Source organism: Aeromonas bivalvium (genome assembly GCF_000819765.1).
GTDB lineage: Bacteria > Pseudomonadota > Gammaproteobacteria > Enterobacterales > Aeromonadaceae > Aeromonas > Aeromonas bivalvium.
In genome coordinates this window covers 427,049-478,690 of record NZ_CDBT01000008.1, presented here as the reverse complement: position 1 = coordinate 478,690, position 51,642 = coordinate 427,049, and the positions used below count along the sequence as shown (strand labels likewise).

Annotated in this window: 48 protein-coding genes and 1 pseudogene (1 of these 49 running past the window's edge); 22 read left to right on the top strand and 27 right to left on the bottom strand. The window is 58.1% G+C overall.

Annotation, left to right across the window (positions count from 1 at the left end; all coding sequences use genetic code 11):
- Positions 1 to 89 precede the first annotated feature (89 nt).
- From BN1119_RS20355 to BN1119_RS03255, 9 genes are all read right to left on the bottom strand, one after another.
- Positions 90 to 527 (bottom strand): hypothetical protein, encoded by a 438-nt coding sequence (locus BN1119_RS20355; protein ID WP_157438610.1) that lies wholly within the window; start codon positions 525 to 527, stop codon positions 90 to 92.
- Between the two features lie 647 nt (positions 528 to 1,174).
- A complete protein-coding gene (locus BN1119_RS03290) occupies positions 1,175 to 2,473 on the bottom strand; it encodes a virulence-associated E family protein (RefSeq protein WP_238427617.1) in 1,299 nt (432 codons plus the stop codon).
- On the bottom strand, positions 2,470 to 3,618 hold the full coding sequence (locus BN1119_RS03285; RefSeq protein WP_157438609.1) for a hypothetical protein: 1,149 nt from the start codon (positions 3,616 to 3,618) through the stop codon (positions 2,470 to 2,472). The genes BN1119_RS03290 and BN1119_RS03285 overlap by 4 nt, the downstream gene beginning before the upstream one ends.
- A 62-nt stretch (positions 3,619 to 3,680) precedes the next feature.
- Complete coding sequence (locus tag BN1119_RS03280) at positions 3,681 to 3,911, bottom strand: hypothetical protein (RefSeq protein ID WP_041993779.1); 231 nt, start codon at positions 3,909 to 3,911, stop codon at positions 3,681 to 3,683.
- The gene (locus tag BN1119_RS03275; RefSeq protein WP_041993776.1) at positions 3,911 to 4,099 is read right to left on the bottom strand and encodes a helix-turn-helix transcriptional regulator; all 189 of its coding nucleotides are present in this window, start codon (positions 4,097 to 4,099) and stop codon (positions 3,911 to 3,913) included. Before BN1119_RS03275 ends, BN1119_RS03280 begins: the two co-directional genes overlap by 1 nt.
- Positions 4,100 to 4,196: 97 nt before the next feature.
- On the bottom strand, positions 4,197 to 4,724 hold the full coding sequence (locus tag BN1119_RS03270) for a hypothetical protein (protein ID WP_157438608.1): 528 nt from the start codon (positions 4,722 to 4,724) through the stop codon (positions 4,197 to 4,199).
- On the bottom strand, positions 4,721 to 6,025 hold the full coding sequence (locus BN1119_RS03265) for a tyrosine-type recombinase/integrase (RefSeq protein ID WP_041993770.1): 1,305 nt from the start codon (positions 6,023 to 6,025) through the stop codon (positions 4,721 to 4,723). The genes BN1119_RS03270 and BN1119_RS03265 overlap by 4 nt, the downstream gene beginning before the upstream one ends.
- Positions 6,026 to 6,388: 363 nt before the next feature.
- Complete coding sequence (locus BN1119_RS03260; RefSeq protein ID WP_041993767.1) at positions 6,389 to 6,790, bottom strand: VOC family protein; 402 nt, start codon at positions 6,788 to 6,790, stop codon at positions 6,389 to 6,391.
- Between the two features lie 42 nt (positions 6,791 to 6,832).
- Entirely contained in the window at positions 6,833 to 7,429 is a 597-nt protein-coding gene (locus BN1119_RS03255; RefSeq protein ID WP_209434881.1) for a TetR/AcrR family transcriptional regulator, read from the bottom strand.
- 148 nt (positions 7,430 to 7,577) lie between these two features.
- On the opposite strand from BN1119_RS03255, the gene BN1119_RS03250 reads away from it, so the two are divergent.
- The 8 genes from BN1119_RS03250 (at position 7,578) to BN1119_RS03215 (ending at position 15,773) form a co-directional block, all read left to right on the top strand.
- On the top strand, positions 7,578 to 8,108 hold the full coding sequence (locus tag BN1119_RS03250; protein WP_041993764.1) for an HPP family protein: 531 nt from the start codon (positions 7,578 to 7,580) through the stop codon (positions 8,106 to 8,108).
- Between the two features lie 2 nt (positions 8,109 to 8,110).
- Complete coding sequence (locus BN1119_RS03245; RefSeq protein WP_041993762.1) at positions 8,111 to 8,509, top strand: tautomerase family protein; 399 nt, start codon at positions 8,111 to 8,113, stop codon at positions 8,507 to 8,509.
- A 26-nt stretch (positions 8,510 to 8,535) separates the two neighbouring features.
- A complete protein-coding gene (locus tag BN1119_RS03240; protein ID WP_052448016.1) occupies positions 8,536 to 8,934 on the top strand; it encodes a cupin domain-containing protein in 399 nt (132 codons plus the stop codon).
- A gap of 4 nt (positions 8,935 to 8,938) precedes the next feature.
- Positions 8,939 to 10,399 carry a CoA-transferase gene (locus BN1119_RS03235; RefSeq protein ID WP_041993759.1) on the top strand — a complete coding sequence of 487 codons (1,461 nt, stop codon included), beginning with the start codon at positions 8,939 to 8,941 and terminating at the stop codon, positions 10,397 to 10,399.
- 15 nt (positions 10,400 to 10,414) lie between these two features.
- Positions 10,415 to 11,953 carry an FAD/NAD(P)-binding protein gene (locus BN1119_RS03230; RefSeq protein ID WP_041993756.1) on the top strand — a complete coding sequence of 513 codons (1,539 nt, stop codon included), beginning with the start codon at positions 10,415 to 10,417 and terminating at the stop codon, positions 11,951 to 11,953.
- On the top strand, positions 11,950 to 13,095 hold the full coding sequence (locus BN1119_RS03225; protein WP_041993753.1) for a pyridoxal-phosphate-dependent aminotransferase family protein: 1,146 nt from the start codon (positions 11,950 to 11,952) through the stop codon (positions 13,093 to 13,095). Before BN1119_RS03230 ends, BN1119_RS03225 begins: the two co-directional genes overlap by 4 nt.
- Before the next feature lie 316 nt (positions 13,096 to 13,411).
- Positions 13,412 to 14,902, top strand: coding sequence for a SulP family inorganic anion transporter (locus BN1119_RS03220; RefSeq protein WP_041993749.1), 1,491 nt, complete (start codon positions 13,412 to 13,414; stop codon positions 14,900 to 14,902).
- A 19-nt stretch (positions 14,903 to 14,921) separates the two neighbouring features.
- Complete coding sequence (locus BN1119_RS03215) at positions 14,922 to 15,773, top strand: universal stress protein (protein ID WP_041993746.1); 852 nt, start codon at positions 14,922 to 14,924, stop codon at positions 15,771 to 15,773.
- A 146-nt stretch (positions 15,774 to 15,919) separates the two neighbouring features.
- Here the strand turns inward: BN1119_RS03215 and arsB are convergent, their stop codons facing one another.
- The 5 genes from arsB to BN1119_RS03190 all read right to left on the bottom strand — a co-directional run bounded on the left by arsB (position 15,920) and on the right by BN1119_RS03190 (position 20,209).
- Entirely contained in the window at positions 15,920 to 16,996 is a 1,077-nt protein-coding gene (gene arsB / locus BN1119_RS03210; RefSeq protein ID WP_041993741.1) for an ACR3 family arsenite efflux transporter, read from the bottom strand.
- On the bottom strand, positions 16,996 to 18,234 hold the full coding sequence (arsJ, locus tag BN1119_RS03205; protein ID WP_041993738.1) for an organoarsenical effux MFS transporter ArsJ: 1,239 nt from the start codon (positions 18,232 to 18,234) through the stop codon (positions 16,996 to 16,998). The genes arsB and arsJ overlap by 1 nt, the downstream gene beginning before the upstream one ends.
- A 7-nt stretch (positions 18,235 to 18,241) precedes the next feature.
- Positions 18,242 to 19,258, bottom strand: coding sequence for an ArsJ-associated glyceraldehyde-3-phosphate dehydrogenase (locus tag BN1119_RS03200; RefSeq protein WP_041993735.1), 1,017 nt, complete (start codon positions 19,256 to 19,258; stop codon positions 18,242 to 18,244).
- A gap of 10 nt (positions 19,259 to 19,268) precedes the next feature.
- Complete coding sequence (locus BN1119_RS03195) at positions 19,269 to 19,766, bottom strand: phosphatase domain-containing protein (RefSeq protein WP_244463670.1); 498 nt, start codon at positions 19,764 to 19,766, stop codon at positions 19,269 to 19,271.
- Between the two features lie 74 nt (positions 19,767 to 19,840).
- A complete protein-coding gene (locus BN1119_RS03190) occupies positions 19,841 to 20,209 on the bottom strand; it encodes an ArsR/SmtB family transcription factor (RefSeq protein ID WP_041993730.1) in 369 nt (122 codons plus the stop codon).
- Positions 20,210 to 20,349: 140 nt separating this feature from the next.
- On the opposite strand from BN1119_RS03190, the gene BN1119_RS03185 reads away from it, so the two are divergent.
- Together BN1119_RS03185 and BN1119_RS03180 are read left to right on the top strand one after the other, a co-directional pair.
- Entirely contained in the window at positions 20,350 to 21,084 is a 735-nt protein-coding gene (locus tag BN1119_RS03185; protein ID WP_209434880.1) for a MurR/RpiR family transcriptional regulator, read from the top strand.
- 182 nt (positions 21,085 to 21,266) lie between these two features.
- Positions 21,267 to 22,703, top strand: coding sequence for a 6-phospho-beta-glucosidase (locus BN1119_RS03180; protein ID WP_041993726.1), 1,437 nt, complete (start codon positions 21,267 to 21,269; stop codon positions 22,701 to 22,703).
- A 74-nt stretch (positions 22,704 to 22,777) separates the two neighbouring features.
- Here BN1119_RS03180 and BN1119_RS03175 read toward each other — a convergent pair whose 3' ends face one another.
- Positions 22,778 to 23,200, bottom strand: coding sequence for a GNAT family N-acetyltransferase (locus BN1119_RS03175; protein WP_041993723.1), 423 nt, complete (start codon positions 23,198 to 23,200; stop codon positions 22,778 to 22,780).
- Between the two features lie 164 nt (positions 23,201 to 23,364).
- Between BN1119_RS03175 and BN1119_RS03170 the strand changes: the two genes are divergently transcribed.
- A complete protein-coding gene (locus tag BN1119_RS03170; protein ID WP_041993720.1) occupies positions 23,365 to 23,865 on the top strand; it encodes an SRPBCC family protein in 501 nt (166 codons plus the stop codon).
- 60 nt (positions 23,866 to 23,925) lie between these two features.
- On the opposite strand, the gene BN1119_RS20345 is transcribed toward BN1119_RS03170, so the two are convergent.
- The gene (locus BN1119_RS20345; protein ID WP_157438607.1) at positions 23,926 to 24,189 is read right to left on the bottom strand and encodes a translation initiation factor 1; all 264 of its coding nucleotides are present in this window, start codon (positions 24,187 to 24,189) and stop codon (positions 23,926 to 23,928) included.
- A 523-nt stretch (positions 24,190 to 24,712) separates the two neighbouring features.
- The gene (locus BN1119_RS03165; protein ID WP_041993717.1) at positions 24,713 to 25,990 is read right to left on the bottom strand and encodes an NAD(P)/FAD-dependent oxidoreductase; all 1,278 of its coding nucleotides are present in this window, start codon (positions 25,988 to 25,990) and stop codon (positions 24,713 to 24,715) included.
- Positions 25,991 to 26,312: 322 nt separating this feature from the next.
- Between BN1119_RS03165 and BN1119_RS03160 the strand changes: the two genes are divergently transcribed.
- From BN1119_RS03160 to BN1119_RS03150, 3 genes are all read left to right on the top strand, one after another.
- A complete protein-coding gene (locus BN1119_RS03160; RefSeq protein ID WP_041993714.1) occupies positions 26,313 to 27,776 on the top strand; it encodes an NAD-dependent succinate-semialdehyde dehydrogenase in 1,464 nt (487 codons plus the stop codon).
- A 139-nt stretch (positions 27,777 to 27,915) separates the two neighbouring features.
- On the top strand, positions 27,916 to 29,193 hold the full coding sequence (gabT, locus tag BN1119_RS03155; RefSeq protein WP_041993711.1) for a 4-aminobutyrate--2-oxoglutarate transaminase: 1,278 nt from the start codon (positions 27,916 to 27,918) through the stop codon (positions 29,191 to 29,193).
- A 438-nt stretch (positions 29,194 to 29,631) separates the two neighbouring features.
- Positions 29,632 to 30,981, top strand: coding sequence for an APC family permease (locus BN1119_RS03150; RefSeq protein ID WP_041993708.1), 1,350 nt, complete (start codon positions 29,632 to 29,634; stop codon positions 30,979 to 30,981).
- 123 nt (positions 30,982 to 31,104) lie between these two features.
- Here BN1119_RS03150 and BN1119_RS03145 read toward each other — a convergent pair whose 3' ends face one another.
- On the bottom strand, positions 31,105 to 31,560 hold the full coding sequence (locus BN1119_RS03145; protein WP_157438606.1) for a hypothetical protein: 456 nt from the start codon (positions 31,558 to 31,560) through the stop codon (positions 31,105 to 31,107).
- A 305-nt stretch (positions 31,561 to 31,865) separates the two neighbouring features.
- Here BN1119_RS03145 and BN1119_RS03140 point away from each other — a divergent pair, with 305 nt between their 5' ends.
- The 3 genes from BN1119_RS03140 (at position 31,866) to BN1119_RS03130 (ending at position 34,968) form a co-directional block, all read left to right on the top strand.
- On the top strand, positions 31,866 to 33,020 hold the full coding sequence (locus BN1119_RS03140; RefSeq protein WP_041993702.1) for a sodium:phosphate symporter: 1,155 nt from the start codon (positions 31,866 to 31,868) through the stop codon (positions 33,018 to 33,020).
- Positions 33,021 to 33,544: 524 nt separating this feature from the next.
- Positions 33,545 to 34,015, top strand: a complete 471-nt coding sequence (locus tag BN1119_RS03135; protein WP_041993699.1) for a BamJ family beta-barrel-assembly machinery protein — start codon at positions 33,545 to 33,547, stop codon at positions 34,013 to 34,015.
- Between the two features lie 185 nt (positions 34,016 to 34,200).
- Positions 34,201 to 34,968 carry a DODA-type extradiol aromatic ring-opening family dioxygenase gene (locus tag BN1119_RS03130; protein WP_041993696.1) on the top strand — a complete coding sequence of 256 codons (768 nt, stop codon included), beginning with the start codon at positions 34,201 to 34,203 and terminating at the stop codon, positions 34,966 to 34,968.
- Between the two features lie 138 nt (positions 34,969 to 35,106).
- Here the strand turns inward: BN1119_RS03130 and BN1119_RS03125 are convergent, their stop codons facing one another.
- The 3 genes from BN1119_RS03125 to BN1119_RS03115 all read right to left on the bottom strand — a co-directional run bounded on the left by BN1119_RS03125 (position 35,107) and on the right by BN1119_RS03115 (position 37,604).
- The gene (locus BN1119_RS03125; RefSeq protein ID WP_041993693.1) at positions 35,107 to 36,021 is read right to left on the bottom strand and encodes a Gfo/Idh/MocA family protein; all 915 of its coding nucleotides are present in this window, start codon (positions 36,019 to 36,021) and stop codon (positions 35,107 to 35,109) included.
- Positions 36,022 to 36,073: 52 nt separating this feature from the next.
- Positions 36,074 to 36,313 carry a hypothetical protein gene (locus BN1119_RS03120; protein WP_041993690.1) on the bottom strand — a complete coding sequence of 80 codons (240 nt, stop codon included), beginning with the start codon at positions 36,311 to 36,313 and terminating at the stop codon, positions 36,074 to 36,076.
- A 334-nt stretch (positions 36,314 to 36,647) separates the two neighbouring features.
- Positions 36,648 to 37,604, bottom strand: a complete 957-nt coding sequence (locus BN1119_RS03115) for a transposase (protein WP_041993686.1) — start codon at positions 37,602 to 37,604, stop codon at positions 36,648 to 36,650.
- Between the two features lie 105 nt (positions 37,605 to 37,709).
- On the opposite strand from BN1119_RS03115, the pseudogene BN1119_RS19765 reads away from it, so the two are divergent.
- Positions 37,710 to 38,064 (top strand): annotated as a pseudogene (locus BN1119_RS19765) (hypothetical protein); the annotation flags it as partial.
- Positions 38,065 to 38,132: 68 nt separating this feature from the next.
- Here the strand turns inward: BN1119_RS19765 and BN1119_RS03105 are convergent.
- Both BN1119_RS03105 and BN1119_RS03100 read right to left on the bottom strand, forming a co-directional pair.
- Positions 38,133 to 38,615, bottom strand: coding sequence for a hypothetical protein (locus tag BN1119_RS03105; protein ID WP_041993680.1), 483 nt, complete (start codon positions 38,613 to 38,615; stop codon positions 38,133 to 38,135).
- Entirely contained in the window at positions 38,612 to 38,953 is a 342-nt protein-coding gene (locus tag BN1119_RS03100) for a DUF805 domain-containing protein (protein WP_041993677.1), read from the bottom strand. Before BN1119_RS03100 ends, BN1119_RS03105 begins: the two co-directional genes overlap by 4 nt.
- A 191-nt stretch (positions 38,954 to 39,144) precedes the next feature.
- Here BN1119_RS03100 and BN1119_RS03095 point away from each other — a divergent pair, with 191 nt between their 5' ends.
- From BN1119_RS03095 to BN1119_RS19760, 3 genes are all read left to right on the top strand, one after another.
- A complete protein-coding gene (locus tag BN1119_RS03095) occupies positions 39,145 to 40,185 on the top strand; it encodes a helix-turn-helix transcriptional regulator (RefSeq protein ID WP_041993675.1) in 1,041 nt (346 codons plus the stop codon).
- A gap of 384 nt (positions 40,186 to 40,569) precedes the next feature.
- Entirely contained in the window at positions 40,570 to 42,225 is a 1,656-nt protein-coding gene (locus BN1119_RS03090; RefSeq protein WP_041993671.1) for a hypothetical protein, read from the top strand.
- The gene (locus BN1119_RS19760; protein WP_157438605.1) at positions 42,225 to 43,724 is read left to right on the top strand and encodes a hypothetical protein; all 1,500 of its coding nucleotides are present in this window, start codon (positions 42,225 to 42,227) and stop codon (positions 43,722 to 43,724) included. The genes BN1119_RS03090 and BN1119_RS19760 overlap by 1 nt, the downstream gene beginning before the upstream one ends.
- A 255-nt stretch (positions 43,725 to 43,979) precedes the next feature.
- Here BN1119_RS19760 and BN1119_RS03085 read toward each other — a convergent pair whose 3' ends face one another.
- From BN1119_RS03085 to BN1119_RS03070, 4 genes are all read right to left on the bottom strand, one after another.
- Complete coding sequence (locus BN1119_RS03085; protein WP_041993862.1) at positions 43,980 to 46,244, bottom strand: YgiQ family radical SAM protein; 2,265 nt, start codon at positions 46,242 to 46,244, stop codon at positions 43,980 to 43,982.
- A gap of 109 nt (positions 46,245 to 46,353) precedes the next feature.
- Positions 46,354 to 46,716, bottom strand: coding sequence for a hypothetical protein (locus tag BN1119_RS03080; RefSeq protein WP_157438612.1), 363 nt, complete (start codon positions 46,714 to 46,716; stop codon positions 46,354 to 46,356).
- Between the two features lie 101 nt (positions 46,717 to 46,817).
- Positions 46,818 to 49,913, bottom strand: a complete 3,096-nt coding sequence (locus tag BN1119_RS03075; protein WP_041993666.1) for an efflux RND transporter permease subunit — start codon at positions 49,911 to 49,913, stop codon at positions 46,818 to 46,820.
- Positions 49,913 to 50,962 carry an efflux RND transporter periplasmic adaptor subunit gene (locus BN1119_RS03070; RefSeq protein ID WP_041993663.1) on the bottom strand — a complete coding sequence of 350 codons (1,050 nt, stop codon included), beginning with the start codon at positions 50,960 to 50,962 and terminating at the stop codon, positions 49,913 to 49,915. The genes BN1119_RS03075 and BN1119_RS03070 overlap by 1 nt, the downstream gene beginning before the upstream one ends.
- 175 nt (positions 50,963 to 51,137) lie before the next feature.
- Here BN1119_RS03070 and rssA point away from each other — a divergent pair, with 175 nt between their 5' ends.
- Positions 51,138 to 51,642 carry the 5' portion of a patatin-like phospholipase RssA gene (gene rssA / locus BN1119_RS03065; RefSeq protein ID WP_041993660.1) on the top strand. The gene runs 374 nt beyond the window's last position, so only the first 505 of its 879 coding nucleotides appear in the window; the start codon lies at positions 51,138 to 51,140; its stop codon lies beyond the right edge, outside the window.

Genomic DNA, 51,642 nt, shown 5'->3' with positions numbered 1-51,642 from the left:
GATTTAGTTGACCACTACAGAGACACGATTGCAGTCGTGAGCATTACCCAAGCGATAGTCGCTGCCGTTTGGGTACATCTCAGACAGCTTTAGCCTAGCGATACATCGTCGACTTCTCTTTGACCAAAACAAAGCTTAAACGTATCTCTACTAATCGACTTCAATAACTCATCTTTTTTTGACATATCTTTAGGAAGTGGGTGCTCGAACATCAATTTCAAGAGAAATACGTTAACATCATGAAACTCCTTTGGAACCCCCAATTTATCCCAAAAACCTCTTCCTTGTTTTTGGTTTTCTAACGCTTCTGCTTCATTATTTAGTGTGCCTTTTATACGCAACTCCATATTGGAACTTGCTAACATGGCATTAGTTTGACAGAGGTCCTTCGCGGCTTCATCAGACAGATTTGGATAAAAGCCTGTAACCAACACGCTTTCCGGCAACGTCATTATAGAAACTACATTTTTAGCCCAAGCATGGCCTACCAACATTATCAACACTGCCCCTAAAATCAATCTCTTCATCTTCCCCAAACTCCCGTTGTTCTGGCGAACATGCCGCTATTGTGTCGCTCGTCTAGCTATGACCTAGCCGTAACCTAGCCGTAACCTAGCCGTTATGATACCAGCTTACAGGCGTCAATTTGAGCCGTGGGAATCTGTTTCTTGCATGTTAACGATCACGCCGCTTTGGTTGGTGCCCACGCGAGATACTAGCCAATTGCTAGCCAGTCACTAACCAGATATTACCGTTTTATTACCGTTGGGCTCTCACCGTTTTATCACCGTCGTTTGGATGCGGTGGGGTAGCTGGTGGGGTAGCAGTTGCCAGTACCTCACCATGCAAAACCCCAGTGCTGGCGAGGCTTACAGGTGCGTTTTTTGTTGGTGGTGAAGTTGGTGAGGTAAGTTTCCTATAAACCCCCTCAGCAATAGCCGTTGCTTGTGTTCGTGAGCAGCTCCCAGTGTGTCAATCCCTTCCCCTTGTCTATGTGTAATTACTTTATAAAGAGATCTACTTCACCACTTCACCAAATATGAATGAAAGCCAGCAGCAGCAAGGGTTAGCGGCTGGTGAGGTAGCCCGTTTTCTACCTCACCACTACCTCACCGCTTCACCACAAAAAAGCCCCGCCAAATCGGCAGGGCTCAAGGGGTGCCACCAGCAACGGCTATTCTTGGGGCTGCGGCAAATCGTTCACCGGCAAACGGTATTCCTTGCGCCCCGATCTCGCTGGGCGTGATTCTATGCGCCCTTCCTTTTCCAGCATTGTTAACGCCCTCCCATATCTACTCGCCATCGCGGGCTTTTCACCGTGACGTTCACAAAGATCGGCAGCAGTGAACCAGCGGGCGGATTGCATCGGGCGGGCCAAGTGTCGGTCAACAATTGTCTCGTAATGTGGCCCCTTGTCGGTGTGTGTGTCGTTCGCCGTGGCGGCTTGCTTGCTGGTGGCCTCGTCGAGATACCAGCTCGCCCCCGCATCGTAGTCCGCTTTGACTTCAAGCCAGAACTGGCGCAACAGTTCGGGAGCGGTTTGGCTTAGACGGCCAGCATCCCAACTCCAGCCCAATAATTCATTCAGGCGGTCAAGGTCTGCGGCACCTGCCATCTCGATAACAGCAAAACGAGCGTTCCCTGTATGGTCTTTGAGAAAGTCAGTGCCGTTTACCGTCGCAATAAAGCCCGTCTGTCGGGGTTTCTCCGTGAATGATTTTGCGTAGGGTATGCGGAACCGATCCACATCGCGGGTAATGAACGCCTTCAATGCTCCGGCTTCGTGCCTTGTTGTCGTTTCCAACTCGGCTAGTTCCACAATCCAAGCGGAAACAGCACGGCGTACATCGTCCGATTTGTTGGGGTCAATCGAGCAATCCAACGTCGAGCCCGCCACTACTGCGGCCAGTCTGTTAACCCATGCCGATTTTTTGAATGACTGCCCCCCCACCAATACAGGCACGAGCTTTGACAGCCATTGCTGTTCATACAATGCTGCCACACAACCCACCAGCCAAGGGCGCAGGACTGCGGCGGCATAATCGGGCTCAGCAGCGTTGAGCGTTGCCAAGACAGCATCAACTCGGCGCACTTCATCCCATTTGGGGCCAGCCTCTAGCCACTCTCTGACAGGGTGATAGCTGTTCGACTGGCACAGCGCGATCAAGTGCTCGTCTATGGCGGCATCGGGAACTTCGGCACGTTGGCAGGCGTCCACCAAAGCCGAACGCTGCCCCTCATCAGTTTTGCCAAGGCGGCGTCCCTCGGCTGTCATTAGCTCAGGGGTTACTGTCATCGTGTTATAGCGGTAAACCCACCCCCTATGCTCCAACACGGCCCACAGGTTAGCGGACGTTTTTAGCGGCTTTCCCTTCTCGTCAGTGTCCGGCAGAAATAACGGTGGGTCGTTCTGTTCGGGGCTAGCTGGTGGCTCGAACGGGATCACGTTTGTTGGCGGTGGCAGCGGCTTCATTGCGCGGCCTCCATGATCTCGGCCATTTGAGCAGCACTCAGCAATGGAAACATAACCCCCTTGGGCTGGCTAATAGCCTTTGCTTGCCCCTTAGCAACGGCTAACGATTTGGTGCCCTCTCGCATCGCCTCGAATTGCTGGCGTTGCTCGTCGCGCTGTGCCCGTGCCCACTCGCGGCGGTTGTGCGCGTGAATATCGGGGAAGTGCTCTCTGGCAATCTCTTGAACGGCTTTGACGCTATCCCCGCTGAAATTGCGAATGGTGATCAGGTCGAACTTGTCGCACAGCCTATTACCAGCGGGATCGCTTTGGTGGTGCGAGAAAATGCGCTCTTTGCCATCCGTCGAACTGGTCAGAATATGAACCCCAGCGGTGCCACTGGTTGATTCTGGTGCCATCCATGCGTTTCGCCCCTTTCGCTTATAGGCATAATGGGCGAGCAGCTCCGTCCATTCGTAGCTGGCATTCACGCGCTCGATGATCGACACCTGTCTACCCACCAATCTTTCATTGAATGGCTTGGGGGCTACCTGTTTAAACCGTTGGCTAACTTTGGCTGCGGCTGCTTGGTGCTGCTCCGCCAGCGCGGCAGCATTGAGCCAGAACGGGGCGGACGGGCTCAGCGCTGCCCCCTCGGCGATCATGTGCTGATAATGCTCGGCAGTGCTTTTTATAACCGTTGGCAGGATCATAAATTGAGCAGGGCGGCCAACACATGGATCAGATCCCAGCAACTCGGCCAACGCGAATTGCAGATCCGCCCACATAGTGAATGGCACAGGCTCGGCCAGCTCCACAAATACCCGATAACGGGGGGCGTCGGGCTGGTGGCTCAGGGTTGAATAGATGATAAACGAGCACAGCCCTTGCTCCTGCAAAACATCGGCTATGGTCTTGGGCGTCTGGCCCTTGGCGTTGTCCAAATCGGCGCGAAGCATTCCAAACAGTCCGTTAGCCTCTGCTTGCGCCTTGTGACGAGTCTTGCCATTGTGGGCGGCCACCAGTGGGGCAGTCCGTTTTGTGGCGTCCGGCGTGTGAGCGCGGTTTCGGTGAGGGATACAGGCTGCTTGTTGCAGATCTTGCCACGTAATAACTCCGAACGTTTCGTTATTTGAAACATTGGGAATAGTGGTAAAATTGATCATCTCGATATACCTTCAATTAGCTGGCGGGCTGGCGTCGAAAGTTCGCCCACCAGCGGCTAAACCTACGCCTCGGCCTTGCTAGTCGGGGCGTTTTCTTTCAGCAGTAAAGCCACCTCTTCGGGAAATGCCTCTTGAACCGCCAGCGCTCGCTCATACGCGAGCCTTTCGTTTTCCCCCTCATACTTGGGCTTGCTTCGCCAGAATCTCACTGTTATGCGCTCGAATTTTGCTGCGGCTGCACTGGCTGCCGCTCGCAGATCTGCTTTCGCGTTTGTTAGTGGGTAATGGGCCATCAGATTTCCCTCCCTTGACGCTCAATGAACGCCAATACCTCGGCCAGTTTCCAACGGATGGAATTTGGCCCAATTTTCACAAAGGCGGGAAAGTGGACGTGTGGATCGTTGATCCAGCGGCGAATGGTTGAACGGGAAACGGACGTAAGCTCAACCAACTGCTTTTCGGTAATGAGAACGGGTGACATTGATTAGTACTCCACATTGAACCAGCGCGGGATACGATGGCATGTGGCGAACTTTAGATAGCCGGTTTCACGAATAACCGGCTAGTAGTGAATGCAATCAAATCTTTTTTTTAAAGTTTGTAATCCAATTTCGAACCGTGCTTTTTTTCGTCCTCTTTCCGCCTTCATTGGTCACAAAGTAATCAACGTCATCTATTTCTTCGAGCAATTGATCCTGGCCAGAATGATTGCTACGCAGTTCATCGAAGATCATTTCACTCGTCCAGCCAGGGTGTTCTTCCACTATGTCACGGACAGTATCTTTCAACGCGTTATACCTCTGTGTTCGGGGCCTCTTGGCTCGCTCGCTCTGCGTCCTATTGCTTAGGCGTATGTGAGTCGCTAGTCGATAAGACCAAGGATGATACCCAAGGGACATCTCTCCGCTAGATGAACGTTCACCCCCATGCTTCACAAGGTCATTAACTTGACCGGCGATCCTCATAAATTCGCCAAGCGGAGCCGCAGCCTCTTCTATCTTGATGAATATCTCGCGCTTGGACGGGGTTCGTCTTGCTTGGTTCTTCTCCAGTATGGCCGCCAATCGGCGCAGATATTCTATCTCTTCTTCTGCCGTTACCATCATCCACGCCCCCCAAAGTTGACCGACACCACGTTGCCCGGCTTGGCCTGCTCCGGTTGCGTTATGGTTGCCATGAAATCTCCCCAGCGCAGAAACAGCGCTCGCAACTTCTCTGCCATGCCGCCCACTTGATAGGTGCGGATCAGCCTGTCTTTGGGGACGTGGTTTAGCATCAGCTCGATCAGGCGCTCGGGGGCATCCAGATATTCAGCGGCCCCCGTTGCCATACTGCGGCGCAGGTCGTGCGGGCTGAATGGCGCAAGCTCGGCAAGGTACTTGATGCGAACACGCTCTAGCGCTTTGGTGACAGCATCCCCTGTGATCGGGTGTCCGGTCTTGCTGGTGGACTCGAATACATAGGGGCCATTAGATAACGCTTTTTGCTGCTCGATAATATCCAGCGCCAGCGGGCACAGGGTTACAACGTGGGCGCGTCCGTTCTTGGTTTCGGGGATTGTCCAGCGGTCGCCGTTAATCTGCTCCCAGCGCATCCCTACAGCCTCGGAACGGCGTACAGCGGTCAGGGTTATTAAACGCAAGCAGTTTGCCACCGCCAGCGATAGCACTACGTTAGACGCGATCCCACGGCCACCAGCCGCCACAGAACCGCCGCCAGCGGTCGCTTGTTCAAGTGCTCCCCATAACTGGCGCAATTCATCGCGGGTCAACCAGCGTTCACGGGGTGGGGGCATAGACGCGCCAAACATGGCGGGCTTTAACAAGCGGGCGGGGTTGATCTCGATGTGACCTTGTAATACCGCATGATCAAGACACTGGTTCAGGACTATCAGCCCTTTTCGTGCGCCCTCAGCTGTCTCTACTCGGCGGAAATGCTCATACAGTACGGCACGGGAGAGATCGCATACTCGGGTATTGCCAATGGCCGATTCAATGTGGCGGGTGAACGTCCCCTCATAATCGCGCAGGGTGCGCGGGCCTATCGGTTTCGATTTGGCTCGCATCACCAGCCAATCGCGGTAAATCTCGCCAAGGGTTGGCATCTCGATGTTTTTCGCCTTGGCTTGCTTGGTGACAGTAAGCGGATCAATTCCCTGCTTTACCAATTCAGCCGCTTTACCGTGGGCCTGTCTGGCTTTTGCTAGGGTCATGGCGGGATAGCCGCCAAGCAGCATTTCCCCAGCTTTGCCCGCTATCTTGTAGCGATAGACAAAGCGCTTGATTCCACTGGTGCGCACTTCCAGCTTGAGCCCGCCACCATGCTTTGACTGGATAGCCATACGGCGCACAATAACGCCGGATTCTGGTTTGATTGCCGCAATCTCGGCATCGGTTGTAATCGCCATTCCGTACCCCTCCTCATACCCCTCTTTTGCTATGGTATAGGGTGATATTTCACGACACAACCTGATACAGTGAATGGTATTTAACTGGTTGATTTAATGTATTTTATTTTTGTTTTGTGAAGTGGGGTGACACGGGCTGAAATTGGCAAAATCTGGATTCGTAATGCGAAGGTCAGGAGTTCGATTCCCCTTATCGGCACCAGTTTCCACCCATTGCCCAGCGTTCTATTGTTGCGCGCTATGTCCTGATTAACTATCCATCACTCCCGTGATGGAGACGCGGTGCGGGAAAAGCCTTAATGGATGGTTCGGGTCGTGCTGACACGGTCAGCACGACCCCCCGCCCCACTTTCATGCCAGCCGTCATTCACCCGCCCAGTAAAACTCAATCCGGATCCCGCTTGGCTCGTAGCACATCATGTGCACAGCTGGCCCCTCCCGGATAAGCGAAGGGGCAAACTCAATATTCACGTCACGAACCGAGAGCCTGTCATGAATCTCAAACAGCGCGGCCTTGCTGTTGACTGAGATGGCCAGATGATGAAGACCTACGTTGCTCTTGCGATCAAAATGGGTCGGCTCATCCGTTTGGGCTGCCCACAGTGTCAGCATGATCGACCCGTCACTGACAAAAATTGCCGGATAATCATCTCTTCGCCTGACTTCCTGCCAACCCAGTAATGAAGTGAAGAAATGCGCGCTCTCTTCCAGACACATGGTGGTCAAACCAATGTGATTCACCCCTTGCGTCAACGGCAAGCTCATATCCATCTCCTTGATAAAAATATTGAATTGAGTTCTCCGACTTCATGCCTCAGGCATGAACGACAGACCTGGCTTGGATCCATTGCTAGAAAAATCTGTCGCAGCAAGGACTTGAGCCCCCAAGCGATAGATCTCCTCGTACCCGGTGACCTCACCAAATTCGGCTCGAATGATCATGCCTTCCAGGAAGGTCATGATCGCCTCACCTTTCGCCTCCACTCCCCTTTCGCCAGGCTCGAAGATTGAGAGCAGCAGCGACTTGAGCCACATTTTATGCTGCACGGCCAATCGCGCCAGGCTCTCGTCATGACCTTTGAACTCGGCAATAGCGTGCATGAACATGCATCCCTTGAAGTTGACGGCTCGAAACCAGTCAAAATGCCAGTCAAGAATGGCATTCAACCGGCTGACCCGACCCGCCTCTCCTGCGACCACAGCGTTTAACTCATCCTCGAATCTTTGATGCCGACGAACCAGGACAGCTTCAATCAGGTCACTTTTAGAGCCAAAGTGTCGGTACATGGATGTCTTAGACACCTCTGCCTTATCCCGGATCAGATCGACACCCACTGCGGTATAACCAAACTCATTAAACAGCTCTCCGGCGACGTTTAAGATGTGCTCTTTTTTACTGATCATGGGCCTTATTCGCTTCCGTTAAAATTCATTATGAGAGTATTGCCATGAAGTGTACAGATCTGTACGATACCCAAACGTGTACAGATCTGTACACGCAGTGTATCACAGTTTGGTCATGATATTCCCATATCATTTTCGAGGATAAGAAATGAAAAAAATACGCGGTGGTGGCGAGTTGCCGCCCAAACCAACTTCCATTCAACTGATGAAAGGATTTGTCGGCGGCACACTCGGTATTTTGATACTTGGCATCATGGGGCAAACGACGGGGGTACCCTGGTTGATGGCTCCTTTCGGAGCAACCTGCGTGATTTTATTTGCAGCACCAAGTTCCCCACTCGCACAACCACGTAATGTCATTGCCGGTCACCTCATTACTTCAGCCGTAGGTCTGGCAGCCCTGTATGGGCTTGGCAACTCAGTCTGGGTGATCGCATTGTCTGTCGGTGTTGCCATTATGCTGATGCAATATTTGCGGGCAGTTCACCCACCTGCCGGCGCCAACCCTATAGTGATCATTCTTGCCGGCCAAAGTGCGGTAGGCTTTGATTATCTGGTCACCCCGACACTCATTGGCAGTATTACCCTCGTCATGTTGGCTTCCGTAGTGAATAACTATGGGGAGGAGAGCAATTGGCCTGTCTATTGGCATGGGCTTGGCCGTAAAAAGAGACAATAAACATGCCCAAGATTGAGCTATCAATTCATGGCGATATACACAAGACCGTTATCGACAATATCGCCATCAAGCTAACAGAGTTAACCCGTGACTTATTATGCAAAAAACCAGAGGTCACAAGAATACATATCAACAGAAATATGGATCTATGCTATATAAATGCCATTACCATAACAGATGAAAGCGCCTTTGACCTTGGGATATATATTACTAAAGGCAGCTGTTCTGACGCGCAAAAGCAGCAGTGGATAAAAGAAAGCCATCAGTACCTTTATAAAATACTGGGCGAGAGCATGACTAACACACCAAATTACATATCCATCCATGAGCTCGATGCTAACAGCTGGGGATACAATGGTGTTAGTCAAATGGCAAGAATGATGTCTAAAAGCAACCAATAATACAACCTAGCCAAGGAGATATATAAATGGAATTTATCGCCCCCCCGGAATCCAGAGATGTCGTACTAAAACTGGGCTTCGACAATGATATCAGTTTACCCACTGAGCTGGCGTTTCAACCATATCAGCGAGGCCTACGTGAGGGGGTTGATATAGCCATTTTATTCGATGAAACGACCCATGATCCAAAGGGAGCAGACATGGCATTTCTTCGATATGAGGCCGGAGCTTATGTTCCAGGCCACGTTCACATGGGCTTTGAGTCCGTATTAGTGCTGCAAGGCGATTACATTGAAAATGGTCAGACATTCATGCCAGGCTCGCTTATTGTACGTGCTCCTGGTACCTGTCACAGTATGGCGTCAAAAAATGGATGCGTGATCCTGGCATCCCGCTATCAACCAGTGAAGCAATTGGTCGATTGACATCATGAAGCGAACGACAGCAAGAGAAATTGCAGAGCTGATTGCTTGTAACACGGCCGTGATACCGGGAGGATTTGGCTGTTGTGGCCACCCGGATCTGCTGACAGAGGCCATTTCGGAACGGTTTCATCGTGAGCAAAAGCCGACAGGATTGACACTGCTCTTTGCCTCAGGTGCTGGTGACAAGCAGGGTAAAGGACTGGATAAACTTGCCGATCCCAGGCTGGTCAGGCGAGCCATAGGCGGATTCTGGGGATTTTGTCCTGCAATGACAAAATTAGGGAAGGTGGGAGAAATTGAGGCCCACAATTGGCCTATGGGTGTCATAAGTCACTTATTCCGCGATATGGCATCGGGTCTGGATGGGCACTTCAGCCACGTAGGCTTGCATACCTTTGTCGATCCACAGCTAGAAGGTGGTGTCCTCGATACCGATACGCTTCCTTTGGTCGAAAAAATCTCTCTCCATAAGAAAGAGCTACTCTACTACCCGAGCCCCGGTGCCGACTTTACCTTGCTGCGGGGCACCTTAGCCGATGAACACGGCAATATCTCCATGATGGGTGAAGCTGCCTTACACGATGCCCTGTGGCAGGCAATGGCCACCCGTAATAATGGGGGCAAGATTGCTTTTCAAGTAGAAAGAGTCGTTCATCGTTTGCCGGCCGAGCAAGTAGATATTCCTGGTCATTTGGTTGACTACGTGGTTGAAAGTGGTAATTCACATTACCCCAGTTATGGTTCGGCTCCCCAACACCAGCCTATTGAACAGGTATCGCCATCACTGGCCAAAAAACTCATTATCCACCGCGCTTGCCTGGAGCGACTCCCTGATGGTGCCTTTGTTAATTTCGGTATAGGCATTCCTGCTTTGGTGGGAGCCCGACTAGACCGGATGAATAAAAACATTATTACATCTGTAGAGTCTGGCGTTATCAATGGTAAACCTAAGAGTGGGTTGGCTTTTGGTGAAGCGACCGAATTCAGCAGCATACTTCAGCAAGCAGATCTCTTTAGCTTCTATAATGGCGGTGGGATCGACGTAGCATTTCTAGGTTTTGCCGAAATAGATCGAGATGGTAATGTCAATGCCAGTTCCTTTGGTGATAAATACACAGGCGCCGGTGGTTTCATCAATATTGCCACGTCAGCAAAAAAGATTGTTTTCTGTGGCACCATGACAACCAGGTCTCTGCTGCTGACCGAGAATAATGGCACAATGGAGATAACGCAGGAAGGTGAGATAGGCAAGTTCGTGGAGAAGGTTCAGCAAGTCACCGCAGCCACGAACACGCCCCTGTTTTGGTCAAAAGAAATTATCATCATCACTGAGCGCGCCGTCTTCTCTCTTCATAAAGGCGAGTTGACGTTAAAAGAGCTGACCATGGGCATTACCATTGACATGGTTGTAAATCACATACCATTCCCTATCCTGATATCGCAAGATATTTCTAACAACATATAGACAAGGATGTCAAACGTGGAAACCAATATCGTTGTGGTTGGCGGCGGGGCCTCTTGCATTTCATTTATAGATGCCATGCTGAAAAAAAACATTCAAAACAAGCTGGGCCATTTATCTCTGATTGTTCTAGAAAAATCCAAGGAAATTGGTCCCGGTAATGCCTACCTGAGCGACTTGAAGAGTAATCTCTTGAATACCAAGGCCGGTAACATCACAGTGTTCAAGGACAGTCCAGGTGATTTTTACAACTGGCTGGAATGCAATGAATACAAATGGAAACCTGAGTTCCCAGAACTCAACATAAGCAAAGATACGTATGCACCCAGATCTTTATTTGGCATGTATATGAAGGATGCTTTCTCCTCTGTTTGTGCCGATGCCCGTCGATGCGGGATTAAAATCAAGGTAATATGTGATGAAGCCATCAAGATAGAGCAAATATCAAGCCACCAAACCCATGTCATCACCCAAGGCGGCAGAGTGATCATTGCCGAGAAAGTGCTATTGGCCTGTGGCACTCAACAGCAAATAGCGCTACGAGAGTCCCATCATGATGATATCATTCGCTCACCGTATCCCACGCGAGAACTAAAAAATAAAATCGGGTCTTCCGACAATGTCGCCATCATAGGCGCCAGGCTCAGTGCGATCGATGCAACCATTGGCTTGATTGATGGTGGTCACACAGGCCAGGTTACTATCTATTCTCGCAGCGGATATTTTCCTTTTGTCCGTGGTACTCAGGGGCGTTATAAAAACAGCTACCTCAACCCTGATTATATCTCAGCCCATCACGCCAGCATCGATATAGCAACCCTGGGCCACCTCTACATGAAAGAATGCCAGGAGTATCTCGCTCAATCTGGCGATGACTATTTCGAAGAGATGCCTCCCTTGAATCGCCCCATCACAAACTTGGCGCACTTCTTGGAGCGAGAGCTGGTACTGGCCAAGCAGAATCGTGCCTGGCAGGCCATCTTGTACGACACCAACCGAGGCATAGAACATATCTGGGATCGCATGCCCTCAGCAGATCAGGATTTGTTGATTAAACATTATTTCTCCTCGGCCATGTCACTTCGGGTCTCCATACCTGCTGAAAATGCCGAGAAGATACTGAGCTACCTCCATTCCGGCCAGCTTAAATTCATCACTGGCACTTCACAAATAGAAGTCAAGGCCGGTCAACTAGTCATATGTTGTAATGGTGACAGCCTTCCTGTCGACAAAGTAATCTATGCAACTGGAAGCCCAAAATCACTCAACCAGATTGATTCTCCACTTGTTCATCATTTGATAGAGAGCGGTGTTTGTGTTGAGAATAAATTTGGTGGCCTTGATGTTTGCAAGCACAGTTACGGGCTGTTCTGTAAAGAAGGCAAAATGAATACAAACATCTTTGCTATTGGCGAACTCACGAGTGGGCGCTTCCTCTTTACCAGTGCACTGGACATCATACTCCGCCATGCGCACGCGTGTGCCGACAGTATCGAGAAGTTCATGACTGAGCATGACAACTCTCACCCTCTCACTCATCAAAGGAGCCTCGCATGAAATCGTCATTTACCCCAATCCCACCACTGCTATTAGGTCCAGGTCCCTCTCCTGTTCACGAATCGGTCTTGTCTGCCATATCACAACCCACGATCGGACATCTGGACAAGCAGTGCTTTGCGCTGATGAATGAAATCAAGCAGATGTTGCAGCAGTTGTTCCAGACCCAAAATGCATTGACCATCCCACTCTCGGGCCCAGGCTCTGCGGGGATGGAGGCGTGCATTGCCAACCTGATCGAACCCGGTGAGAAGGTGGTGGTATGCATCAACGGCGCCTTTGGACAACGACTGGCCGATAGCGCAAGAAAAGTCGGGGGGCACGTCATCGAAGTCAACGCTGATTGGGGATGTGCCATCTCTCCAAATGCACTGCGGCAGGCATTGCAGCCGCATACCGATACCCAATCCGTCTGTTTTGTGCATGGAGAAACCTCAACTGGGGTGCTTAATGATGCCCAGGCCTTGTGTGCCGTGGCCCATGAGTTTGGCGCCTTGACCATTGTGGATGCGGTAACCTCCCTTGGCGGCGTTGAGGTAAAAGTGGATGAATGGGGCATAGATGCCATTTTCTCGGGCTCCCAGAAGTGCCTTTCCTGCCCACCTGGCTTATCACCAATCAGTTTCAATACACGGGCCATCAATAAACTCACCCAGCGAAAGTCCCCCATTCCAAGTTGGTTTCTGGACTTGTCAATGATCAGCAATTACTGGAATGAATCTTCCCGGGTTTACCACCATACCGCCCCTGTCAATGCGCTCTATGGGCTACACCAGGGATTATCCAATGCGCTGAATGAAGGCAGCAATGCGCTGATGATGCGACACCTTGAATGCAACGATATCCTCGTATCAGGCCTTGAGGCGCTTGGCTTGACTTGTCTGGTGGACAAGGCCCATCGACTGCCGCAACTGACAACCATACAGATACCAGATGACACGGACGACAAGGCCTTCCGTGACATCCTGATGGACGAGTACCACATTGAAATTGGCGGGGGGATCGGAGCATTAGCCGGCAAAGTCTGGCGAGTCGGATTGATGGGGAACGGCGCCAGGGTGGACAATGTCACCCGGCTGCTTGATGCCATGTCCCATGCACGCCAACATGCGTTGCGCCCGACAGCAAAACAACCTGGCTGATCTTGCACAACCCCATGACCCCCAATCCGGTCACGCCTGCAGGCATGCACCACTGCCTTGACTGATTTGCCCTTTCATGGGGTGGCAACTGCTGTTAACATGCCGCCCCTATGTCTATTTTGCGCTCTGGCGTGACCGTCACGCCGCCCTGACCCCGCCTTTCGCGGCGCCTGCCGCCTGACTCTGGTTGTCACAACCGGAGCGTTTTTGTTCATCTGTCATATACCAATACAACTATGCGATCCTGCCCGAGTGCCACCTGACCCCGAGTCTGGACTTGTGGTCATGGATCCTCAACAAGCGAGAAAATCCCCCCATGCTGGAACGTGCAAGACAAGAGTGGTTCTCCAACATACGCGGTGACCTGCTGGCCGGTACCGTGGTGGCCCTGGCGCTGATCCCGGAGGCCATCGCCTTCTCCATCATCGCCGGCGTCGACCCCAAGGTCGGCCTCTATGCCTCCTTCTGTATCGCCGTGGTCATCGCCTTCGTCGGCGGCCGCCCGGGCATGATCTCGGCCGCCACCGGCGCCATGGCGCTGCTGATGGTGACCCTGGTGAAAGAGCATGGCCTGCAATATCTGCTGGCGGCGACCCTGCTCACCGGCCTCTTCCAGATAGCGGCGGGTTACCTGAAGCTCGGCAGCCTGATGCGGTTTGTCTCCCGCTCCGTGGTGACCGGCTTCGTCAACGCCCTGGCCATCCTCATCTTCATGGCCCAGCTGCCCGAGCTCACCAACGTCACCTGGCAGGTCTATGCCATGACGGCGGCCGGTCTTGGCATCATCTATCTGTTCCCGCTCATCCCCGTGGTGGGCAAGCTGGTGCCCTCCCCCCTGCTGTGCATCGTCATACTCACGGCAGTGGCCATTACCATGGGCATCGATATCCGCACCGTGGGCGACATGGGCGAGTTGCCCGATACCCTGCCCATCTTCCTCTGGCCCGAGGTGCCGCTGAATCTCGAGACCCTGGCCATCATCTTCCCCTACTCTGCGGGTCTGGCCGTGGTGGGCCTGCTCGAATCCATGATGACGGCGGCCATCGTCGATGATCTGACGGATACCCAAAGCGATCGCAACCGCGAGTGCAAGGGCCAGGGGATCGCCAACATAGGCGCCGGCCTGATGGGGGGCATGGCGGGGTGCGCCATGATTGGCCAATCCATCATCAACATCAAATCCGGCGGTCGCGGTCGCCTCTCCACCTTTGTCGCGGGCACCCTGCTCATCCTGATGGTGGTGTTCATGGATGAATGGATCCGCCAGATCCCCATGGCGGCCCTGGTGGCTGTGATGATCATGGTCTCTATCGGAACATTTTCCTGGGAGTCGGTGCGCAATCTGAAAACCCACCCCCTCTCCACCAGTATTGTGATGCTGGCCACAGTCGCCGTGGTCGTGGCTACCCATAACCTGGCGCTCGGGGTATTTGTCGGGGTACTGCTCGCCTCCCTGTTCTTCGCCAACAAGGTCGCCCGCTTCATGCTGATCAAGAGCGACAGCGAGCGCAGCGACGCGGTGCGCACCTATCGGGTGCGAGGCCAGGTGTTCTTTGCCAGCGCCGAGCAGTTCTTCGCCGGCTTCGATTTCAAGGAGGTGGTGGAGAAGGTGGTGATCGATCTCAGCCATGCCCACTTCTGGGACATCACCGCCGTCACCGCGCTGGACAAGGTGGTCATCAAGTTCCGCCGCGAGGGGACCGAGGTGGAGATCATCGGTCTCAACGAGGCCAGTGCCACCATAGTCGACCGCTTCGGGGTACACGACAAACCGGAAGAGGTGGAAAAGCTGCTGGCTGGCCACTGATCACGACAAGGAGTCCAACATGACAAACATTGTTGCCTGTATCGACGGTTCACCTGCCCAGGCGGCGGTGTGCGACGCCGCCGCCTGGGCCTCGACCGGCACGGCGCTGCCGGTCACCCTGCTGCATGTCTTGGAAAGAAACGAGTTTGAAGGGGAGAGCGACCTCTCAGGCGCCATCGGTCTGGGCAGCCGTGAGCACCTGCTCAAGGAGCTGGCCGAGCGGGATCATCAGCGCAGCCGTTTGGCCCAGGAGCAGGGTCGCCTGCTGCTCGAGAGTGCCAAAGACTACCTGACCGACGTGGGGGTAACAGAGGTCGAGACCCAGCAACGCCGCGGGCAGTTGGTGGAGGCCATACAGGCGCTCTCACCCGGGATGCCCATGATGATCCTGGGCAAGCAGGGCACCACCCACGTCCGGGACCATGCGCTCCTCGGCAGCCATATCGAGAGCGCCATTCGCACCCTGGACAACCCCATCATGGTGGTGCAGCCGGGCTTTGAGGCGCCGAGCCGCTTCCTGTTCGCCTATGACGGCAGCCAGAGTGCAAACAAGGTGTTGGCGCTGGTCGCCAACAGCCCGCAGCTCAAGGGGCTGGCGTGCGATCTGGTGATGGTCGGCGAGCCGAGTGACGAACACGAGCGCCAGCTGGTGCAGGCCAGGCAGGTGTTGGAGAGTGCGGGCTTCGAGGTAAACGACCGCCTGCTGCAGGGGGAGGTCGCCCCGAGGATCTGCCAGCATGCCGCCGAGGGGGGGATCACTCTCATCGTCATGGGAGCCTATGGCCACTCACGGTTGAGGCAGTTCATCGTGGGCAGCACCACCACGGCAATACTGGCAACCACCAGCGCAGCCGTGCTCTTGCTGAAATAAAGAAGAAGGGGGGTGGCCATGGCCACCCCCCTTCTTCATGATGCGGGGCTCACTCCCCCGTCACCCGATGCGCCGCCCTTGTGCATCCACCACCCGCTCCCCATCCTCCTTGCTGAAGGCCTCGCGCTGGGGCTCGGCGGCATCACTCATGGGTGCACTTTCGCTTTGCCATAACTGCGCTTCATGCGCAGGGCCACGTTGACCAGGGCGATCAGCACGGGCACCTCCACCAGCGGACCTATGACGCCGGCGAAGGCCTGATCCGAACTCAAGCCAAACACGGCGATGGAGACTGCAATGGCCAGCTCGAAGTTGTTGCCGGTGGCGGTAAAGGCGATGGAGGCATTCTTGTCATAGGGAATACCCAGCGTCTTGCCCACCAGGAAGCTGGTGAAGAACATCAGCACAAAGTAGACCACCAGAGGTACTGCAACCCGCAGCACATCCATGGGCAGCTCGACGATCATCTCCCCCTTGAGGCTGAACATCAGCACGATGGTGGCCAAGAGGGCAATCAGGGTGATTGGGGAGATGGCCGGAATGAAGCGCTCGCTGTACCACTTCTCCCCCTTGGCCTTGACCAGATAGTGACGGCTCAAAAAGCCTGCCAGGAAGGGAATGCCGAGATAGATCAACACGCTCTGCGCGATATCCAGCATGGTGATGTCCACCGCGAAGCCCTGCAAACCGAACAGCGGCGGCAGCACGGTGATGAACAACCAGGCCATGAAGCTGTAGGTGAGGATCTGAAACGCGCTGTTGAGGGCCACCAGGCCAGCACCGTACTCCTTGCTGCCGCCGCCGAGATCGTTCCACACCAGCACCATGGCGATGCAGCGCGCCAGGCCGATCAGGATGAGGCCCACCATGTAGCCCGGCTCGTCATGCAAAAACACCAGGGCGATGACGAACATCAATATGGGGCCCACCAGCCAGTTCATCACAAGGGACAAGGTGATGGCGCGGCGATCCCGGGTCATGGCGCCCATGGTGGCGTAGTTCACCTTGGCGAGCGGCGGATACATCATCAGGATGAGACCGATGGCGAGCGGCACATTGGTGGTGCCGACCGACATCGCCTCGTTCCACTGCGCCACCTGGGGGAACAGATAGCCAATGCCCACCCCTATTGCCATGGCGACGAAGATCCAGAGGGTGAGGTTACGGTCGAGAAAACCCATTTTTTGGCTGACGGGCAGATCGCAGCAGGCATTGCTACTCATCAAGAGGCTCCCTGAGAGGATGAAACGGGCGGCTGCTGGCGGGGCAAGCCGATTGAAATCAGCGCCGCCAACAGGATGAAGCCGGTGGAGATCCAGAGGCAGGCCTCCAGACCATAGAGCTGGAATACCAGCCCGGAGAGCAGGGTGCCGAGCAGGCGCCCCAGGGCATTGGCCATGTAGTAGAAGCCCACATCGAGCGATACTCCATCAGCTCCTGCATAGCTGACGATGAGGTAGCTGTGCAGGGAGGAGTTGATGGCAAACAGGGCGCCAAACACCATCAAGCCGCCTACCAGGCTGATGGCCGGATGCAGATCGACATGCAGCGCCAGGGCAATCAGAGCCGGGATCAGGGCCAGCACCAGAGCCCAGCCCATGGCGGCCTTGCCATCGGGCACCCGCCCCTCTCGCTTGCCGGTAAAGCGGGGGGCCTGGGTCTGAACCACGCCATAAGCAATGATCCAGAGCGCCAGAAAGCCCCCCACATACCAGTGATCCCAGCCAAAGCTGGAGGCGAGGTAGACAGGCAGTGCTACCACAAACCAGACATCGCGGGCACCAAACAGGAACAGACGGGCGGCTGACAGGTAATTGATGGCACAGCTCTTGGAGAAGATCTCGCTGAACTTGGGCTTGTTCTTGGCTTTGCCGAGATCCCGTTTCAGGGTCAGCATGCTGACGCACCACACCAGCGCCAACGCCAGTGCCATGACCAGCACGGCCCCCTGAAACCCGAGCAGGCTCAACAGGGCGCCGCCAAGGAAGAAGCCCATCCCTTTCAGGGCATTCTTCGAACCGGTCAGAAGTGCTACCCACTTGTAGAGCTGACCCTGCGCCTCTCCCGGCACCAGCAACTTGATGGAGCTCTTGGCACTCATCTTGTTGAGATCTTTGGCCACTCCCGAGAGTGCCTGCGCCCCCATCACCCAGGGCACCGTCAGCCAGAGCGGTGGCACCAGCAAGATGCCCAGCGCCAGCACCTGGAGGGCTAGGCCGATGTTCATGGTGCGGTTGAGCCCGAGGCGAGCACCGAGCCAGCCCCCCACCAGATTGGTCACCACCCCAAAGATCTCGTAGAAGAGAAACAGGGAGGCGATGGCCAATGGGCTGTAACCCAGCCCATGAAAGTAGAGCACCACCAGCATGCGCAGAGCGCCATCGGTCAGGGTAAAGGCCCAGTAGTTGCCGGTCACCAGTAGATACTGGCGAGCCTCGGGGGAGAGTCGGGTCAGTGCCATGGCCGGGTTATCCTTGCGCCTTGTCCATTTGACCGACCATGTGCATCAGCTCGGCGGTGCGGTTGGCATAGCCCCACTCGTTGTCATACCAGGCGTAGATCTTCACCTGGGTGCCGCTCACCACCATGGTGGAGAGTGCATCTATGGTGCAGGAGCGCGGATCCGTCTTGTAATCCACTGACACCAGGGGGCGCTCTTCATAGCCCATGATCCCCTTGAGCTCATTCTCGGCCGCAGCCTTGAGCAGGCCATTGACCTCGGCTTCGGTAGTGGGGCGATTCACCTCGAACACGCAGTCGGTGAGGGAGGCGTTGGCGAGCGGCACCCGCACCGCATGACCGTTCAGCTTGCCCTTGAGCTCGGGGAAGATGTGGGTGATGGCGGTGGCAGACCCCGTGGTGGTGGGGATGAGACTCAGGCCGCAGGCGCGGGCACGGCGCAGATCGCTATGGGGGGCATCCAGGATGGTCTGGGTGTTGGTGATGTCATGAATGGTGGTCATGGAGCCGTGCTTGATGCCGAGCTGCTCGTGGATCACCTTCACCACGGGCGCCAGACAGTTGGTGGTGCAGGAGGCCGCCGTCACTATGGGGTGCTGCGCCTTGTCATAAAGATGGTGGTTGACCCCCATGACCACGTTCAGGACCCCCTCCTCCTTGACCGGCGCGGTGACCACGACGCGCTTCACCCCTTGCGCCAGATAGGCGCCCAGCAGCGCCTTGGTTTTCATCTTGCCGGAGGCCTCGATCACCACATCACAGCCAGACCAGTCGGTCTGGCCTATCTCCTTGTTGCGGGTGCAGAGGATGCGCTGATTGCCGATCACCATCTGGTCCCCCTCGCTGCTGGCTTCATGGTGCCAGCGGCCATGGACCGAATCGAAGGTGATGAGGTGTGCCAGGGTGGCGGCATCGCCAGCCGGGTCATTGATGCGGACAAACTCCACATCCGCCCAGTCGAAGGCGGCGCGAAAGGAGAGACGGCCCATGCGGCCAAAGCCGTTGATACCCACTTTGATGGTCATGCTGTTTTCCTTAATCGGCGAATGAGTAGTGGTTGTTGAGGTAGTCGACGTGGGGCGCCAATGTCAGTGCCTTGGGGCGCAGCCCTTGCACCAGCGTCTTGACAGCGGTGGGGGCGTAACCCGCCTCCAGCAGCAGGATGGCCGCCATCAGTCCGGTCCGTCCCGAGCCGCCACGGCAATGAATGGCCAGGGTCTGACCTGCCGCCAGACGCGCCAGCAGATCCGCCTTGTGGTTGGCAAAGGCTTCGGCAAACGGTGCTTCGGGGGCGCAATCGTCCTCCACTGGTAGCTGGAACCAGGCCAGTCCCAATGCCTCGCACTCGGCGGGCAAGGCATCGGCCTTGAACCGCGCCAGCTCGGTATTCGGCATCAGGGTGATCACGGCATCCGCTCCGGCGGCTTGCAGGGTCTTGAGGGAGTCCTGCAGGGAAGCCTCCCTGGTGCCGGGACAGGGGGTGAAGACAAGGCGGGCGCCATTGTCCAGGTTCAGGATGTCAAAGGGGTGCATGATAAGCAGTGGCTCCATGTCTCGTCAGGATGGGAGGGGGAATGGGGGCTCGATGCGGCGGTGCCGGGCGGGCGTCAGCACGACTCGTCGCAACAGGGCGAACGCGGCTGACCATTGGCGCCCTGGGGATGGATCTCCGCCAGACCGCAGGCCTCCGGATGACCGGCGCAGCACTCCTCGGTGAGGTAACCAATAAGCTCCAGCATCAGGGGAATGTTGGCGCGATAGCGCAAGAAACGTCCCTCCTGCTCCACCGAGAGCAGGCCCGCGTGCAGCATGGCCTTGAGGTGAAACGACAGGGTGTTGGGAGCAATGTCCAGCTCGCTGGCCAGCTGGCCGGCAACCTGGCCCTCCAGTCCGGCCTTGACCAGCAGACGCCATACATCGAGGCGAATGCCGGATGCGAGGGACTCGAATACCTTGGTGGCGATCTCTTTGTTCATCTGGAACCTCTGCAATCATTTCATTGATTCAACTATACAAGAGCAGTTGAAATGATCAAGCTCCCTCCCCAGGTTCCAATTTACAAGGGGAGACATCATTGCCATCATGCCCCCTTCCGGCACCCCAGCGAGCGGCACCCATGATGTTCAATCACCTCTCCCTCTCCACCTTCAACGAGCTGGAGCTGATGGTCTACCACTATGTCATCAAGCACAGGGAGCAGGTCCCCTTCATGCGGATCCGTGAGCTGGCAGAGGCGGCCGGGGTCTCGACCACCACAGTGCTGCGTTTTTGCAAGAAGCTGGGCTGCGAGGGTTTCTCCGAGTTTCGGATCCGCTTCAAGCTCTCCCTGGAGCAGGAGGCCCAGTCGGTCGCACGCTTCGGGGTCAACGAGCTGATGAGCTTCTTCAAGAGCATCAACAACCCCGAATTCGAAGCCCTGATCGACCAGGCCGCCGCCCTGGTCGCCAATGCCGACCGGGTCTTGCTCGTCGGGGCGGGCACCTCTGGCTCCCTCGGCAAATACGGGGCCCGTTTCTTCTCCAACGTCGGCAAATTCAGCAATCATATCGACGATCCCTATTACCCCATCAGTACGGACACCTTCAACAATGCGGTCGCCATTATTCTTTCCGTCTCGGGGGAGACGCCGGATATTTTAAAACTGGCGCAAAACTTCAGTTTTCATAAATGCAGACTCATCAGCATCACCAATAGCGAGACCTGCTCCCTGGCCAAAATTGCCGATTTCAATCTCTCCTACCATATGCCGCAGTTATTGGTGGGACAGCAGCACGATATAACGACCCAGGTACCGGTCCTGTATATTCTCGAGGCCATCGGCAGGCGTCTGACCGCCCATTCAATCCCTTGAAAACAGGCTGTTTTTTCGGTGTGACAGGTCACGAAATGCCTGTCTCGTTATATCGTGACTTTCTTGTTTGCTTTGCTAACCTCTTGCCATCTCACCTCGTCCCCAGCCCGGGCCCGGCTCGGTATCTCGCGGCGAGGTATGGCCAGACGACGCCATATTGGCGCCTTTGAGGAGAGCAACCAATGACACGGCAAGGGTTACCGAAAGAGTTTCTGTGGGGGGGCGCAGTCGCGGCCCATCAGGTGGAAGGCGCCTGGGATCAGGGGGGCAAGGGCCCCAGCATAGTGGACGTGCTGACCAGCGGCGCCCACGGGGTCGACCGTATCATCACGGACGGCATACTGCCCGGCCACCACTACGGCAACCACGAGGCGGTGGATTTCTATCACCACTACCCCCAGGACGTGGCCCTGCTGGCCGAAATGGGCTTCAAATGTTTTCGCACCTCCATCGCCTGGTCGCGCATCTTCCCAAAGGGGGACGAGCTCACCCCCAACGAGCAGGGTCTGCAATTTTATGACGACCTGTTCGACGAGCTGCTCAAGCACGGCATAGCGCCCGTCATCACCCTCTCCCACTTCGAGATGCCCTGGCACCTGGTCAAGGAGTACGGCGGCTGGAAACATCGCAAGCTGGTCGAATGCTTCGTGCGCTTTAGCGAGGTGGTGATGCGCCGCTACCGACACAAGGTCAAATACTGGATGACCTTCAACGAGATCAACAACCAGCGCAACTGGCGCTCTCCCCTGTTCGGCTACTGTTGCTCCGGCGTCGTCTACACCCAGGAGCCGAACCCGGAGGAGTGCATGTACCAGGTACTGCACCACCAGTTCGTGGCCAGCGCCCAGGTGGTCAAGCTGGGCCACGAGATCAACCCCGACTTCCAGATCGGCTGCATGATCGCCATGGTGCCCCTCTATCCCTACTCCTGCCACCCGGATGATGTCCTGTTCGCCCAGGAGGCGATGCGCGAGCGCTTCCTGTTCAGCGACGTCCACGTGCGTGGTGCCTACCCCGCCTACATCCGCAAGGAGTGGGAACGCAAGGGTTACCAGATAGTGATGGAACCCGGCGACGAGCAGATACTGCGGGAGGGCTGCGTCGACTACATAGGCCTGAGCTACTACATGAGCAACGCGGTGCGCGCCCATCACCAGGGTAGCGGCAACGCCCTATCGGGCTTTGAGGGCAGCGTGCCCAATCCCCACGTCAAGGCCTCCGACTGGGGCTGGCAGATAGATCCGGTCGGCCTGCGCTACAGCCTGAACATCCTCTACGAGCGCTACAACAAGCCCCTGTTCATCGTCGAGAACGGCTTCGGCGCTCTGGATAAGCCGGGGGATGAGGGCGAGGTGCAGGATGACTATCGCATCGACTACCTCAGATCCCACATAGAGCAGATGAAGAAAGCCGTCATCGAGGATGGGGTCGAGCTGATGGGCTACACCCCCTGGGGCTGCATCGATTGCGTCTCCTTCACCACGGGGGAGTATCGCAAGCGCTACGGCTTCATCTATGTGGACAAGCACGACGATGGCAGCGGCAGCCAGGCCCGCAGCAAGAAGAAGAGCTTCCACTGGTACAAGGCAGTGATTGCCAGCAACGGCGAGACTCTCTGAGACCAGGCCGTGCCCCTGCATGCAAAAGGGTTACCCCAGGGTAACCCTTTTCGTTTGCATCCCAAGGCAACCCCTCAATAGAGGCAGAGCCTGCGCCAGGGGCCCGTCACCTCGCACAGGCCCGTCTCCTCGGTCGGCTCCCAGCCGAGCCGGCGATAGAAGGCGATGGCCGTGGTGTTATGAACGGCCACCTTGAGGGAGACCGGCCTTGGCAGCTCGGCCAGCGCCCGCTCCAGCAGGGCGCGTCCCACCCCCTGGCCATGCCAGTCGGCGGAGACATAGAGGTGATGAACGAAGCGCTCCGGCGCCCAGACGGCGATGAAGCCGCAGGGGCTGCCTCCCTGCTCCGCGACCCAGACCCGCTCGCCACGGGTCTGCTCGGCAAAATCCGCCAACGCAAATTGCGAAGGCTCTACCCAGTGAAACGTCTGACGACGCCCCTTTTGAAACAGATGGGACAAGGGTGTCACATCCGCCTGTGTCATGGCTCTGATCATCGGCCTCTCTCCCTTCCATCACACTCTGCAACGTGCCGCCAGCCATCAGCTTACCCCAGCCAGGTGACAGGTTCCGGTTCCCCCGCATCCGCTGCTGTTAATTTGAACAACGGGCGGGCTATACTGCCCGGGTCCCGCCTACGGATAAGTGAGGTTGACCGACCATGGATAACAAGCAGATTGAAGGTAACATCTTTATTCCGGCTCACCTAGACGATGTCTGGCATGCCTGGACCACGGAGAGCGGGCTGCGCAGCTTCCTCGCCCCCGAGTGTCTGGTGGTGGCCGAGCCCAATGGCCCGTTCGAGATCTATTTTCGCCCCGATGCCCCCCTTGGCGAGCGTGGCAGCGAGGGGTGCCGGGTCATGGCCGTCATGCCCCATGACCTGCTCAGTTTTAGCTGGAACTTCCCCCCCCACCTGCCCCATGTGCGTCAGCAGAAGACCCAGGTCAGCCTGCGCTTCGTACCCGAAGGTCAGGGGACCCGCCTCCATCTGCTGCAAACCGGCTGGGCCAACGACCCGGACTGGGACGAAGGTTACGCCTACTTTCGCCGCGAATGGCTGGAAACCGTGCTGCCCCGCCTGCAATACCGCTTCACCCACGGCCCCATCGACTGGCACAACCCCCCCAGCGGCCAACAGCTCAAGTCCCTCGCGCAATAAGACCGCCGCTCTTGCAGTCAACAACACCGCCCAACGGGCGGTTTTTTTCCATATGTACAGCTACACACCAAACTGCGGTTCGCCATACTTTAATAGCAAAGCATTAATCGTCTCGACATCTTGGATAAGATTACTTCGCGAGTCATTAACTCTCATTGACGATGGAGCACCTAACTTACCAACGATGACATGACGGCGTACCCACATTACAGCCCCTTCAGGTTGTGCATCATTCTTTTGGTCACCACAATCAAGTTTGTAGCCACCAATAACCCACCCAGATTCGGTTAAGTATTGAATTTCCCATTCGTCACTTGCAGCCATATAACAGTCCTTTTAAGTTTTTATGTATACATAACACCCAAAGTAACACGAGCTCATGTTCCGCGAGGCATTTTGCAAGCATCTTGGGACACCCACCTTTTTAAGCGCTCAAAGACCTTCAAAACAATGGCCTTATCAGTGAACAGATTACATTTCCAAGCGATGCCAGCAATGAAATAATTGAACTGATCATAAAAACAGCAATAAGAATTTGGGACACCCACCTTTTTGAGTGCCGCGTTCAAGCCCGATTTGCCGCAACCACCTTGAGAAAACCAGCAAAAAACCAAGGCCACTCCGAGGTGGCCTTGGTGTTTGGGTACCCGAAGGGGAACCGGCTTATACCCCCAGGCGGTCGCGCAGGGTGTAACAGGCGGCGGCGGTGAAGAGGCATCTTGGGACACCCACCTTTTTGAGTGCCGCGTTCAAGCCCGATTCGCCGCAATCACCTTGAGAAAACCATCAAAAAACCAAGGCCACTCCGAGGTGGCCTTGATGTTTGGGTACCCGAAGGGGAACCGGCTTATACCCCCAGGCGATCGCGCAGGGTGTACCAGGCGGCGCCGGCGGCGGTGAAGGGGATACGGAACAGGCGGCCGCCGGGGAAGGGGTAGTGGGGGAGTTTGGCAAAGGCATCGAAGCGCTCCGCCTGGCCGCTCAGCACCTCGGAGAGCAGCTTGCCCGCCAGATGGGTACAGGTCACGCCGTGGCCGCTGTAGCCCTGCATGTAGTAGATGTTGTGGCCGATGCGGCCAAACTGGGGCAGGCGCGACAGGGTGAGCAGGAAGTTGCCGGTCCAGGTGTACTCCACCTTGACGTCCGCCAGTTGCGGGAAGGTTTTCAGCATCTTGGGGATGATCAGCCGCGCTATGTCCGCCGGATCCCGCGCCCCATAGACGACGCCGCCGCCATAGAGCAGACGGTGATCGCCGGTGGTGCGGTAGTAGTCGAGCAGGTAGTTGCAATCCTCCAGGCAGTAGTTTTGCGGCAGCAGGGCGCGGGCCCGCTCCTCCCCCAGCACCTCGGTGGCGATCACCTGGGTGCCGCAGGGCATGCTCTTGCCGGCGAGCTCGGGCACCAGGTTGCCCAGATAGGCGTTGCCGGCCACCACCACGAAGCGCGCCTTCACCGCCCCCTTGGCCGTCTTCACCAGGGCGCTCTGGCCCGGGGTGATGCTGGTGACGGCGGATTGCTCGAAGATCTTGCCCCCCTGCATGCGGATGGCTTCCGCCTCCCCCAGCGCCAGGTTGAGGGGATGGATATGACCGCCGCGCTTGTCGAGCAGGGCGCCGACGTAGCGATCGCTCGCCACCACCTCGCGCACCCCCTTGGCATCGAGCAGTTCCAGCTGGTCGTTGCCCCACCGCTGCCAGCGGGCGTATTGGGCCTTGAGCTCATGGAGCTGCTTCTCGGTCTCGGCGGCGAAGACCCCGCCCTGCTGCAGGTCGCACTGGATGTTGTAGCGCTGGATGCGCTCGCGGATGATGTCGCCCCCCTCAAACAGCATGGAGCCGAGCAGCCTGGCCTGATCCGGCGGGCAGCTCGCCTCTATGGTGTCGATGTCGCGGCTGTAGGAGTTGACTATCTGGCCGCCGTTGCGGCCACTGGCGCCAAAGCCGACCCTGGCCGCCTCCAGCACTACCACCTTGTACCCCTTCTCCACCAGATGCAGGGCGCTGGAGAGGCCGGTGTAACCCGCCCCTATGACGCAGACATCGCATTCGATCTGCTCATCCAGGGTGGGGAAAGGCGCATGCTGGTTGGCGCTGGCGGCGTAGTAACTCTTCACATGTTCGGTCATGATCCCTCTATCCTCACACGGCTTGACTTGATGAGTGGCGAGAAGGGCCTTGCCTGGCCGCTTCCCGGGGGCAGCAGGGGCGCCGAGCGAACGAGGCCAATCACCCAGCCCGTTCATTATTTTGCACACCCAAGCCCGCAATTGATGTCCCTGGCACCACTTCTAGCACGCCATCACCGCCCCGGGCAACCGCATTTAACACTTGAAAAACAAAACGGCGGCCATTATGGTCATCCAGTGCTTATTATTCTATACAGCCTGATGTCCCGAACCGGGCCCTGAGTCCAGGCCGGGATCTCCTGAATCCACCGCCGAGGCCCCCATGTCACACACAGCCCAGCTCGCCCCCCTGACTCACTCCCTTGCCTATATAGATGGTCGCTGGTGTCAGGCCCACAGCGGCCGCCAGTTCGAGGTCAGCAACCCCGCCACCGGGGAGCTCATCACCCGGGTACCGGACATGGACGGCGCCGATGCCCAGGCCGCCATCGAGGCGGCCCACGCCGCCCAGCCGGCCTGGGCCGCCCTCACCGCCAAGGAGCGCGGCGCCAGGCTCAGCCGCTGGTATGAGCTCATCATGGCGCACCAGGATGAGCTGGCACGCCTGATGACCCGGGAGCAGGGCAAGCCCCTGGCCGAGGCCAAGGGGGAGGTCGCCTACGGCGCCAGCTTCATCCAGTGGTTCGCCGAGGAGGGCAAGCGCGCCTATGGCCGCACCATTCCCGGCTTCAGCGGCGACCGCCGTCTGGCCACCATCAAGCAGCCGGTCGGGGTGGTGGCCGCCATCACTCCCTGGAACTTCCCCATCGCCATGATCACCCGCAAGGCGGGCCCGGCGCTGGCCGCCGGTTGCACCATCGTCATCAAGCCTGCCGCCGAGACGCCCCTGTGCGCCCTGGCCCTGGCCGAACTGGCCGAGCAAGCCGGGATCCCGGCCGGGGTGCTCAACATAGTCACCTCCCATCAGGCCGCCGCCGTGGGGGACGAGTTCTGCGCCAATCCCCTGGTGCGCAAGCTCTCCTTCACCGGCTCCACCCGCATCGGCAAGCTGTTGATGCGCCAATGTGCCGACACCATGAAGCGGCTCTCTCTGGAGCTGGGCGGCAATGCCCCCTTCATCGTGTTCGACGATGCGGATCTCGACGCCGCCGTGGCGGGGGCCCTGGCCTCCAAGTACCGCAATGCGGGTCAGACCTGCGTCTGTGCCAACCGTATCCTGGTGCAATCTTCCGTCTACGACGCCTTCTCCACCAGACTGGCCGAGGCCGTGCGGGCCTTCAAGGTGGGGGACGGTCTTGGCGAAGGCACCCAGATTGGCCCCCTCATCAATCAGGCGGCCGCCGACAAGGTCGCCAGCCTGGTGGATCAGGCCAGGGCCGCCGGGGCCCAAGTGCTGGTCGGCGGCGAGGCCCATGAGGCCGGCCCCCTCTTCTACCATCCGACCATCTTGGCCGAGGTCAGGGGCGACAACCCCATACTGCAGGAGGAGATCTTCGGCCCGGTCGCGCCTCTGGTGCGCTTTGAGAGCGAGGATGAGGCGATCGCCCTGGCCAACGACACCCCCTATGGGCTGGCGGCCTACTTCTATGGCCGCGACATCGCCCGGGTGTGGCGGGTCGCCGAACGCCTCGAATACGGCATGGTCGGCATCAACGAGGGGATCATCTCCACCGAGCTGGCCCCCTTTGGCGGCATCAAGGAGTCGGGACTGGGGCGGGAAGGGGCGGCGGAAGGGCTCGACGAATACCTGGAAACCAAGTATCTCTGCTTCGGCTCCATTGCATAAAAAACCAAATAAAAAGATATTAAATTCAATCTTGCGGCGACAATCCGCCAGCGAGAGAGGACAGCACCAAGGACGGGGGCCGGTATTCAGCCTGCCGGCCCAGGTTTAGCCGGGGCAAGCCCCGAAGGGAGACAATCAGATGAGTAACCAATCCTGGCAGGCGCGCCGCGAAGCGGCCGTGGTCAATGGCGTCGGCACCCTGATGCCGGTCTTTATCGACAAGGCGCACAACGCCGAGTTGTGGGATGTGGAGGGCAACCGCTACATCGACTTTGCCTCCGGCATCGCCGTGCTCAACACAGGCCACAACCACCCCAAGGTGGTGGCGGCGGTGCGCGAGCAGCTGGAAAAATTCAGCCACACCTGTTTTCAGGTGACCCCCTACCCCGGCTATATCGAACTGGCCGAAAAGCTCAATGCCCTGGTGCCCGGCCCCAGTCCCAAGCGCACCCTCTTCCTCTCCACCGGCGCCGAGGCGGTGGAGAACGCCATCAAGATAGCCCGCGCCCACACCGGCCGCAGCGGCACCATCGCCTTCAAGGGGGGCTTTCACGGCCGCACCATGATGGGCATGGCGCTCACCGGCAAGGTGGTGCCCTACAAGACCGGCTTCGGCCCCTTCCCGGGAGAGGTCTATCATCTGCCCTTCCCGAGCGATTACCTGGGGGTGAGCGAGGCCGATGCCCTGGGGGCGCTGGATCTCTGCTTCAGTGCCGACATAGAGCCCGGCCGGGTCGCCGCCATCATCATAGAGCCGGTGCAGGGTGAGGGGGGCTTCTATGTCGCCTCCCCCAGCTTCCTGCAAGCCTTGCGCAAGATCTGCGACCAGCACGGCATCCTGCTCATCTGCGACGAGATCCAGAGCGGGTTTTGTCGCACCGGCAAGACCTTCGCCACCGAATACAGCGGCATCGAGCCCGACATCATGACGCTGGCCAAGAGCCTGGCGGGCGGTTTCCCGCTCTCGGCCGTGGTGGGCAAGGCGGCGGTGATGAACGCCGCCAAGCCGGGGGGACTAGGCGGCACCTATGCCGGCTCCCCCATCGCCTGCGCCGCCGCCCTGGCGGTACTGGACGTCATCGAGGAAGAGCAGCTCAACCAGCGGGCACTGGCCCAGGGGGAGCAGCTCAAGGGGCGGCTGCACCAGCTGGCCGAGCGGTTCGACTGCATCGGCGACATCCGCGGTCCCGGGGCCATGGTGGCCATGGAGCTGGTCAAGGGGCGCGATGCCGGCCAGCCCGATCCCGAACTCACCAAACGGCTGGTGGCCGAGGCGGGCAAGCGGGGACTGGTGCTGCTCTCGTGCGGGGTGCGCGCCAACGTCATCCGCTTCCTGGCGCCCCTCACCGCCGCCCCGGCACTGATCGACGAGGGACTGGACGCCCTGGAGCAGGCCCTGGCCGCCGCCCTGGCATAAGCCAGGCCCAGGACCCGGCGCTCGACTGAGTATTTGCCCCAGGGCAAGTCTCTGAGCGCAAAGTGGATATATCCATTATCCCGGGCGACCATGGCTTGTCATCCCCCCGCATCTGGGGCAAAATGCGCGCCGCTAAAATAACCGACTTGGTTGCCAAGTCGGTTATTTCATTTTGTTGTTTTATCACCAATCCGAGGCCGGGCCTTTTTCCCGGAAATGATACCCGGGGTCGCACGCACAGATGGCGCGAACCCACCCATGAATTTATGCCGCTATGAGGAACAAGATGGGGCTCTCTTTCACTTCGTCTCCGCTCGCCGGAGTCCGTCTTGGCAACACGATTGCCAGCGTCCGCACCACTCCCGTGAGTGGCTGCCCGTTCAGCCCCCTGGCGTCTCGCCATGGCAGTGCCCTCGTGGCCGTGCGGGAGGTGTGCTGATGTCAAACGCCCCTGTTCGCCTCAAGAAGAGCCTCAAGCTGTGGCAGGTCGTGGTCATCGGCCTCGCCTATCTGACCCCCATGGCGGTGTTTGACACCTTCGCCATGGTCTCCGACATCACCAGCGGCCATGTTGCCACCTCCTACCTGCTGGCCCTGGCCGGGATCCTGTTCACCGCGTTCAGCTACGGCCACCTGGTGCGCAAATATCCCTCCGCCGGCTCCGCCTACACCTATGCCCAGAAGACCTTCCACCCCTATGTGGGCTTCATGGTGGGCTGGTCCTCCCTGCTCGACTATATGTTCATGCCGATGATCAACATGCTGCTGGCCAAGATCTATCTGACCGCCATGTTCCCCGGGGTGGAGCCCTGGGTCTTCATCTTCGGTCTGGTGAGCGTGATGACCCTGCTCAACCTGAGGGGCATCAACCTGGTGGCCAACTTCAATGGCCTGATCGTGCTGGTGCAGGTGGCCATCATACTGGTGTTCCTGGCCCTGATGGCCCATGCCGTCTACTTCGGCGAAGGGGAAGGCACTGTGCTGAGCAGCCGTCCCTTCTACTCGGATCACACCGCACTGCTGCCGCTCTTTACCGGCGCCACCATTCTCTGTTTCTCCTTCCTGGGCTTCGACGGCCTGAGCTCCCTCAGTGAAGAGACCCCCAACGCCGGCAAGGTGATCCCCCGCGCCATCGTGCTGACCGCCCTGATCGGTGGCATCATCTTCGTGCTGGTCTCCTACTTCCTGCAGCTCTACTTCCCGGACATCTCCCGCTTCAAGGAGCCCGATGCCGTGCTGCCGGAGATCGCCCTCTATGTGGGCGGCAAGCTGTTCCAGAGCGTGGTGCTGGTCAGCACGACCGTGGCCGTGCTGGCCTCCGGCATGGCGGCCCACGCCGGGGTATCGCGCATCCTCTATGTGATGGGGCGGGATCGCATGATCCCGGAGCGGGTGTTTGGCTATGTCCATCCCACCTGGCGCACCCCGGCCATCAACGTGCTGCTGGTGGGTGCCCTGGCCCTCTCCGCCGTCTCCTTCGATCTGGACATCGCCCTGGCCCTGGTCAACTTCGGCGCCCTGGTGGCCTTCACCTTCGTCAACCTGTCGGTGATCGCCCAGTTCTGGGTGCGCGAGCAGCGCAACAAGTGCCTCAAGGATCACCTGATCTACCTGCTGCTGCCCCTGCTCGGTGCCGCCACCCTGGGAGCCCTGTGGATCAACCTGGAGCAGAGCTCCCTGGAACTGGGCCTCATCTGGGCTGGCCTTGGGGTGGCCTATCTGCTGCTGCGTCTGGCGGTATTCCGCATCCCCTTCCGTCAATACGAGGAAGCGGCGGACGGTCAGTAAGTCCGATGGCCATACAAAGAGGGGAGCTAGATGCTCCCCTCTTTCTATTCTGCTCCGGCCGATTGTGTTCCGGTCGATGGTGTTCTGGCCGATTGCGCCGCCAGGTCACCGACGAGCCGATGCTCAGTAGATGCCCGATTTACGCAGCACGGCCCTGCCTGCCGCCTGGGCCGGATCCGCCACCGCATCTTCGACCCGCGCCTTGGTGTTGCGAGCCTTGTTGTAGGCTTCATCCACCCCAGTGGCCTGAGCCGCCTTGCGCCTGGCGTAATCGGCAGGATCCTCCACCGCGTTTTCGACCCGCGCCTTGGTGTTGCGGGCCTTGTTGTAGGCTTCATCCACCCCCGTGGCCTGGGCCGCCTTGCGCTTGGCGTAATCGGCGGGATCATTGACGACATTGTCTACCCGCTGCTTGGCACTCGCCGCGGAACAGCGACTGTTCACTCCGGTCGCACTGTTGACGGCAGAACCGATCGCGACTTGCTCGGCGCTGCAACCGGCAGAGAGAGGGTTCGCCTGGGATGGCAGGGAGAACAGAGCCAAGGGAAGGAGAAGAAGGGACCAGGGTTTCATGATCATGACAGACTCACCATTGCTAATAACATGACCAGACAGTCTACCCCTGCCAGGAGGAGAGTGTTACCAGAACCCCTGTCACCTCGCCATTCACACGTCAGTTTCTAACGCGACACACTGCCATGCCAGTCATATAATCTAAAAACAGGTCAATTTTCAGCATAAATGCGCCACCAAACCCCCTCGATGGGTCGCTGTCATCAAACCATCATCAAATCGTCACTTTGTCATATTTCTGTCATAGAGCCTTGCTTAAATGCGCGGGTCTACTTCAACCCAGAACGGTATTACCGTCCCCAAGAGGCGATATGCAACAGACGCAATCCTTGCCACAGCAGCGCACCTCCACCCACAAGTCGCTGTTCAACTGGCTCACCGTGATCGCACTGGTTTACACCATACTGGTGGCCGTTGGCGCCGTCTCCCACGGCTTCAAGGGCTTCTCCGGCGGTGCCGATGGGGCGGCCCAGATCTTCGCCTTCGCCAACAATCCCTTCGTCGCTCTCTTGCTCGGCATCCTGGCCACCGCCCTGGTGCAATCGTCCAGTACCGTCACCTCGGTGATCGTCGGACTGGTGGCCGGTGGCCTGCCGATGGCCATGGCGGTGCCCATGATCATGGGGGCCAACCTCGGCACCACCATCACCAACACCATCGTCTCCCTGGGCCATATCCGCGACAGGGCCGAGTTTCGTCGTGCCTTCGCCGCCGCCACCGTCCATGACTTCTTCAATCTGATGGCGGTCTTCATCTTCCTGCCTCTGGAGCTGATGTTCGGCCTGCTGCAACACTGCGCCGAGGCCATCTCCCATCTGCTGGTCGGTTCCGCCGACATGTCGATGAAGGGGGTAGACTTCATGAAGCCGCTGACGGCTCCGGCCATGCAGCTCATCGATGGCGCCGTCGCCTTCCTGCCCGGCAAGGGGCCCGCCCTAGCCACCATCGTCATCGGCATCCTGCTGATCCTGGGCTCGGTCACCTACCTGGGCAAGGTGCTGCAAAAGGTGCTGGTCGGCCGTGCCAAGGCGCTGTTGCACAAGGCCCTGGGCCGTGGCCCCCTCACCGGCATCGCCTCCGGTACCTTGGTCACCATCATGGTGCAGTCCTCCTCCACCACCACCAGCCTGATGATCCCCCTGGCGGGAGGCGGTGTCTTCACCACCCGCCAGCTCTACCCCTTCACCCTGGGGGCCAACATAGGCACCACCATCACGGCCCTGCTGGCGGCCACCGCCATCGGCGGCAGCGGTGCCGAACTGGCGCTGACCATCGCCCTGGTCCATGTGCTGTTCAACCTGTTTGCCGTGGCGCTCATCTATGGCGTGCCCTTCCTGCGCGAGCTGCCCCTCAAGGCCGCCGAGTGGCTGGCCCGGGTCGGCAGCGAAAACAAGATGCTGGCCCTGGGTTATGTGGGGGGCCTCTTCTTCGCCCTGCCTGCCCTCATGATGATGGCCAGCAGATAATGGCGTTGTCGGGAATGGGATAGTCGGAAATGGGCAGCCCCCTTGCCTGCCCCACCCATCTCGATGATGGCCAGCAGACAATGGCGTAGTCGGGAATGGGGTAGTCGGAAATGGGCAGCCCCCTTGCCTGCCCAGCCCATCTCGATGGTGACCAGCAGATAGTGGCATGGGGAGCGAATACAGCATTCGCTCCCCGTTTTTTGCCAGCCCTGTCACACACCTGATGATGCCCGGCCGACCACATTCAGGAAGCCACGCCTTGTTCACCCACCTTTGCCAGCCCGGTCACCCCCTGATGATGCCCAGCCGAGCACATTCAGGGAGCCACGCCCTGTTCACCCACCTTTGCCAGCCCGGTCACCCCCTGATGATGCCCGGCCGACCACATTCAGGAAGCCACGCCTTGTTCACCCACCTTTGCCAGCCCGGTCACATCTGGCGCCGACCGGCTCGCCCTTCGCCCCAGGCTGGGATAAGATGCCCAGCTCATGGCACCCGTTCTCATTTCACTTGAGGGAAACCCGATGAAGTTCATTTTGATCGCCATCCTGATCGCCCTGGCGGTCTTCTATTTCTACTCCAGCAGCAACAACAAGAAGCTGGCCGAGGAGAACATCCGCGCCGGCGATCTCTTCCTCGCCGAGAACAAGAGCAAGGCGGGGATTGTGACCACGGAATCCGGCCTGCAATATCAGGTGCTGACCCCGGGTCAGGGCGGCATACACCCAAGCGCCAGCAGCAAGGTCAAGGTGCACTATGAAGGCAAGCTGATGGACGGCACTGTGTTTGACAGCTCCATCGCCCGGGGCGAGCCCATCGAATTTGGCCTCAACCAGGTGATCTCGGGCTGGACCGAAGGGGTGCAGCTGATGACGGTGGGCGAGAAGGTTCGCTTCTTCATCCCGGCCAGGCTGGGCTACGGCAATCGGGCCGCCGGCAAGATCCCGCCCGGTTCCCTGCTGATCTTCGAGGTGGAGCTGCTCGCCATCCAATAGGTCAGCCCCATGATCCCCGAGGCCAGCCCGGTGCTGGCCTCGTTGCCACTGCAACCTCCCCCGCCCTCCCATCGCAACTTTCAATCAATAGTGAACAGTGCTTCTACTTATCGCTTGATTGTTAACCACCCATCCAGGGCAGATAATGGTGCCATCGCCTCGGCCCCTCTCTCTGGAGTCCCATCATGCCCATTGCCCCCGTCTGGTTCATCTCTCACGGCGCCCCCGATCTGGTGTTGCGTGACCAGCCCGCCACCCAGTTTCTGACAAGATTGCGCCTCGGCGACATCAAGGGCGTGGTGGTGATCTCGGCCCACTGGTTCAGCCGCAGCGAGTTGCAGATCAATGTCGAGCCCAACCCGGCGCTCATGTATGACTTTTACGGTTTTCCCGAGCCCCTCTACCGCATTCGCTGGCCCGCCAGCAGCCCGGGCTGGTTGCAGCAGGCGGTGAGCGACGACCTCGCGGCCGCGGGTCTGCATGCCGCGCCGGTGCGCCGGGAGCTGGATCACGGAGTCTGGTCGCCGCTCTCCTTGATGGATCCCGCCAGCGAGATGCCTCTGGTGCAGATCTCCCTCCCGGCCAGCTTCACCCCGGCCCAGCTGTGGCGCCTGGGTGAAGCCCTGCAGGGCCTGCGCGCCCGGGGGATCGGCATTCTGGCCTCGGGGGCCATCACCCACAACCTGGGGGCCCTGGGACCAGATGGCTCGCCGCCTCCGTCCTGGGCCAAGGAGTTCGTCGACTGGCTGGAGCAGGCCATGGCCCGTGGCGATCGCCCTGCCCTGGAAGATTACCGGGCCCGCGCCCCGGGAGCCGTCTCCTCCCATCCCCATGACGATCACCTGCGCCCCTTGTTCGTGGCGCTCGGCGCCGCGGCCATGGACAGGCCAACCCGGCTGCATCAGAGCTGGGACTATGGCAGCCTCTATATGGGATCCTACCGCTTCGGCTAGGGTCGGCGCTCCCTGAGCCCGGGATGAGGAAGGGGGCGGCGCCTGAGGGCTCGCGTCCATCGGATAACGCGATGGCGCCGTCTTCGCCAGCAAAAGCAGGAGGGGCCTTGGCCCCTCCTTAGCGTCATGCTTCCCCCATCAACGGGGCGACTGAGCCCGCATCGTCAGCTGCTCGGCGAGGCGGTGACCATGCAGATAACTCTCGATCAGGGCGCCATCGGCCCGGCCACTCGCTATCTGCTGATACCAATGGGCCAGCATGGCGGCAAAGCCGCGGCTCGCCAGCACTGGTTGCCAGTCGTCCGGCGCCAGCGCCGCCATCTGCTTGTCTCGTGCCATCGAGCCCCGGGTGCAGTTCTCCAGATGAAGCGAGAGGTTGTCGCCATAGGCGTCAATGCGCTCCTCCGTGATGCCGGCGCTGCGGTTCATGCTGCCGCTGATGGCGCGATCGCCACTCTGCCAGCTCACGCTCACCCCGGCCAGCAGGTCGCTGTCCTTCGCATCCGGCCGCAATACCGCATGGAGATCCCCCTGTGGCACGCCGCCATAGAAGCAGAGGCTGTCGAGCACATGGATGAAGTCGTCAAAGATGAAATCCCGCGCCCGCCCCGGCAGGGCAAATCTGTGCTTCTGCCAATTGAGCTCGGTGAGCGACCGGGCCCGGGCGGCAGCCATGGCGGGCAAGTAGCGGCGATTGAAGCCGACAAACAACGGGCAGTCCTGCGCCAAGGCCAGGTTGGCCAGTGTCTCGGCTTCGGCCAGGTTGTCGCACAGGGGCTTGTCGACAAAGGTGGGGATCCCTGCCCGCAGGCACTGCTCGGCCAAGGTGCGATGCACCGAGGTCGCGGCGTGGATCATCACGGCGTCCGGGCGGCTCCCTAGCAGGGCATCCACCTCGGTGAAACACTCGGCCACCCGATACTGACGAGCCAGCTTGCCGAGCACCGCCGGGTTGCGAGTGCATAGCAGCGGGGTGACCCCCTCATCGCTCGCCAATAGCGGCAGATAGGCTTTCTGGGCGATATCGCCAAGACCAATCAGGGCAATGCGCATGTCAACTCCTTGTGATGGATGCAATGGGCAACAGAATAACATCCGATATGCGCTATTCCCCCTCTTTTGCCAGTCCCTTGGCCTGCGCTCTGGCCTCGAGCCACTTACCGACTCTGGCCCCCAGCTCGGAACAGAGCATGGCGCTGACCGCAGCCCAGAGCAGCTGGTTGAAATCAACGTTCGCCTGCTGTTCAAACAAGAGGGGCACCAGCAGGTTGAACCCGATAATCCCGAGCAGCAGCCCGAGCCCGCTGCCCACCTTCTCTCTTCTCGATCTCGCCTTCATCACCATCTCATTGCTCCTGCTAAAGGAGGCAGGAGAGAGCCCATGCCCCCACCTGCCACCATATCCGGCAACGCAAGATAGCAAAGCCCTTCCCTAATTGGGACAGCCACCTTTCTCCTAATTAATTGAGACCCTAATTGAGACAGCCATCTTTCTGAGTAAGCCGTTACCAGGCTGGCTATCGATAACATGACGGGCGGGGGAGGAAATGATGGCGAGAGACGTACTGCGTCATAGTCATTCTGACACTGCCATTACATTGCTCAGGTGGTGAAGATCAACACAATTCCCGGCATCGATTGGACTGCCTTGGTCTGGATATGAAACGTGAGCTGACGATTCAACGCTGCGGCTGATGACATCGCAGCTGACCACAATGGCGGGCAAATCGCTGGCAATGCTCCCTGTCCCCCACCACTCTGATACCTGGTCGTCGAAACAGTGCCAATTGCTTGAGCCAGCTAACCTCGTCCAACCCCAGCCTCGCCAGGATGGGAGCAAGATGAGCTGGAATATGACCCTGCTTGCCTACCCGAATGGCGCGCCCTGTCCAGTCCACCAGCATCAGATAGCCAGTGAAGGCATAAGGCAGGTCATCCGGATAGGGGGTGCCTTGGCCAGCAAATGGCAGCAATAACGGCGGCTGCGACTCTGCTGCTGGCTCCCGCTCAAGGCGTTGCTTGATGCTGGTGTAATCGCTCTGCTCGGGTCGCTCTGCTAGCGCCGCCCGTATTGGATTGAGGTCAACATACGCCATACAGGCCAGCAGGGCGGATTCGGTGAGCAGAGCCTGGCTCTTGAAGCGCCCCTCCCAGAAATGGCCCTTGCAGCCATCTTCTCGATTGGCCTGCCGTGCCAGGGTTTCGTTGAGCAGCCGCACAAACCAGCTGATGGAGTGCAGGCGTTCACGCCACTGCCCTATCAACTGCTGCACAACCACCAGTTCGGGCTCAATCAGGGATTCCCCCTGATACCAGCGCCGCACCAGCAGCGGCCACTGGAACAGTGCCGCCCAACGTTCGGCCACCTCCCGCTCGCTCCAATTGGCGGCGGTATCCGACTCGACCTTGAGCACCAGGTGATAGTGGTTGCTCATCACCGCATAGGCACAAACACCGATGGCAAACAGTCGCGACAGTTGGCCCAGCTTGTCGACCACCCACTGACGCCGATGCCCGTAACTCTGGCCGGAGTGAGCATCTTCCCCGCACAGAAACGCCCGCCGCACACAGCGACTGACCACGTGGTAGTAAGGCGTATCCTGCAAACTGATTTGACGCGAACGGGCAATGGTCATGGCAAGTTCCTCGGCAGTGACTCCTCAAGCCAAGTACAGGGCTACGCCGCTGTCAAAAAGGTCAAAAAGGTGGGTGTCCCAGATTTCGTCGCCAGATTTCGCCCGGGGCGCTTTCGCAATACCCTGGCAGCGGGGGAGACCCGAGCGACCATTCGCGCCGAACTGGGCGAGCCCCAGCTCTGCCAGCAGGCCGCCTTTCTGACCGAGGATAAGGTGCAGGGCTGCGATCGCTTTACCGTGCTCGGCAAGATCCACAAGCGCGGTGACGGCAATGGCCAGGCCACGGCGAGCGCCGTGACAATGGGGGGGCTGGGGGAGCTGATCCTGGTGCCCATGACGGTGGCCAGCTTGGCTGGCAGATTACACCGAGCGCCACACCATTACCGTCTATTACGATCGGGACGATCACTATCTCTTTCACACCCTGCTCAACGGCAAGGGGCAGAAGGTCTGGCAGTAAAACAATCTGCGCCGGCCAAGCGGTCTTCTTTGATCCCTGGCCGGCGCATCCTCCCGACGAGCTAGGCCTCATTGACAGCGCAGTGCCGGTTTGTCTTCCAGCAGCCAGGCTATCCAGCGCCGCCGCGAGTTCAGCACAAACCCTTCGTCTGCCGCGATCCCGCTGACGATATAACCGTCGGCCGCCGGGTCAGCGGCCTCGCGGGAGAAGATGAAGTCGCTGCTGTTCACCCGCTCCCCCTTGCTGAGCGCCGCATCGAGCCGCGGCGTCATGACGATGATGGCCAGCCCCCCGGCAGAGTCGATGCCAAGGCCGCTACTCGCCACCTTGCCGACCGCCACCGGCACCCGGATGGCGCAGTGACGCCCCTCGGCATCAGTGGTGGTATAGGTTCCCTCCCCCACCCGCCCTTGCATCCACAGCAGCTCGCCACGGGTCAGGCTGTCGACCTGCAGCAGGCCCAGTGCCACCTTGGGAAAATCGTGGGGATTGTCGACGGCAGCCACCGTCAGCGAGCAGCACAGCATAAACAACCAGAGTGCGTGTCTCATGCCGATGCCTCCTTGCCAACATGGGTTGCCCCGCTTTGCTGCGCCAGTAAATAGATAAGCAGCAAGGGCCCCACGGCCGGCACCAGAAACACCCAGCCCCACCAACCGGAGCGACCGGTGTCGTGCAAGCGACGCACGATAAGTGAAATCAGGGGCACGCTGCTCACTAGGCCGTAGCTCAGATCCAGCCAGCCCAGATTGGCAAGCAGCACGTCCAGCCAGATGCAGATCAGAGTGACCAGCAGATGGCCCAACATGAACCACCAACATTCAGCCCGGGTGGCGCGACCCGAAAAATCCAGGGCGCGTTGCCACCCCAGCCAGTAGAAAGAGAACATGGATACCTGCCTTTTATGGTGATTGGGAGCCCTTATCATGGGGAGCAAAGTGCCCCCAGGCGTCCTCAAACCGGTTTCAGGTCGTCCTCGAACCGCGCCTGCACCATCATGGGCTTCATTCGCCTTACCCAAGCCGTTATGCTGGCATGCCGCCGCCGGTCAACGGCCTCTCTTTGCACACGGGATACATGATGCTGGCCATACCCATACCTTTTATCGTCTCCTTGCTGCTGGCTCTACTGGCCGCCGTGCTGCTGGCGCGCCTTGGCCGGACGGCCAGAACGACCGCCCTCTTTCTGCTGCTGTGCGCCATCACCATCGGCGTGGTGGGGCTGCGCTGGACCTTCGATCTGGCGCTGCTCACGCTCGCGCAGCCGATCCTTGCCTCGCTTATTCCGGTGGCCGCCTGGCATATCTTTAGCCGGGCCAAGGCGCCAGGGGCCCGCTTCTCCTGGCTGCACGGCATCGGTCCCGCGCTGGTTGCCCTCGGCATGCTGACCCACAACTGGTTACCACTGCCACTGGATGGCCTGCTGACCGCCATCTATCTCTGCTACGGCATCGCGTTGGTGCGTTTTTCTGATAAGACGCAACTACTGCTTTATGTCTCGTTCAATGAGTGGGAGGGGGTCAGACGGGCGGAACATATCGCGGGCTGGATGCTGCTGTTTTCAGCGGCCATCGATGCCGCCGTCTCCCTCGACTTCGCCTTCAATCAAGGCCAGCTGGCGCCCTATATCCTGTCGCTGGGTCACCTGATGCTGGTGCCCATGCTAGCGGCGGCCGTGGTGATGGTAGGGGTCAATACCCCTGACGCAGAGGAGGAGGAGATGCCCACCTCCGTTCCCGAGCCCGCTGAGAAAGCGCCGCTGCTGAACGAAGATCGTGCCCGGGAAATCGTGGCACTGCTGGATAACCTGATGAAAGAGAAAGCCTGCTATCTGGATCCTGAGCTGACCCTGGCCCGTCTCTCACGCAAACTGGGCATTCCCGCCAAGCAGATCTCCAGTGCCGTCAATCTGGTGCGCCAGCAGAGCATCCCCAGGGTCATCAACGAATATCGGATTGCCCATGCCAGGCAGGCTCTGCTGAACACAGATGAGAGCATCACCCAGATCTTGATGAACGCTGGCTTTCAGACCAAATCCAATTTTAATCGCGAGTTTCAACGCATCACCGGCCTGACTCCCAGCCAGTTCAGAGCAACACGCGACCTGTCGGCCGCCTCCTGAGTCAATCGCCGGCTCTCGTTTGCTCCCGGCGATCCAGCCACTTGCCCACTCTGGCCCCCAGCTCGGAGCAGACCAGCGCCGTCACGGCGGCCCAGAGCATCTGGTCAAAAAGGTGGGTGTCCTAGATTTCTTTTGATGACGCAGTTCAAAAAACAATAACGTTCTGATGGTTGTATCACTTCTGATGCTCGCATAAGCAGCTTCGTTTGGATTACCATAGCCATCCAGAACCTGTTGAGCTGCGATGGGTTGCTGCCAGCGCGGGTCAAGTAAGCATATTGGAAGCTGTCCTCCACGGGCGTTAGCGTGAGGTTTGATGACGTTATGCCTCATACAGAAATGTGGGTGTCCCAGATTTTCTTCATCTAAAATTAGGTGTTGTCAATGTACAATATAAATGTATTTATTAAAGAAAACGTCAGTCAAATTTCGCATAACGGTCTCCACATAGCACCAGATATTCCGGAGAAAAAACTCAACAATGCGGCTAAATCGATGAACCTAGAAGATACTATCGGTTCAGTTATCGTACTTCTCGATAGCACCTTGTTTGGTAGTGGTAAAGATGGATTAGCATTTACTGGCGAAAAAATGGTTTACAAGCCTGCTTTTGAATCGCCTGAAGTCGTAAATTTTAGTGATTTGGAAACAGTTGAATATGTCCGTAATATAACGACTAATGATAAAGGAAAAGAGAGAGTAACTGAGTACACCAAAATCACCAGAAAGGATGGTTCATCTTTTAAAGTTGAAAATATCAGTGAATGCAATCTTGAAAAATTAGCTAAGTTCTTAAACACCATAAGTAGCCAATTTGACACCTTCGAAGAAGAAGATCAGTTAGTCGCACTATCCGAAATGTCGGAAGAGCTCAAAGTTGCTTACTTAAAAGTTATCGTGAACATGGCGTATTCCGATGACGGTGAGGTCGATAAAGATGAATTTTCTCAAATTCTTCTTCTCATGACTCGCTTAGAACTCAGCTCAGAATCACGTTTTTTGCTAAGAGAATACATCACCACAACAGGCGTACTAGACAGCTTGGAATCTCTGATACAAAAAATAGATGATACCTCCGTGCCTAGCCACAATAAATCCGTTAAAATTTCACTCGTTAAAGATCTGTTCAGCGTATTCATGAGTGTTAACAATGGACAGCATGACAATTTTTCCTTCTTTAAAGATAACAACCACCTGTTTAATGTCAGTGATGACGAAGTTGAGCTAATTATCTCCGCTCTCAAACTCGACTTTAAGATGCTCAATGATGACTTTAGCGACGATGCGCTAACTCGAGGTATGAAAGAACTCGGTGCAAAAGCGGGTGCAGTGGGAGTACCTCTGGCTGCTGTTTACCTTTCTGGCTCAGTAGTAGGCATGTCAGCGGCGGGTTTGACATCAGGCCTTGCAACACTTGGTTTGGGTGGCGTACTCGGGTTCTCTAGTATGGCGACAGGTATTGGTGTTGCAGTCCTACTGGGTTTAGGCGCCTACAAAGGTATTAAGCATTTAACAGGAGCAAATGAACTTGATAAAACAAAACGCAGAGAGCTAATGCTCACCGAGGTTATTAAGCAGACACAAACAACGGTGTCGTACTTAATGGAAGATATCAACTTCATTACCATCAAGTTGAACGAGACCATTCTTTCTCACGGAGTTCAAGACGAAAAAGTAAAACTGCTTTTACAAAAAGTGAAGCTACTAACCTCAGCAGGAAATGTGCTTACACAAAAAGGTGACGCGACTCAAAGTAAGTGCTTCAAACTGAAGTGCCCGAAAGAGCTTAATAAAGAAAAACTTCAATCTCTTACTCGTGAGGCGACTAAGCAACACATTTATACTGTTATTATGTCTTTCTACGAAGAGAAAACCATCGAGCATGAACAAGATGGTGTGGCTGTAACTGCTCAGGTACTGATGTTAAAACAAGACATTTCTACTCTAGACATGGAAAAACTTGCTAAGGTCTTCGAGGCAATCGGCTATTTCAACGCAGCGGATGTCATCAAAGGTAAATTGTTAGGGATGTTTTCATAGTGACTAAACGAGATGAAAAAATTTCGGCCATGCTGGTGCAAAAGCACCAGCTGGACCAGTCGGAATTCAAGATAAATGAGTTAGACGCAGCTCTTAATAATTTACAAAAAAGCCAGCAATCCAATAATGATTCTCTTGATCAGGCTCTAGCAAATTTAGATATGATGCTGGACAATCAAGGTCTGAATCCTCAATTGGCTAAAAGTATCGACATTGCTCAAGAGTTACTCGTTCTAGATAACTCGATCGCACACTCACATTTTGAGCCAACCATTACGCATGTAACCCTGCTCGATCACCTCGATTTCAATAAAAATATGAGCTGGGCACAATACCAGCGTTCGGTTGAACAGTATTCTTTGCGCAATCACGTTGATTTAAGTGCTGATCCATTTACTACATTGATGTCACCAATTCAGCGAATAGAACTCGAAAAACGTATTAAGGATGAGTTCACCATCCAGAATGCTCAATGTGATGCATACGACTACCTTATTGCTGGCACATGTGGTGTCATCGGTGGACTTCTCGATGTGTTCTTCGTCGGTATGCCTGGAGAAGGAAAGCTAACCAAGGTTGCAGATAGCGCCGTTAACTCCGCTGTCGAGAAATTTGCTTCAGCATGTGGTTGGCAAGGAGGGAAAGAAGGAGGAGATACAACTAAGAGTGCAATTGGTTACCTAGAACGTAACTTCAAAGTTAACTATGACCAAGCAACCACATTTGGAAATAACGGGACAGATGGTGCAGTCAAAAATCTTTCACCTAAGAATCATCACTTAAAGAGTTTGGGCCATTCTCCCGATCTCATTGGTCTATTTTTCTCTATCTTGAATCAGTTTACTGATACATCTACTTTTATCTCTAACGGCCAGATTATCACTATTGATACAGCAACTCATGAACTAAAAGGTGACAACTTTATAGCCAAGGTTTTTTCCGGTTTTGCCAACTGGCTAGGACATCTATTCTCGGACATGGCTGGTTCTTCTGGTGCATCGGAGCGTGGTGCAGGTATTCCAATTCCTTTCTATAACTTACTACTACTATTAGATGTTGGTGAATTTGGTCAACATAGACAATCATTTGCCACTGTAGCAACACAAGTTTTCGAAAAAGGTTACGATTTAAGACACGGTGTGGCCATGGCCATTCCAGTTCTGATTACAGAACTTTTAACTAGGTTAATGTGGGCGAGCAAGCAACGCTTTTATCACAAGAAGTCATGGAAAGAGTGCATCCCTTCAGGTGCTAATCCAGAGTTAAGGCGGATGCTATTGGTCGCTCATGGCACACTATGTTTGATTGATGCAGGTGATGCTGCACTTAAATCAGGTGGCGAAATGGTGCAATTTTTATTGAGAACTAATTTAATCGGTTGGGCACGATTTGGTACTTTAGCACTCAAAGAAGTATATGCTTGGTACAATGCTGGTCATATTAATGCTGATGCGGTTGATGAATACTTAGATTTTGAAATGGAAAAATTATTAACTTAGTAAGAACTCTATGCACACTTTGAACTACTTCGGCTAATATTAAAAAGGGACTTAGAGATAACAATTTAAATAATTTTTCTCGAAATGATTTAACCTGCCATTGTGTTTATGTAGACGTCACCAGTTTGTACTGACCTAGTTATCATCTGACATTGGCCTAAAACATATAAGTCTATTACATTCATGAACTATACGTAATAAAAAAGCGACCATCTGGTCGCCTTTTTATTTATATATCTTTCCAATCAGAAAAACTCACCGCGCTGGTCGCTTGCCGCCCTGAGTGACGGGTTTGGCACCCGGCTTGGCAGAGCCGGCACGGGTCGGGGCCTTACCCTTGTGGGCGGGTTTGCCGGCAGGTTTACCCTTGCCTTCGCCCAGTGCAGCCGATTTGCCGTTACCCGCCCCGTTGCTGCGCTGATGGGTGATGGCACTGTGGCGGGTCAAGGCAGGTTTCAGGCCCTTGTTGCGGCTGCGCTCGGCCTTGGCTTCGCCACGGCCTTCCGGCGGCACCAGGCAGTCGGGGCCGTTGCCGATCAGGTGGCCCTTGCCCATCTCCAGCAGGGCTTCGCGGATCATGGGCCAGCCGGCCGGATCGTGGTAACGCAGCAGCGCCTTGTGCAGACGACGACGACGCTCCCCTTTCACCACGAACACGTCCCCGCCCTGGCGGCTCACCTTGTTGAGCGGGTTTTTCTCGGTGTAATACATGGTGGTGGCGTTGGCGAGCGGCGACGGGTAGAAGTTCTGCACCTGATCGAGCTTGAAGCGGTTGGATTTGATCCACAGCGCCATGTTCACCATGTCTTCATCCGTGGTGCCCGGGTGGGCCGAGATGAAGTAGGGGATCAGGTACTGCTGCTTGCCCGCCTCTTTGGAATACTTGTCGAACAGCTCCTTGAAGCTGTAGTAGCTGCCCATGCCCGGCTTCATCATCTTGGAGAGCGGCCCCTCCTCGGTGTGTTCCGGCGCTATCTTGAGGTAGCCGCCAACGTGGTACTTGGCCAACTCCTTGATATAGCGCGGATCTTCCACCGCTATGTCGTAGCGCACCCCGGAGGCGATCAGTATCTTCTTGATGCCCTTGAGGTCGCGCGCCTTGCGGTAGAGGTTGATGGTCGGGGTATGGTCGGTGTCCATGTGCGGGCAGATGGTCGGCCAGACGCAGGAGGCACGGCGACAGGTCTGCTCTGCCTTGGGGCTCTTGCAGCGCAGCTTGTACATGTTGGCGGTGGGGCCGCCGAGATCCGAGATGACGCCGGTAAAGCCCGGCACCTTGTCGCGGATCTCTTCGATTTCTTTGAGGATCGACTCTTCCGAGCGGCTCTGGATGATGCGCCCCTCGTGCTCTGTGATGGAGCAGAAGGAGCAGCCGCCGAAGCAGCCGCGCATGATGTTGACCGAGGTCTTGATCATGTCGTAGGCCGGGATCTTCGCGTTACCATAGGCCGGGTGCGGCACCCGCTGGTAAGGCAAACCGAACACCCCGTCCATCTCGTCAGTCTCGAGCGGGAAGGCGGGCGGGTTGACCCAGATGATGCGATCGCCGTGGGCCTGGGAGAGGGCGCGGGCGCAGCCCGGGTTGGTCTCGTGGTGCAGGATGCGCGACGCATGGGCGTAGAGCACCTTGTCTTCCTTCACCCGCTCGAACGCCGGCAGCTTGACGTAGGTCTTCTCCCACGGCTTTTGCTTGGGCGGCTGCACCAGGATGGGCTTGGCCTCCTGCTCCGCCGGCGCGGTACCCTCGTCATCAGAGCAAGGCGCCCCTTCCATATAGGGGTTCATGATGGGATCGATGCGGCCAATCTGGTCGAGCTTGCTCGAATCCACCCCGCGCCAGCCCGGCAGCGGCTCCTTGCGGATCACCGCAGTGCCGCGAATGTCCTGCATGGTGTCGATGGTCTCGCCGCCTGCGATGCGGTGGGCCACCTCCACCAGGGGGCGCTCGGCGTTGCCGTAGATGAGGATGTCGGCCTTGGCGTCGATGAGGATCGAGCGGCGTATGGTCTCGGACCAGTAGTCGTAATGGGCGATGCGGCGCAAGGAAGCCTCGATGCCGCCGATGACCACCGGCACCTCTTTATAGGCCTCTTTGCAGCGCTGGGTATAGACCAGGGTGGCGCGGTCCGGCCGCTTGCCGCCCACGTCCCCCGGGGTGTAGGCGTCGTCGTGGCGCAGCTTCTTGTCGGCGGTGTAGCGGTTGATCATGGAGTCCATGTTGCCCGCCGTCACCCCGTAGAAGAGGTTCGGCTTGCCCAGGCGCATGAAGTCATCCTTGGACGACCAGTCCGGCTGGGCGATGATGCCGACCCGAAAGCCCTGGGATTCGAGCATGCGGCCGATCACCGCCATGCCGAAGCTCGGGTGATCCACGTAGGCGTCGCCGGTGACCAGCACTATGTCGCAGCTGTCCCAGCCGAGCTTGTCCATCTCCGCTCTGGACATGGGCAGGAAGGGCGCCGTGCCGTAGCACTCGGCCCAGTAGCGGGGATAGGAGAAAAGGTTGGTAACCGGCTGCATTTTGACCACCTGGAACAATTCGGGTCGCGCATTATACCGGCAGAGCCAGGCGGGGGCGACGGCTTTTTGTCCCTGCTAATCGAAAGGGATAGCCGCTACCACCCTGGGGCTAAGGGGCCCGCAAGGGGGGCTGGCGCCAGAACCTGTGGCGATGGCGCTGCCACCACTGATAACCGCCAAGCAGGATCCAGAACAGGGCAGGCAGCAGGAACAGGGGATGGGTCAGCTCCCGCACCATCAGCAGCCCCAGCAACACCATGACGAAGGGGCGGATCTCATAGAGCCACAGGGGCCAGCCACGCTTGCGCCTGCCCTTGTCATGACGTTGCTGATGGCTGACGCGGTACCAGACCAGGCCCCCGATGAAATAGGCAGCCAGACCCGCCAGCAGCAGGCTCGGCTGCTGGCTGGCCCCCATGAGCAAGAGTCCGCAGCCCAGGCAGAGAAAGGGCAGCGTCCCGTGACGTGACATGGCCAAGATGAACCCCTCGTTAAGAAGATGGATCCAGCCTAGTCAATGGCAGCCGACCCGGGTCGACGCTGGCACTGGGCCATACCATATGGTGTCCCCCCTCATACTCTGGGCTGGGTGCCGATGGCCTCATCCACCTGCTGGCTGCGCTGCCCTGTCATGCCGGCCCTCCTGGCCAGCAAATGATAACAGGCGGGGATCAGCAGCAGGGTCACCAGGGTCGCGAGGGACAACCCGAAGAAGACCACGGTTCCCACCGTCATCCGGCTCTCGTAGCCCGCCCCCATGGAGAGCATCAGGGGCACGGCGCCAATCACGGCGGTCAGAGAGGTCATCAGGATGGGGCGCAGACGGCGCACCGCCCCCGAGATGATGGCCTCTTCGAACCCCTGGCCCCGCTGACGCAGCTGGTTGATGAACTCGACTATCAGTATGCCGTTCTTGGTCACCATGCCGATCAGCATGATCATGCCGATCTGGCTGTAGATGCTCATCTCCTGTCCCGTCAGCCAGAGGCCGAGCAGGCCGCCGAAGATGCCAAGCGGCACCGTCATCATCACCACGGCCGGGGTGATCAGGCTCTCGAACTGGGCCACCAGCACCAGATAGACCACCAGCAGGGCCAGAGCGAACACCAGGGCCATCTCCCCCTGGTTGTCGCGATAATCCTTGGAGTCGCCGGCGTAATCCACCGTCATGCCCGCCGGCAGGTTGTCGTTGGCCCAGCCGTCGAGGAAGTCCAGCGCCTCCCCCAGGGTGTGGCCGGGGGCGAGATCCGCGGTCAGGGTCACCGCCTTCTGGCGCTGATAGTGATTGAGCCGGTTGGGGCTGGCCACCTGCTTGAAGCTGGCCAGGGTGGAGAGGCTCACCATGTCGCCACTGGCGGCCTTGAGGTAGATGCGGCTCAGATCCGAGACGCCGTTGAGCTTGGTCTGATCGGCCCGCAGATAGACGTCATACTCCTCCCCCCTGTCGACATAGGTGGTCTTGCTGGTGCCGCCAAGCAGGGTTTGCAGGCTGTTGGCCACGGTGGAGACGGGTATGCCAAGCTCGCTGGCTCGCTCCCGCGCTATGGTCACCTGCAGCTCGGGGGTCTTCTCGGCGTAATCGAGATCCCCGTTGAGCATCAGGCCGCTCTGCTGGGCCAGCAGCTGGAGCCGGCCACCCACTTCATTGAGCTCCCCGTAATCGCCCCCCTGCAACACGAACTGCACCGGGGCGGTGGAGCCGCGCCGAAAACCGGGCTGGAAGGGGCGGATCATCACGTCCGGAATGCCGGACAGACGGGCGGTCAGTGTCTTGGTGAAGGCGGTGGCGCTCTGGTCCCGCAGGGCCCAGTCGGTGAGCTGTATGATGGCCATGCCGGTCTGATCGCCCCCCTTGCCAAAGGCGGGGGTGCTGAAGCTCATGGCCTGCACCACCCCCTGGCCGAGCAGCGGCATGATGGCGGCCTCCACCTGCTGCATGTTGCGCTTCATCCGCTCTATGCTGGTGCCCTCGGCTCCCTTGACGAACACATAGACGACCCCCCTGTCCTCGGTCGGCGTCAGGTTGGCGGGCAACAGCCTGAGCAGCGCCAGGCTGCCTCCCAGGCAGAGCGCCAGCACCAGCAGCGCCCAGCCGGAGCGGGGCAGCAGCCAGCCAAGCAGGCGACGGTAGTGACCCTCTACCCGGCCGAGGGCGCGATCCAGGGCCGCAGTCAGCGGATTGGTGCTCTCCTTGGCCCGCATCAGCCAGGAGCCCATGGCCGGGGTCAGGGTCAGGGCCACCAGGGAGGAGCAGATCACCGCGAGGGACAGCAGGATGGCAAATTCGGTGAAGAGCCTGCCCACCATACCGTCCATGAAGGCGATGGGCACGAACACCATCACCAGCACCGCCGTGGTGGCGATGACGGCAAAGCCCACCTCGCGGGTGCCGTGCCAGGCCGCCAGCAGCGGCGGCTCGCCCCGTTGCAGGTGATGGTGGATGTTCTCCACCACCACGATGGCGTCATCCACCACCAGGCCGATGGCGAGAATGAGGGCGAGCAAGGTGATGAGGTTGATGGAAAAGCCGAGATACCAGGCGCCGATGAAGGCCGAGATCAGCGATACCGGCACCGTGATGGCGGGAATAAGGGTGGTGCGCCCCTGCCCCAGGAAGAGATAGAGCACGGCCACCACCAGCAGGGCGCTGATGGCCAGGGTGTTGTAGACCTCCTCGATGGACTGCTTGATGAAGATGGTGGAATCGTAATCGACCTCGAGGGTCGCCCCTTCCGGCAGGAAACGCTGCATCTGGGTCATCTTCTGGGATATGCCTTCTGCCACCGCCAATGGGTTGGCGGTGGATTGGGGAATCACCCCTATCCCCAGGCTCTCGCGGCCGTTGCGCTGATAGGCGCTGTCCTCGTTCCTGGCCCCCACGTCCACGTCGGCGATGTCCGCCAGGTAGATGGGCTGACCGTTGCTGGCGGTGGTCACCTGGAGGCGGCGAAAATCGGCGGCCGTGTGATAGAGGCGCGCTATCTGTACCGCCACCGTCATGCTGTCGTTGCGAATTTCTCCCCCCGGCAGCTCTATGTTCTCCCGGGTCAGCGCCGCCTCCACGTCGCTGATGGTGATGCCGCGGGCGGCCATGTCCACCGGACGCAGCCTGACATACATGACCCGCTCCAGATCGCCGGAGAGCATCACCTCGCTCACCCCGTCCACCAGGCTCAGGGGATCCACCAATACCCGGTTGGCGTAATCGGTCATGGCGGTTCTGTCCATCTGGCTGCTGCTGAAGTTGAGCCAGATGGCGACATCGCCGTTGCCGCTGTCCTTGGTGATGAGGGGCTCGTCCACCCCGTCCGGCAGCTTGATGCGGGCGCGGGAGATGGCATCGCGCACGTCCGACACCCCCTCCACCATGTTCCAGCCGAGCTTGAACTCCACCGTGATCATGGAGCGCCCCTTGCGGGTCACCGAGTTGATGTTCTTGATGCCGCTGATGCCGGAGAGCTGATCCTCGATGGGTTTGGTGACCTGGCTCTCCATCACCTCGGGCGCCGCCCCCTCATAGGTGGTGCTGACGGAGACTGAAGGGGTCTGCACGTCCGGCATCTCCCGCACCGTCAACTTGGCGAAGGCCACCAGGCCAAACACGGTGAGCAGGGCGCTGATCACCACGGCAACCAGGGGCCGGCGTACCGATATATCAGAGAGCCACATCAGCCGTTCACCTTCGCCAGATCCTTGACCAGCAAGCCATCTCTGAGATTGACCAGCCCCTCCACCACGATGCGGTCCCCCGCCTTGAGCCCCTCGGTGACCCAGACCTGCTCGCCCTGAGTCTCGCCGAGCACCACGGGCAGCCGCTTGACCCGGCCATCGGCCTCGAGGCGATAGACGAAGCGCTGCTCACCCAGGTACTCCACCGACTGGCTCGGGATCAGGGTCATCTGCCGGGCGGGCAGGGCCAGCTCGACGCTGAGCAGCATGCCGGGACGCAACTGGCCCGCAGGATTGGGGAAGATGACGCGAGCCTTGATGTTCTGGCTGCTGTCTGAGACCCGGCTGTCCACCGTCTCCAGGCTGCCCTGGAACTGCTGATCCGGCCAGGCGGCGCTGATCGCCGTCACCGTCATGCCCGGGCGCAGCAAGGAGAGATAACGTTCGGGCACCGCCAGATCCAGACGCAGCTTGTCCAGCTCATCCAGGTGCAACAGGCTGTCCCCATTGCCCACCAGGGCCCCTTCACTGAGATCGATCAGGCTCACTGTGCCATTGAAGGGGGCGCGCAATTCGCGCAGCCCCAGCTCGTAGCGGGCGGCGGCCAGGCGTGCCTGGGCCATGGCGGTCGTCGCCTCCTGCCCCTCCAGCTCGGAGCTGGTCACGGCCCCCCGCGCCACCAGGCGCCTCATGTCCCGCAGCTTGCGCTCCTCGTCGCGCACACTGGCGCTCTGCTCCGCCAGTTCCGCCTGCTGCTTGCCTATGTCCAGCTGGATCAAGACCTGACCCGCCGTGACCTGCTGGCCCGAGTGCACCAGGATGCGGGCGATGCGACCCGTCACCTCTGGGCTCACCACCACGGCGCGATTGGCCGCCAGCTTGCCAACCAGCTTGAGGGTGGGGTTGCTCAGGGTCTCGCTGACGGTCTGGGTACGGATGTTGACCCTGTGGGCGGCGCCCTTGACCTCGGGCGCTTCGGATCGGTAATACCAGGCACCGAGCACCAGGAGGAGAAGCACCGTCAGTGGCAACCAGCTACGCATTTTCATTGATGGATCCAGTAAACAAGGGTATGAATTTCACAATAGAGGGCCATTCTAGCCCCACTTCTTGCCGCGACTATGTATAAGTGTGACAAAAGGTAACAGGCCTGGCCCGCCAGCTGGCGGATCTCGCCCCTGCTCGCCCCAGACGCGGCCCATCATCATCAGCAAGGAGAGAACCGTGACACGAAGACCCAGATTGGGGCTCGCCCTCGGCAGTGGCGCCGCCAGAGGCTGGTCACATATAGGCATCATACGTGGGCTGGAGCGACTCGGGGTCAAACCCGATCTGGTCGCTGGCTGCTCCATCGGCAGCTTCGTGGGCGCCGCCTATGCGGCGGGGGCCCTCGACGCCCTGGAGGAGTGGGTACGCGGCTTCACCCGGCTGCAGGTCGTCAGCATGCTGGATCCCGCCCTCTCCGGTGGCCTGTTTCGAGGGGAAAAGGTATTTGGCATCGCCGGCGGCCACCTGGGAGAGCCCGACATCCAAGATCTGCCCATGCCGTTCTCCTGCGTCGCCACCGAGCTCGATACCGGTCGCGAAATCTGGCTCAAAGAGGGCCCCTTGCGCCAGTGCGTGCGCGCCTCATGCGGCATGCCGGGCCTGCTGACCCCGACCCTGCTCAATGAGCAGTGGCTGGTCGATGGCGCCGTGGTCAATCCGGTGCCCATCTCGCTGGCCCGTG

Excerpts from the sequence above, each read along its gene's own strand:
- BN1119_RS20345 (WP_157438607.1), bottom strand. The coding sequence starts at position 24,189 with ATGGCTGCAAGTGACGAATGGGAAATTCAATACTTAACCGAATCTGGG.
- BN1119_RS03190 (WP_041993730.1), bottom strand. The coding sequence starts at position 20,209 with ATGAACAAAGAGATCGCCACCAAGGTATTCGAGTCCCTCGCATCCGGC.
- BN1119_RS03120 (WP_041993690.1), bottom strand. The coding sequence starts at position 36,313 with ATGGTGATGAAGGCGAGATCGAGAAGAGAGAAGGTGGGCAGCGGGCTC.
- BN1119_RS03135 (WP_041993699.1), top strand. The coding sequence starts at position 33,545 with ATGAAGTTCATTTTGATCGCCATCCTGATCGCCCTGGCGGTCTTCTAT.
- BN1119_RS03250 (WP_041993764.1), top strand. The coding sequence starts at position 7,578 with ATGAAAAAAATACGCGGTGGTGGCGAGTTGCCGCCCAAACCAACTTCC.
- BN1119_RS03290 (WP_238427617.1), bottom strand. The coding sequence starts at position 2,473 with ATGAAGCCGCTGCCACCGCCAACAAACGTGATCCCGTTCGAGCCACCA.
- BN1119_RS03115 (WP_041993686.1), bottom strand. The coding sequence starts at position 37,604 with ATGACCATTGCCCGTTCGCGTCAAATCAGTTTGCAGGATACGCCTTAC.
- BN1119_RS03270 (WP_157438608.1), bottom strand. The coding sequence starts at position 4,724 with ATGATGGTAACGGCAGAAGAAGAGATAGAATATCTGCGCCGATTGGCG.
- BN1119_RS03180 (WP_041993726.1), top strand. The coding sequence starts at position 21,267 with ATGACACGGCAAGGGTTACCGAAAGAGTTTCTGTGGGGGGGCGCAGTC.
- BN1119_RS03105 (WP_041993680.1), bottom strand. The coding sequence starts at position 38,615 with ATGAGACACGCACTCTGGTTGTTTATGCTGTGCTGCTCGCTGACGGTG.
- BN1119_RS03075 (WP_041993666.1), bottom strand. The coding sequence starts at position 49,913 with ATGTGGCTCTCTGATATATCGGTACGCCGGCCCCTGGTTGCCGTGGTG.
- BN1119_RS03125 (WP_041993693.1), bottom strand. The coding sequence starts at position 36,021 with ATGCGCATTGCCCTGATTGGTCTTGGCGATATCGCCCAGAAAGCCTAT.
- BN1119_RS03130 (WP_041993696.1), top strand. The coding sequence starts at position 34,201 with ATGCCCATTGCCCCCGTCTGGTTCATCTCTCACGGCGCCCCCGATCTG.
- BN1119_RS03280 (WP_041993779.1), bottom strand. The coding sequence starts at position 3,911 with ATGGCCCATTACCCACTAACAAACGCGAAAGCAGATCTGCGAGCGGCA.
- BN1119_RS03260 (WP_041993767.1), bottom strand. The coding sequence starts at position 6,790 with ATGAGCTTGCCGTTGACGCAAGGGGTGAATCACATTGGTTTGACCACC.
- BN1119_RS03225 (WP_041993753.1), top strand. The coding sequence starts at position 11,950 with ATGAAATCGTCATTTACCCCAATCCCACCACTGCTATTAGGTCCAGGT.
- BN1119_RS03100 (WP_041993677.1), bottom strand. The coding sequence starts at position 38,953 with ATGTTCTCTTTCTACTGGCTGGGGTGGCAACGCGCCCTGGATTTTTCG.
- BN1119_RS03195 (WP_244463670.1), bottom strand. The coding sequence starts at position 19,766 with ATGCACCCCTTTGACATCCTGAACCTGGACAATGGCGCCCGCCTTGTC.
- BN1119_RS03070 (WP_041993663.1), bottom strand. The coding sequence starts at position 50,962 with ATGAAAATGCGTAGCTGGTTGCCACTGACGGTGCTTCTCCTCCTGGTG.
- BN1119_RS03085 (WP_041993862.1), bottom strand. The coding sequence starts at position 46,244 with ATGCAGCCGGTTACCAACCTTTTCTCCTATCCCCGCTACTGGGCCGAG.
- BN1119_RS03170 (WP_041993720.1), top strand. The coding sequence starts at position 23,365 with ATGGATAACAAGCAGATTGAAGGTAACATCTTTATTCCGGCTCACCTA.
- arsB (WP_041993741.1), bottom strand. The coding sequence starts at position 16,996 with ATGAGTAGCAATGCCTGCTGCGATCTGCCCGTCAGCCAAAAAATGGGT.
- BN1119_RS03275 (WP_041993776.1), bottom strand. The coding sequence starts at position 4,099 with ATGTCACCCGTTCTCATTACCGAAAAGCAGTTGGTTGAGCTTACGTCC.
- BN1119_RS03160 (WP_041993714.1), top strand. The coding sequence starts at position 26,313 with ATGTCACACACAGCCCAGCTCGCCCCCCTGACTCACTCCCTTGCCTAT.
- BN1119_RS03265 (WP_041993770.1), bottom strand. The coding sequence starts at position 6,025 with ATGGCGATTACAACCGATGCCGAGATTGCGGCAATCAAACCAGAATCC.
- gabT (WP_041993711.1), top strand. The coding sequence starts at position 27,916 with ATGAGTAACCAATCCTGGCAGGCGCGCCGCGAAGCGGCCGTGGTCAAT.
- BN1119_RS03145 (WP_157438606.1), bottom strand. The coding sequence starts at position 31,560 with ATGATCATGAAACCCTGGTCCCTTCTTCTCCTTCCCTTGGCTCTGTTC.
- BN1119_RS03165 (WP_041993717.1), bottom strand. The coding sequence starts at position 25,990 with ATGACCGAACATGTGAAGAGTTACTACGCCGCCAGCGCCAACCAGCAT.
- arsJ (WP_041993738.1), bottom strand. The coding sequence starts at position 18,234 with ATGGCACTGACCCGACTCTCCCCCGAGGCTCGCCAGTATCTACTGGTG.
- BN1119_RS03285 (WP_157438609.1), bottom strand. The coding sequence starts at position 3,618 with ATGATCAATTTTACCACTATTCCCAATGTTTCAAATAACGAAACGTTC.
- BN1119_RS03200 (WP_041993735.1), bottom strand. The coding sequence starts at position 19,258 with ATGACCATCAAAGTGGGTATCAACGGCTTTGGCCGCATGGGCCGTCTC.
- BN1119_RS03220 (WP_041993749.1), top strand. The coding sequence starts at position 13,412 with ATGCTGGAACGTGCAAGACAAGAGTGGTTCTCCAACATACGCGGTGAC.
- BN1119_RS03095 (WP_041993675.1), top strand. The coding sequence starts at position 39,145 with ATGCTGGCCATACCCATACCTTTTATCGTCTCCTTGCTGCTGGCTCTA.
- BN1119_RS20355 (WP_157438610.1), bottom strand. The coding sequence starts at position 527 with ATGAAGAGATTGATTTTAGGGGCAGTGTTGATAATGTTGGTAGGCCAT.
- BN1119_RS03215 (WP_041993746.1), top strand. The coding sequence starts at position 14,922 with ATGACAAACATTGTTGCCTGTATCGACGGTTCACCTGCCCAGGCGGCG.
- BN1119_RS03245 (WP_041993762.1), top strand. The coding sequence starts at position 8,111 with ATGCCCAAGATTGAGCTATCAATTCATGGCGATATACACAAGACCGTT.
- BN1119_RS03175 (WP_041993723.1), bottom strand. The coding sequence starts at position 23,200 with ATGATCAGAGCCATGACACAGGCGGATGTGACACCCTTGTCCCATCTG.
- BN1119_RS03235 (WP_041993759.1), top strand. The coding sequence starts at position 8,939 with ATGAAGCGAACGACAGCAAGAGAAATTGCAGAGCTGATTGCTTGTAAC.
- BN1119_RS03140 (WP_041993702.1), top strand. The coding sequence starts at position 31,866 with ATGCAACAGACGCAATCCTTGCCACAGCAGCGCACCTCCACCCACAAG.
- BN1119_RS03185 (WP_209434880.1), top strand. The coding sequence starts at position 20,350 with ATGATGTTCAATCACCTCTCCCTCTCCACCTTCAACGAGCTGGAGCTG.
- BN1119_RS03255 (WP_209434881.1), bottom strand. The coding sequence starts at position 7,429 with ATGATCAGTAAAAAAGAGCACATCTTAAACGTCGCCGGAGAGCTGTTT.
- BN1119_RS03090 (WP_041993671.1), top strand. The coding sequence starts at position 40,570 with ATGTACAATATAAATGTATTTATTAAAGAAAACGTCAGTCAAATTTCG.
- BN1119_RS03080 (WP_157438612.1), bottom strand. The coding sequence starts at position 46,716 with ATGTCACGTCACGGGACGCTGCCCTTTCTCTGCCTGGGCTGCGGACTC.
- BN1119_RS03150 (WP_041993708.1), top strand. The coding sequence starts at position 29,632 with ATGTCAAACGCCCCTGTTCGCCTCAAGAAGAGCCTCAAGCTGTGGCAG.
- BN1119_RS03240 (WP_052448016.1), top strand. The coding sequence starts at position 8,536 with ATGGAATTTATCGCCCCCCCGGAATCCAGAGATGTCGTACTAAAACTG.